Annotated in this window: 57 protein-coding genes and 2 pseudogenes (1 of these 59 only partly in view); 24 read left to right on the top strand and 35 right to left on the bottom strand. The window is 70.6% G+C overall.

Features of this window, described 5'->3' with window-relative positions:
• The 12 genes and pseudogenes from IH26_RS0109785 to IH26_RS0109740 all read right to left on the bottom strand — a co-directional run.
• On the bottom strand, positions 1–688 hold the 5' portion of the coding sequence (locus IH26_RS0109785; protein ID WP_030435820.1) for a hypothetical protein. The gene continues 92 nt to the left of window position 1, outside the view; only the first 688 of its 780 coding nucleotides appear in the window; the start codon lies at positions 686–688; the stop codon falls past the left edge of the window.
• A 99-nt stretch (positions 689–787) separates the two neighbouring features.
• Positions 788–3,514: a bifunctional YncE/alkaline phosphatase family protein gene (locus IH26_RS0109780; protein WP_030435819.1), complete on the bottom strand. Its 2,727-nt coding sequence runs from the start codon at positions 3,512–3,514 to the stop codon at positions 788–790.
• Between the two features lie 4 nt (positions 3,515–3,518).
• Positions 3,519–4,859 carry an ABC transporter permease gene (locus IH26_RS0109775; RefSeq protein ID WP_030435818.1) on the bottom strand — a complete coding sequence of 447 codons (1,341 nt, stop codon included), beginning with the start codon at positions 4,857–4,859 and terminating at the stop codon, positions 3,519–3,521.
• Positions 4,856–5,758: an ABC transporter ATP-binding protein gene (locus IH26_RS0109770; RefSeq protein WP_030435817.1), complete on the bottom strand. Its 903-nt coding sequence runs from the start codon at positions 5,756–5,758 to the stop codon at positions 4,856–4,858. The genes IH26_RS0109775 and IH26_RS0109770 overlap by 4 nt, the downstream gene beginning before the upstream one ends.
• A 194-nt stretch (positions 5,759–5,952) precedes the next feature.
• Complete coding sequence (locus IH26_RS0109765; RefSeq protein ID WP_030435816.1) at positions 5,953–6,819, bottom strand: hypothetical protein; 867 nt, start codon at positions 6,817–6,819, stop codon at positions 5,953–5,955.
• A gap of 151 nt (positions 6,820–6,970) precedes the next feature.
• Positions 6,971–7,114, bottom strand: coding sequence for an RICIN domain-containing protein (locus IH26_RS64200; RefSeq protein WP_342668260.1), 144 nt, complete (start codon positions 7,112–7,114; stop codon positions 6,971–6,973).
• A 30-nt stretch (positions 7,115–7,144) separates the two neighbouring features.
• Positions 7,145–7,882, bottom strand: a pseudogene (locus IH26_RS53380) (arabinofuranosidase catalytic domain-containing protein); the annotation flags it as partial.
• Between the two features lie 73 nt (positions 7,883–7,955).
• Positions 7,956–8,060 (bottom strand): annotated as a pseudogene (locus IH26_RS64195) (arabinofuranosidase catalytic domain-containing protein); the annotation flags it as partial.
• Positions 8,061–8,195: 135 nt separating this feature from the next.
• The gene (locus IH26_RS0109755) at positions 8,196–9,194 is read right to left on the bottom strand and encodes an ArsR/SmtB family transcription factor (protein ID WP_034214469.1); all 999 of its coding nucleotides are present in this window, start codon (positions 9,192–9,194) and stop codon (positions 8,196–8,198) included.
• Positions 9,195–9,322: 128 nt separating this feature from the next.
• The gene (locus IH26_RS0109750; RefSeq protein WP_030435814.1) at positions 9,323–9,691 is read right to left on the bottom strand and encodes a hypothetical protein; all 369 of its coding nucleotides are present in this window, start codon (positions 9,689–9,691) and stop codon (positions 9,323–9,325) included.
• A 57-nt stretch (positions 9,692–9,748) separates the two neighbouring features.
• On the bottom strand, positions 9,749–10,774 hold the full coding sequence (locus tag IH26_RS0109745) for an LLM class flavin-dependent oxidoreductase (RefSeq protein WP_030435813.1): 1,026 nt from the start codon (positions 10,772–10,774) through the stop codon (positions 9,749–9,751).
• 38 nt (positions 10,775–10,812) lie between these two features.
• Entirely contained in the window at positions 10,813–12,006 is a 1,194-nt protein-coding gene (locus IH26_RS0109740) for a hypothetical protein (RefSeq protein WP_030435812.1), read from the bottom strand.
• Between the two features lie 135 nt (positions 12,007–12,141).
• Between IH26_RS0109740 and IH26_RS0109735 the strand changes: the two genes are divergently transcribed.
• Both IH26_RS0109735 and IH26_RS0109730 read left to right on the top strand, forming a co-directional pair.
• Positions 12,142–13,416 (top strand): vanadium-dependent haloperoxidase, encoded by a 1,275-nt coding sequence (locus IH26_RS0109735; protein ID WP_030435811.1) that lies wholly within the window; start codon positions 12,142–12,144, stop codon positions 13,414–13,416.
• Positions 13,417–13,457: 41 nt separating this feature from the next.
• Positions 13,458–14,675, top strand: a complete 1,218-nt coding sequence (locus IH26_RS0109730) for an MFS transporter (RefSeq protein ID WP_030435810.1) — start codon at positions 13,458–13,460, stop codon at positions 14,673–14,675.
• Here the strand turns inward: IH26_RS0109730 and IH26_RS0109725 are convergent.
• The 3 genes from IH26_RS0109725 to IH26_RS0109715 form a co-directional block, all read right to left on the bottom strand.
• Complete coding sequence (locus tag IH26_RS0109725) at positions 14,672–14,932, bottom strand: hypothetical protein (RefSeq protein ID WP_157437139.1); 261 nt, start codon at positions 14,930–14,932, stop codon at positions 14,672–14,674. The two genes, IH26_RS0109730 and IH26_RS0109725, sit on opposite strands and share 4 nt — an antisense overlap.
• Before the next feature lie 139 nt (positions 14,933–15,071).
• Positions 15,072–15,725 (bottom strand): DedA family protein, encoded by a 654-nt coding sequence (locus tag IH26_RS0109720; RefSeq protein ID WP_051807870.1) that lies wholly within the window; start codon positions 15,723–15,725, stop codon positions 15,072–15,074.
• Positions 15,726–15,826: 101 nt separating this feature from the next.
• Positions 15,827–16,267 (bottom strand): SRPBCC family protein, encoded by a 441-nt coding sequence (locus tag IH26_RS0109715; RefSeq protein WP_030435807.1) that lies wholly within the window; start codon positions 16,265–16,267, stop codon positions 15,827–15,829.
• Between the two features lie 60 nt (positions 16,268–16,327).
• On the opposite strand from IH26_RS0109715, the gene IH26_RS63865 reads away from it, so the two are divergent.
• The gene (locus tag IH26_RS63865) at positions 16,328–16,915 is read left to right on the top strand and encodes a TetR/AcrR family transcriptional regulator (RefSeq protein ID WP_030435806.1); all 588 of its coding nucleotides are present in this window, start codon (positions 16,328–16,330) and stop codon (positions 16,913–16,915) included.
• A gap of 5 nt (positions 16,916–16,920) precedes the next feature.
• Here the strand turns inward: IH26_RS63865 and IH26_RS53375 are convergent, their stop codons facing one another.
• Both IH26_RS53375 and IH26_RS0109700 read right to left on the bottom strand, forming a co-directional pair.
• Positions 16,921–17,106 carry a hypothetical protein gene (locus IH26_RS53375; RefSeq protein WP_051807868.1) on the bottom strand — a complete coding sequence of 62 codons (186 nt, stop codon included), beginning with the start codon at positions 17,104–17,106 and terminating at the stop codon, positions 16,921–16,923.
• A gap of 43 nt (positions 17,107–17,149) precedes the next feature.
• On the bottom strand, positions 17,150–17,989 hold the full coding sequence (locus tag IH26_RS0109700; protein ID WP_030435805.1) for a LysR family transcriptional regulator: 840 nt from the start codon (positions 17,987–17,989) through the stop codon (positions 17,150–17,152).
• 81 nt (positions 17,990–18,070) lie between these two features.
• On the opposite strand from IH26_RS0109700, the gene IH26_RS0109695 reads away from it, so the two are divergent.
• Positions 18,071–18,793 carry an SDR family oxidoreductase gene (locus IH26_RS0109695; protein WP_030435804.1) on the top strand — a complete coding sequence of 241 codons (723 nt, stop codon included), beginning with the start codon at positions 18,071–18,073 and terminating at the stop codon, positions 18,791–18,793.
• On the opposite strand, the gene IH26_RS0109690 is transcribed toward IH26_RS0109695, so the two are convergent.
• A complete protein-coding gene (locus IH26_RS0109690; RefSeq protein WP_030435803.1) occupies positions 18,780–19,181 on the bottom strand; it encodes a winged helix-turn-helix transcriptional regulator in 402 nt (133 codons plus the stop codon). The genes IH26_RS0109695 and IH26_RS0109690 overlap by 14 nt on opposite strands.
• A gap of 80 nt (positions 19,182–19,261) precedes the next feature.
• Here IH26_RS0109690 and IH26_RS0109685 point away from each other — a divergent pair, with 80 nt between their 5' ends.
• The 5 genes from IH26_RS0109685 (at position 19,262) to IH26_RS0109660 (ending at position 22,353) form a co-directional block, all read left to right on the top strand.
• Positions 19,262–20,035: a nuclear transport factor 2 family protein gene (locus IH26_RS0109685; protein ID WP_030435802.1), complete on the top strand. Its 774-nt coding sequence runs from the start codon at positions 19,262–19,264 to the stop codon at positions 20,033–20,035.
• 411 nt (positions 20,036–20,446) lie between these two features.
• Complete coding sequence (locus tag IH26_RS61265; RefSeq protein WP_169789741.1) at positions 20,447–20,608, top strand: hypothetical protein; 162 nt, start codon at positions 20,447–20,449, stop codon at positions 20,606–20,608.
• A 3-nt stretch (positions 20,609–20,611) separates the two neighbouring features.
• The gene (locus tag IH26_RS55720) at positions 20,612–20,929 is read left to right on the top strand and encodes a PGPGW domain-containing protein (protein ID WP_051807865.1); all 318 of its coding nucleotides are present in this window, start codon (positions 20,612–20,614) and stop codon (positions 20,927–20,929) included.
• Positions 20,922–21,740 carry a DedA family protein gene (locus tag IH26_RS0109665; protein WP_342668256.1) on the top strand — a complete coding sequence of 273 codons (819 nt, stop codon included), beginning with the start codon at positions 20,922–20,924 and terminating at the stop codon, positions 21,738–21,740. The genes IH26_RS55720 and IH26_RS0109665 overlap by 8 nt, the downstream gene beginning before the upstream one ends.
• 34 nt (positions 21,741–21,774) lie before the next feature.
• The gene (locus tag IH26_RS0109660; RefSeq protein ID WP_157437138.1) at positions 21,775–22,353 is read left to right on the top strand and encodes a DUF4352 domain-containing protein; all 579 of its coding nucleotides are present in this window, start codon (positions 21,775–21,777) and stop codon (positions 22,351–22,353) included.
• Here the strand turns inward: IH26_RS0109660 and IH26_RS53370 are convergent.
• Together IH26_RS53370 and IH26_RS0109650 are read right to left on the bottom strand one after the other, a co-directional pair.
• Complete coding sequence (locus tag IH26_RS53370) at positions 22,340–23,326, bottom strand: M15 family metallopeptidase (RefSeq protein WP_051807864.1); 987 nt, start codon at positions 23,324–23,326, stop codon at positions 22,340–22,342. The genes IH26_RS0109660 and IH26_RS53370 overlap by 14 nt on opposite strands.
• A gap of 102 nt (positions 23,327–23,428) precedes the next feature.
• A complete protein-coding gene (locus IH26_RS0109650) occupies positions 23,429–25,228 on the bottom strand; it encodes an arabinofuranosidase catalytic domain-containing protein (RefSeq protein ID WP_030435796.1) in 1,800 nt (599 codons plus the stop codon).
• Between the two features lie 136 nt (positions 25,229–25,364).
• On the opposite strand from IH26_RS0109650, the gene IH26_RS0109645 reads away from it, so the two are divergent.
• Positions 25,365–26,015 carry a double zinc ribbon domain-containing protein gene (locus IH26_RS0109645; RefSeq protein ID WP_245665075.1) on the top strand — a complete coding sequence of 217 codons (651 nt, stop codon included), beginning with the start codon at positions 25,365–25,367 and terminating at the stop codon, positions 26,013–26,015.
• Here IH26_RS0109645 and IH26_RS0109640 read toward each other — a convergent pair.
• From IH26_RS0109640 to IH26_RS0109630, 3 genes are read right to left on the bottom strand one after another with little or no spacing between them, the layout of a single operon-like run.
• Entirely contained in the window at positions 26,004–26,207 is a 204-nt protein-coding gene (locus IH26_RS0109640; protein ID WP_157437137.1) for a hypothetical protein, read from the bottom strand. The genes IH26_RS0109645 and IH26_RS0109640 overlap by 12 nt on opposite strands.
• Before the next feature lie 12 nt (positions 26,208–26,219).
• The gene (locus IH26_RS0109635) at positions 26,220–27,047 is read right to left on the bottom strand and encodes an SDR family oxidoreductase (RefSeq protein ID WP_030435793.1); all 828 of its coding nucleotides are present in this window, start codon (positions 27,045–27,047) and stop codon (positions 26,220–26,222) included.
• A 9-nt stretch (positions 27,048–27,056) separates the two neighbouring features.
• Positions 27,057–27,479: a TIGR03618 family F420-dependent PPOX class oxidoreductase gene (locus tag IH26_RS0109630; protein ID WP_211268618.1), complete on the bottom strand. Its 423-nt coding sequence runs from the start codon at positions 27,477–27,479 to the stop codon at positions 27,057–27,059.
• Positions 27,480–27,528: 49 nt separating this feature from the next.
• On the opposite strand from IH26_RS0109630, the gene IH26_RS0109625 reads away from it, so the two are divergent.
• Complete coding sequence (locus tag IH26_RS0109625) at positions 27,529–28,299, top strand: (2Fe-2S)-binding protein (RefSeq protein ID WP_051807863.1); 771 nt, start codon at positions 27,529–27,531, stop codon at positions 28,297–28,299.
• Here the strand turns inward: IH26_RS0109625 and IH26_RS0109620 are convergent.
• From IH26_RS0109620 to IH26_RS55715, 4 genes are all read right to left on the bottom strand, one after another.
• Positions 28,289–29,095, bottom strand: a complete 807-nt coding sequence (locus tag IH26_RS0109620) for a CbtA family protein (protein ID WP_030435790.1) — start codon at positions 29,093–29,095, stop codon at positions 28,289–28,291. The genes IH26_RS0109625 and IH26_RS0109620 overlap by 11 nt on opposite strands.
• Positions 29,096–29,098: 3 nt before the next feature.
• Positions 29,099–29,314, bottom strand: coding sequence for a CbtB domain-containing protein (locus IH26_RS0109615; protein WP_034214462.1), 216 nt, complete (start codon positions 29,312–29,314; stop codon positions 29,099–29,101).
• Between the two features lie 180 nt (positions 29,315–29,494).
• On the bottom strand, positions 29,495–30,088 hold the full coding sequence (locus IH26_RS0109610; RefSeq protein WP_051807862.1) for a hypothetical protein: 594 nt from the start codon (positions 30,086–30,088) through the stop codon (positions 29,495–29,497).
• A gap of 148 nt (positions 30,089–30,236) precedes the next feature.
• Positions 30,237–31,553 (bottom strand): hypothetical protein, encoded by a 1,317-nt coding sequence (locus IH26_RS55715; RefSeq protein ID WP_157437136.1) that lies wholly within the window; start codon positions 31,551–31,553, stop codon positions 30,237–30,239.
• A gap of 212 nt (positions 31,554–31,765) precedes the next feature.
• Between IH26_RS55715 and IH26_RS0109600 the strand changes: the two genes are divergently transcribed.
• The 5 genes from IH26_RS0109600 to IH26_RS0109580 all read left to right on the top strand — a co-directional run bounded on the left by IH26_RS0109600 (position 31,766) and on the right by IH26_RS0109580 (position 37,197).
• Positions 31,766–32,785 (top strand): synaptic vesicle VAT-1 family membrane protein, encoded by a 1,020-nt coding sequence (locus IH26_RS0109600; protein WP_030435786.1) that lies wholly within the window; start codon positions 31,766–31,768, stop codon positions 32,783–32,785.
• A 61-nt stretch (positions 32,786–32,846) separates the two neighbouring features.
• Positions 32,847–34,319: a GGDEF domain-containing protein gene (locus tag IH26_RS0109595; RefSeq protein WP_051807859.1), complete on the top strand. Its 1,473-nt coding sequence runs from the start codon at positions 32,847–32,849 to the stop codon at positions 34,317–34,319.
• Between the two features lie 107 nt (positions 34,320–34,426).
• Positions 34,427–35,296: a hypothetical protein gene (locus tag IH26_RS0109590; protein WP_245665074.1), complete on the top strand. Its 870-nt coding sequence runs from the start codon at positions 34,427–34,429 to the stop codon at positions 35,294–35,296.
• Between the two features lie 27 nt (positions 35,297–35,323).
• Positions 35,324–36,562 carry a sensor histidine kinase gene (locus IH26_RS0109585; protein WP_211268617.1) on the top strand — a complete coding sequence of 413 codons (1,239 nt, stop codon included), beginning with the start codon at positions 35,324–35,326 and terminating at the stop codon, positions 36,560–36,562.
• 23 nt (positions 36,563–36,585) lie between these two features.
• Positions 36,586–37,197, top strand: a complete 612-nt coding sequence (locus IH26_RS0109580; RefSeq protein WP_051807858.1) for a LuxR C-terminal-related transcriptional regulator — start codon at positions 36,586–36,588, stop codon at positions 37,195–37,197.
• Between the two features lie 119 nt (positions 37,198–37,316).
• Here IH26_RS0109580 and IH26_RS0109575 read toward each other — a convergent pair whose 3' ends face one another.
• The 4 genes from IH26_RS0109575 to IH26_RS0109560 form a co-directional block, all read right to left on the bottom strand.
• Positions 37,317–38,240, bottom strand: coding sequence for an acetamidase/formamidase family protein (locus IH26_RS0109575; protein WP_211268616.1), 924 nt, complete (start codon positions 38,238–38,240; stop codon positions 37,317–37,319).
• A gap of 62 nt (positions 38,241–38,302) precedes the next feature.
• Positions 38,303–39,682, bottom strand: coding sequence for an APC family permease (locus IH26_RS0109570; RefSeq protein ID WP_030435780.1), 1,380 nt, complete (start codon positions 39,680–39,682; stop codon positions 38,303–38,305).
• 40 nt (positions 39,683–39,722) lie between these two features.
• Positions 39,723–39,992: a Txe/YoeB family addiction module toxin gene (locus tag IH26_RS0109565; RefSeq protein ID WP_030435779.1), complete on the bottom strand. Its 270-nt coding sequence runs from the start codon at positions 39,990–39,992 to the stop codon at positions 39,723–39,725.
• A 134-nt stretch (positions 39,993–40,126) separates the two neighbouring features.
• A complete protein-coding gene (locus IH26_RS0109560) occupies positions 40,127–41,527 on the bottom strand; it encodes a polysaccharide deacetylase family protein (protein ID WP_030435778.1) in 1,401 nt (466 codons plus the stop codon).
• 234 nt (positions 41,528–41,761) lie between these two features.
• On the opposite strand from IH26_RS0109560, the gene IH26_RS62760 reads away from it, so the two are divergent.
• Positions 41,762–45,448, top strand: coding sequence for an arabinofuranosidase catalytic domain-containing protein (locus IH26_RS62760; protein WP_051807856.1), 3,687 nt, complete (start codon positions 41,762–41,764; stop codon positions 45,446–45,448).
• Positions 45,449–45,492: 44 nt separating this feature from the next.
• Here IH26_RS62760 and IH26_RS0109550 read toward each other — a convergent pair whose 3' ends face one another.
• Complete coding sequence (locus tag IH26_RS0109550) at positions 45,493–46,164, bottom strand: TetR/AcrR family transcriptional regulator (RefSeq protein WP_034214453.1); 672 nt, start codon at positions 46,162–46,164, stop codon at positions 45,493–45,495.
• 20 nt (positions 46,165–46,184) lie between these two features.
• Between IH26_RS0109550 and IH26_RS55710 the strand changes: the two genes are divergently transcribed.
• Complete coding sequence (locus IH26_RS55710) at positions 46,185–46,832, top strand: TMEM175 family protein (RefSeq protein ID WP_051807854.1); 648 nt, start codon at positions 46,185–46,187, stop codon at positions 46,830–46,832.
• A gap of 134 nt (positions 46,833–46,966) precedes the next feature.
• Here the strand turns inward: IH26_RS55710 and IH26_RS0109540 are convergent, their stop codons facing one another.
• The 3 genes from IH26_RS0109540 to IH26_RS59650 are packed head-to-tail and all read right to left on the bottom strand — an operon-like array spanning position 46,967 to position 48,386.
• Positions 46,967–47,314: a hypothetical protein gene (locus tag IH26_RS0109540; RefSeq protein ID WP_030435774.1), complete on the bottom strand. Its 348-nt coding sequence runs from the start codon at positions 47,312–47,314 to the stop codon at positions 46,967–46,969.
• Positions 47,315–47,358: 44 nt separating this feature from the next.
• Complete coding sequence (locus IH26_RS0109535) at positions 47,359–47,757, bottom strand: hypothetical protein (protein WP_084598774.1); 399 nt, start codon at positions 47,755–47,757, stop codon at positions 47,359–47,361.
• A gap of 5 nt (positions 47,758–47,762) precedes the next feature.
• Positions 47,763–48,386, bottom strand: coding sequence for a hypothetical protein (locus IH26_RS59650; protein ID WP_157437135.1), 624 nt, complete (start codon positions 48,384–48,386; stop codon positions 47,763–47,765).
• A gap of 401 nt (positions 48,387–48,787) precedes the next feature.
• On the opposite strand from IH26_RS59650, the gene IH26_RS0109525 reads away from it, so the two are divergent.
• The 6 genes from IH26_RS0109525 to IH26_RS0109500 all read left to right on the top strand — a co-directional run bounded on the left by IH26_RS0109525 (position 48,788) and on the right by IH26_RS0109500 (position 55,092).
• Complete coding sequence (locus tag IH26_RS0109525; RefSeq protein ID WP_030435771.1) at positions 48,788–49,888, top strand: acyltransferase family protein; 1,101 nt, start codon at positions 48,788–48,790, stop codon at positions 49,886–49,888.
• 360 nt (positions 49,889–50,248) lie between these two features.
• Positions 50,249–51,271 (top strand): hypothetical protein, encoded by a 1,023-nt coding sequence (locus IH26_RS0109520; RefSeq protein ID WP_030435770.1) that lies wholly within the window; start codon positions 50,249–50,251, stop codon positions 51,269–51,271.
• Positions 51,272–51,458: 187 nt separating this feature from the next.
• A complete protein-coding gene (locus IH26_RS0109515; RefSeq protein WP_030435769.1) occupies positions 51,459–52,688 on the top strand; it encodes a class I SAM-dependent methyltransferase in 1,230 nt (409 codons plus the stop codon).
• Between the two features lie 2 nt (positions 52,689–52,690).
• Positions 52,691–53,551, top strand: a complete 861-nt coding sequence (locus tag IH26_RS0109510) for a glycosyltransferase family protein (protein ID WP_051807852.1) — start codon at positions 52,691–52,693, stop codon at positions 53,549–53,551.
• Between the two features lie 4 nt (positions 53,552–53,555).
• Complete coding sequence (locus tag IH26_RS0109505; RefSeq protein WP_030435767.1) at positions 53,556–54,200, top strand: PIG-L deacetylase family protein; 645 nt, start codon at positions 53,556–53,558, stop codon at positions 54,198–54,200.
• A 10-nt stretch (positions 54,201–54,210) separates the two neighbouring features.
• On the top strand, positions 54,211–55,092 hold the full coding sequence (locus IH26_RS0109500; RefSeq protein ID WP_030435766.1) for a phytanoyl-CoA dioxygenase family protein: 882 nt from the start codon (positions 54,211–54,213) through the stop codon (positions 55,090–55,092).
• The last annotated feature ends 303 nt before the right edge of the window (positions 55,093–55,395 follow it).

The raw sequence follows: 55,395 nt of genomic DNA, 5'->3' as shown, positions 1-55,395 counted from the left end.
GGCGATAGGCGGTCGCCTCGACCAGCGGGGCATCGGCGGCGATCAGGCGCCGGGCCATCCGGGCCTGGGCGGGGCTGAGTTCGGCGTACGCACAGGTCCGCAGCGCCTCGATGACCTCGTCGTCCAGGGTGCCGGCGAGCGCCCGCTCGGTGACCACCGACAGCATCCAGGACGGCCACCAGCTGTACCGGCCGACGGCCCGGCCGGCCCGGATCGACGCGGCCGGCGACTGGCCGGCCTTGAGCAGGTGGACGACGAAGTCCGACTCGAACGTGTCCAGCCGCAGCGCCGCGACCACCGCCCGGATCAGCACCAGCGTCCCGGCCATCGGCTCGATCAGCGCCGCCGCCTCGGCCCAGTCGCCCCGCAGCAGCCGGCCGACGGCGTACGCCTCGGCGGTCCGGGCCTCGGTGGTGGACCGCTCGGCGATCCGGTTGACGGTGGCGATCAGCCGGGCGGCCGCGTCCTCGGCCCGCTCGGCGAGCCCGGGGCTGTCCGGCCGGTTCAGGTGGCGCAGGACCGTCTCGACGGCGATCTCGGCCTCGCGGCGCAGCAGCATCGCCGGGATGCGGGGGAGGATGGCGTCCGCGAGGGCCTCGGTGACCGACGCGCGGTCGAAGCTCTCGGCGTACTCCTCGAACTCGGCCCACCAGGTGGCCGGGTGGCGTGGGGGAAAGGTCGGCGTCATGCCGCTACCTTCGAACGCGAGGACCGGCCGGCTGATCGCTGTCGCGTAGCCGGCCGGTCTCCGTTGCGTTGCTGGCCCAACCTCAGTCGGACTTGGCCGTCAGTCGGACTCGGCCGGCGGGATGAAGCCGCCCGGCACCTTGTCCGGAGTCACGATCTGGCTCTCACCGGGGTACGGCTTCTTCCAGTCGTGGCTCTGGTACCAGGTGAAGTGGTTCATCTGCGCCGGGTTGGCGAAGTCGGCGCGGGCGCCCTGCCCGGACAGCTTCTGCTGCGCCTTCCAGGTGCTCCACTGCGCCGCCACCGATGCCTCGTTCGCCGGCACGGTGGCCGTCGGAGCGGCCGCCGCGTTCGGGTCCTGGGCCGCCGGGACGTCCGCGCCGCAGGACGGCAGGGTGGACAGGCCGAGGGTGAGCGAGGTGCGGTTGGGCACCGAGGTGAACGGCGTGTAGTTGGGCTTCGAGGTGAACGCCGCGGCCATCGGGGTGGCGGCGCTGTCCTTCTGGTTCATCGGCTGGATCCCGAGGATCTGCTCGATGGTCCGGATCATCGTGATCTGCGAGTAGAAGTGGCTGTCCACCACCCCCCGCTTCGCGTACGGGCTGATGATCTGGATCGGCGCCCGGTGGCCGTCGACGTGGTCGAGACCCGCCTGGGAGTCGTCCTCGACCACGAAGATCGCGGAGTCCTTCCAGTACTTGCTGTGCGAGATGGTGTCGACCAGCTTGCCGACCGCGAGGTCGTTGTCGGCGACCTGGGCGGCGGCGTTCGGCGGGCCGCCGGTGTGGTCGCTGGAGAACCAGAACATGTTCAGGTTCGCCGGGCCGTTCTTCAGGAAGTCCTTCTTCCAGATCTCGTACCGGTAGATGTCCGGCACCGAGGTGTCGAACTTCGGGAACCCGGGGACCGAGACGTTGTTCAGCGACGGGATCGGCGAGGAGGAGACCAGCGGGTACGCCGTGTCGGCGCCCGTCGCGGCCATGTTCTTCGTGTCGCAGTACAGGTTCTGCCAGGTCGCCCCGGCCGGCTTGGTGAGGAACTGGTGGAACTCGCCGAAGTCCCGCACCGACTTGCCGGCGGCCTGCGCGCCGGTCCAGATGAAGCCGGACTTCTGGTGGCCGAGCGCGTCGTCCTCGGTGTCGTAGCTGCGGATGTACTCGCCGGCCGAGGACTCGGTGTACTCGGGGTCGTCGGCCTGCATCAGCCAGTTGTGCCCCTCGGCCGAGTTGGTGCCGATGTCGTACGTGTTGTCGAAGAGCCCGAACTCCTGCTCCATGAGGTGCTGGTTCGGCGTCACGTTCGCGCCGAACTCGTTCACCGCCGGGTCGCCGTCGGCGCGGGTCTCGTCGCCGAACATCTGGTCGTACGTGCGGTTCTCCTTGACGACCAGGAACACGTGCTTGATCGTCGACGGGTCGCCGATCCGGGACGGGACCGGGACCGGCCGCGCGTACCCGGCGCCGTAGGTCACCGACCCGGGCGTCCAGCCGTTCTCCGCGAACACCTTCGCCGTCAGCGCCCGGATGACCCGGTCACTGGGCAGCGTGAAGCGGATCAGGCTGGAGGTGGTGTCGTGCGTGTTGTGCCCGGCCGCCGTGGTCGGGCGGCGGGCGTCGATGCCCCGGGTGTTGGAGACCAGCACCTGCTTGCCGACCGTGGTGATCTCGGCCGGGAAGTAGTCGGTGGGCAGCAGGCCGAGGTAGCTGACCGGCGCCAGCGCGCTGGTGAACCGGTAGACCGCGACCGCGTTGGCCCGGCCCAGCGTGACCAGCAGGTGGCCGTCGTCGGTCAGGGTGACGGCGTTCGGCTCGTAGCCGACCGACGCCTCCGGCCACGGCTGGGTGGCGATGGTCTGCACGACCTTGTCGCGGCGGGTGTCGATGACCGAGACGCTGTTGGTCGCCGTGTTGGTGACGAAGACCGTGCGGCCCTTGGCGTACACCGCGGTCGGGTGCAGCCCGACGCCGATGCTGCCGACCGCGGCGTCCGGCTGGGCCAGGTCGATGACGCTGACCGTGCCGGTGGTGACGGCGCCGGTCACCGGCGAGGCGGGCACCGGGGTGTTGTACGAGTTGATCGTCGTGTCCCCGGTCCGCGCGGTGCGGCCGCCCTCGTTGCTCACGTACAGCTTGCCGCCGACCTGCACCATGTCCCGCGGCGCGTTGCCGGTCTGCCAGGTCTGCTTGACCGTGCCGGTCGCCGCGTCGATCGCGACCACCTTGTTCTGGCCGTTCACCGCGGAGTAGACGGTGGCGCCGTCGGCCGAGAACACGGCCTGGCCGGCCAGTGCCTGCTTGGGGCCGTCGGCCGGGATGGTGATGAACGTGGGGTTGGCGAGCGAGCCGTCCGCGTTCACGTCGAACTTGCGGTAGCCGTTGGCCTGGCCGAGCCACAGCTGCTTGCCGTCGGGGGAGTAGGTCGGGCCTTCCTGGCCCACGTCGTTGCCGCTGATCTTCAGATCGGCCGCGGCGTTGTTGCCGACCAGCTGCTGGACCTTCCACGACTTCAGGTCCACGATGGCCAGTGCCTCGCCACCGTCGGTGATGGTGGCGGCCAGGTGGCTGCCGTCCGGGCTCACGCTCGACGACATGATCTTGCCGTTGTTGATGACGAGACGCCCGCCCACCGGGTCGATGTACTGGTCGGCGGAGACGACCTGACCCTTCCCGGTGACCTCGCCGACGTGGTCGGTGCCGAACTGCCAGGTGCTTCCGTACGCGACCCCCGCGCCGGTCGCCACCACCACGGTCGTGGTGCCGGCCGTCGCCAGGAAAAGTCGCCTCTTTACGACATGTCGGGGTGCTCGCCGGCGGCGAGTTACCTGCATCGTCCTATCCCTTCGGCGTGGTGGAAAGCAGGTCGACAGTGCCGTCGAACTGCCAGAGCGGATTCGGCGCATCCCCGGTCGGGGTGTGCACGAGGAAGTAGCCGTTGACCTCTTTCGGCCCGTCGCCGTCGGCCATGAACCGCCCGTCCGGGGTCAGATCGAGCTGGTAGATGGCCTGCCCGGTGGCCGTGGTGCCGGGGAGGTGCCAGGTGACGACGCAGCGCCAGTCGTTCCCCGCGCCCTCGGGGTCGCGCCGGCCGCCGCCCTTGTTGCAGTCGGCGGTGGTGGCCAGTTGCGCCTCGGTGACGTCCGGCCGGTTCAGCTGGCCGGTCTGCAGGCGGTAGAGGTGGGCGAACGCGGTGGCGACCGAGCGCTGCACCTTCTCCTGCCCGATGCCCGAGCCGCTGACGCCGGTCGCCGTCCGGATCACCACAACCGACAGAACCAGAAGAACAACCAGCGGGAGTACGCCGAGAAACAGCGCCCGCCTCCCGGTGCCGTCGGTGGCCAGGCTGGTGAAATCGCGCCGCAGGAACAGGACGTACGCGAGGGCGGTCGCCACGATCGCCCACAGCAGGCTCACCGCGATCCCGATCAGCAGCGGCCCCCACTGCGCCGGGCTGGTGAACAGCCCGTTCCAGGAGATGAAGGCGTACCCGGGCAGGGCCAGCCGCACCGGGACCGGGATCGGCAGCATCTGGGCGAGCTGCAGGGCCAGCGCGACCACGGCCGGCAGCAGCAGCCCCATCGGCGACTTGCCGAGCAGGACCGAGCCGAGCAGCCCGATCGCGGCCAGCGCCAGCGTCGGCGCCAGCACGCAGGCCCAGGCCAGCAACACCCGCGCGGCGGCCTCCCCGGCGCTGAGCTGGTGCCCGTCCAGTCCGACCAGTGGCCGGTCGCCGACCGCGAGCACGCCGCCGAGCGAGCTGGAGAAGACCAGCCCGGCCACCATCAGCACAAGCACGCTCAGGGCACCCAGGGACTTGGCGACGAAGATGCGCCGCGGCGAGCGGACCGCCACCAGCAGGTGCCGCCAGGTGCCGAGCCGGTCCTCCGCGGCGAACACGTCGCCGGCCACCAGCGAGGTGAGCAGCGGCAGCGCCCAGGTGCCGGCGAAGCCCAGCAGGACCAGCGGGCCGGCCCAGCCGGTCGCGTGCATCCACCGGCCGAACAGCGTGTCGACCGGCAGCGTGCTCTGCTGGCTGACCGCCGCCACGAACAGGCCGGGCGCCACCCAGCAGGCGAGCACCACCAGCCGGATCCGCCACTGCGAGACCAGCTTCACCAGCTCGAAGCGCAGCCCACGGGAGAGCGGCGTAGGCCGCGCCAGGGTAGCCGCGGTCACTTTTCCTCCGTGAGATTCAGGAACGCCGCTTCCAGCGGCGAGACCACCGGCGAGAGCTCGCGCAGCGCGATGTTCTCCCGTACGAGCCGGGCCACCAGCTCGTCCATGGCCGGAACCAGGCCGCGCACCACCTCGTCCTCGACGACCGTGATGCCGGGCGATTCCGCGGCGAGGGCGCGCGCCCGGGCCGGGTCGGAGGTGCGCAGCCGGTAGTCCAGCTCCCGGTTCTCGGCGGCCAGCTTGCTCAGCGGCCCGGAGAAGACGACCCGCCCGGTGGCCACGATGGTGACCTCGGAGCAGAGCGCCTCGACGTCGTCCATCCGATGGCTGGAGAGCACGATGGCGGCGCCGTCGGCGGCCAGCCCGGTGAGCACCCGGTGCACGTGCCGGGCGCCGACCGGGTCGAGCCCGTTCGACGGCTCGTCCAGGATCAGCAGCCGCGGCCGGGTGAGCAGCGCCGCGGCCAGGCCGAGCCGCTGCCGCATGCCGAGCGAGAAGCCGCCGGTCCGGTCGTCCGCGACGTCGGTGAGCCCGACCTGGTCGAGCGCCTCGTCGAGGCCGGCGCCGCGCGGGTCGAGGCCGCGCAGCCGGGCCAGCGCGGCGAGGTTCTGCCGGGCGGTCAGCGACGGGTAGAGGCCGGGACCGTCCACGAAGCCGGCCACCCCGTCCGGGGCGTCCAGCGCCCGCCGGATCGGGGTGCCCAGGATCTCCAACTGGCCGCTGTCGGCGACCGCCAGGCCCAGCAGCAACCCGAGCAGCGTCGTCTTGCCGGCCCCGTTCGGCCCCACCAGGCCATGGATCTGGCCCGGTGCCACATCGAGATCAATCTCGTCGAGCGCGACCACCTCGCCGAAGCACTTGGTGATCCGGCGAGCTCGCACCGCGCGCGGCCGTTCCATCGATCCCTCTTTCGTCAGTCCCTACGAAACGTAGGAGGATTTGCCTGACGAGGGCATGCACCGTGAGTTGAACGATGCTGGAACGAAGGGCGACCGGCATTCGTCGCGTTCGATTCTTATCGAGACAGTCGATCACCGTCCGAAACGGAGAGAATCTTTCTGGCGACTATGTGGCGATTTCGCGTTGATGGGGGTCAGCCGGGGTCGACCCACTCGACGGTGGGTGCGGTGCCGGTGCGGAGGGCCTCGATCTGGCGCCGGAGGCTGTCGGCGCGGGACGAGGTGGCCGCCTTGACCTGGCCGGCGGCCTGGAGCACGGCGGCGAACGCCGGCGAATCCGGGACGGTGCGGGTGAGCCGGGGCAGCGTGCCGGTGCGGGCGTCGATCGCCTCGCGCAGGCTGCCCACCCGGCTGGTGAGCTTGCCGAGGTCGCGGAACTCCGGCTCGGCGTCGAACCAGATCTCCTGGAACCAGTGGTCGCCGTCCGGATTGTGCCAGCTGATGTACCCGCCCTGGGCGAGCTTGCGCGGCCCGTCGAGGTTGCCGCCGAACGAGTAGCGCACGCCGGCCGAGGCCACCGGATCGTAGAAGTTCGGGGTGATGAAGTCGGAGACCAGCACGCCGTTGACCTTGTAGGCGAACTGCGCGTCCTCCACCGGGTCGGCCACCTCGACCAGGAACTCCACCCGGCCCTGCCCCTGCTCCGGCGAATCGCCGGCGATCAGGCGGTTGCCGAACGGGTCGGCCAGCATCTCCAGGGCCTCGTGGCTCGCGGTCAGCGACCAGGACCTGCTGTACTCGACCAGCGAGTACGGCTGGCCGTTCTCGTCGAGGTGCACGCCCGCGGCGCCCGGCTGGCCGATGTCGTCCTTCACGATGATCGGCCAGTACCCGATCGGCACGTCGTCCAGCGAGGCGAACGCGTCGACGGTCGCGTTCACCGACCAGATCGGGCCGAAGTCGCGGATCGCCTGTTTCTGCAGGGCCGCGGACACCCGGGTGAGCTGCGAGTGGGAGATGTGGGCGGTCTCCGCCACGAGAGCGAGTTCGGTCACCAGCATTCCGGGGACGCTACGTCCGGGCGTACGGCCGAAGAAGGTTTGGGGGTCTCTTTATGCGCTCGTCGGTGCTTGGCCCCAAAAGGGATCGGCCGAACGGACGGTGTGGCATTGTCGCGTCCGGCCGATACCTATAGAGAACCGGCAGTGTGTCCTATGCGGAGAAGGACCAGAGCTGGCACGGGTTGTTGAGCCACATCCACAGCTGGACCTTGGTGCCGTTGGCGGTGCCGCAGTTGATCGCGTCGAGGACCTTGCCGCTGTGCAGGTTGGTCAGCCGGTACGACGAGCCGCTCACCGGGAAGGTGACGCTCTTCGAGTAGCCGGCCGCGACGATGTTCGCCTGGACCGAGTCCTCCGTGGCGTCCGACGGGTAGCCGCTGGTCATCACGCCCTCGAAGAACGAGCCGACCGAGCCGTTGCTGTTGTCGCCGCCGATGCCCAGGATGATCGCGCCCTGCTTGGTCATCGGGAGATAGCCACCCTGCGTGGGCAGCGACCCGTTGTACCGGGTGCTGAGCCCGCCGGACTGCGCGTTGCCGTCCTTGATCGCGTACGTCGAGGTGCCGTTGTTCTTCAGGACCGCCGTCACGAAGGCGCTGCTCCGGCCGGTGTTGGCGGTGTTCACGCCGTTGCCGCCGGCGAACAGGCCGTTCTCCAGGTCGGCCTGCACCCGCGGGCCGCCGGCACAGGGCGAGAACCAGCACTCGGTGCCGAAGTTGATCGCGTCCATGTCACCGTTGCCGGTGTCCTTGTTGTTGGTCTCGGCGTTGCCGTAATCGAAGCAGCAGCGGTCGTTGACGTGCGTTCCCTCGGTGACCATGTACATGCCCTCGGCCGCACTGCCGGTGGCGACGCCGTTGGTCGCGTTGTTCCGGTAGCCGTTGCCGGCCGAGATGTACACGCCGTAGACCTTGTGGCCGCCCGCGGTGACCGGCAGGGCCGCCGCGTTCGCGCCCTGGTCGGCGGTGGGGTTGGCGCCGCCGCCGGGGGCGATCGACAGGTCGTTGTGGCGCGACGTCTGGTCGTAGATCTGCACGATCGTGCAGTACGTGCCCGAGCAGAAGTTTGTCCTGCGTGGCGGCGTTCGCGTACCCGCCGGCGCTGAGCACGCCGACGTTCGTGGTGCTGCCGTCGGACCAGCGCTTCACCTGGTAGAGCGAGCCGTTGTACGAGCCGAACAGCGCCCGGGTGGTGGAGTGCGCGGCGACGCACGGGTGCCGCCGTTGGCGTAGATGTCGCACGGCGCGGTGGTAGCCGCGCTCGCTTCCATGGTCGAGACGGCCAGCGCCGCCGCGACGACCACGGCCGAGGTGCCGGCCGCCGGCGAGCACAGGTTCACCGTCGGCCCGCCGTCCGCCGGATGACCCGCGCGGCGGTCAGTCGACGCGGGGCCGGGCCGGCCCCGGATCGGCCGCTTCGAGCAGGCGGCGGCCGAGGTCGGTGAGGGTGTGCCGGACGGTGTTGCGGTCCCGGTCGCTGACGATCAACCCGGCGTTGCGCAGCACCGTCGCCTGCTGGCTGGCGGAGGCCGCGGACACCCCCAGCAGCCGCGCCAGGTCGCCGGTCGTCGGGCCGCCGCTGACCGCGTCCAGCGTCGCCGCCCGGGTACGCCCGAGCAGCGCCGTCAACGGCCCGGTGGTGGCCGCCTGGTGATCGAGCGCGAACAGCCGCGGCCGGTGCGCCGCCGGGTAGACCAGCACCGGGGTCAGGGCCGGGTCGCGTACGGTGATCGGCGCCTGCCAGCAGAACACCGACGGTTGCAGCAGCAGGCCGCGCCCGCCGAGATGCAGATCCTGGTCCAGCGGGTACCGCACCTCGAGCACCGGCGGCCGCCATCGAGCGGTGGGATGCAGCGTGGCGAGCAGGCCGTCCGCACCGGCGGCCAGCAGCGTCCGGCCGCGCATCTCCCGATCGGCCGCCACCGCGGCGCGCACGTCCCGCCAGTACGGCCGCAGCGCGACCCGGAAGTGCGCCTCCAGCGCGGCGGCCAGCACCCCGGTCAGCTCCGGGTCGCCGGACGCGAGCCGGCCGGCCCAGCGCGGCAACCGGCGCGCGGCGGCCAGGTGACTCAGGTCGGCGTGCAGCCGGTCCCGTCCGGTGCGTCGCACCAGCTCGATCCCCTCGGCCAGGTCGCTGATCCCGGCGCCCGGGGTGAGGAAGTCGGGTGAGTAGCCCCGCGGCGGCGCCAGCGTCCGCAGGATCGGAGCCGGCACGTACGCCGAACCGCGCAGCCCCGCCCACCACCACCGATACGCCGCCCGCGTCTGCGGCGTGCCCAGCGCGTGCAGGCTGAGCAGGATCTCCCACATCGGGTCCGGCCCCTCGGCGAACCGGATCCGCCCGAGATCCGCCGGCGTGAAGTAGATTCGCAACATTTCGCGCCCCCGCGTATTCCAGGAATACGATGGCACACCGGCGCACCCGGGCACGATCCGCGGAAGTGTCGGCAAACCCACACCGATCGATGCGTTCGGCGATGGCCGGCGGGGATCCGGCCGAGCTCTTACCGCACCGTGACGTACAGCTGGTAGAGAACGCCCGGCCGGGCCGTCCTGATCTCGGCCTGGCCGGCGGCGATCGTCCGGAACTGCCATCCGACCAGGCCGTACGGGGTGGGCAGCGGCATCGCCGGGCCGAGGACGTGGCCGGTCGCAGTGGGCGACGACCACGACGAGTCGCCGGCCGTCTTCAGCATGATGGTGACGTCGCTGCTCGCGGCGACGCACACCGTCGAGCCGTTGGCCGATTCGTCGGCGACGACGTGGGTGCCGCAGGGCCGCTGGGTCGCCGCGACGGCCACCCCCGGCGGGTCGGTGGCCGTCGCCGGGGTCGCGCAGGCGGTGAGTGCTCCGATCAGACCGAGGCCGATCACGGAAAGTGTTTTTGGCATGCCTCTTCGACGGCCGGGCGCGCGGGCTCGTTCCGCCGGTCAGGAGCGATCGGTGTGCCAGCCGAACGCCGGGGCGATGTGTTTGACGATGGTCTCCAGGATGCGGGCGTTGTAGGCGACGCCCAGCTGGTTCGGGACCGTGAACAGGACGGTGTCGGCGGCCCGGACCGCCTCGTCCGCGGCGAGTTCGGCGGCGATGCGGTCGGGCTCGCCCGCGTACGTACGGCCGAATCTCGAACGCACCCCCTCGAGCAGGCCGACCTGGTCCTCGTTCTCCTGGTCGCCGAAGTAGATCCGGTCGATCTCCTCGGTGATCGGCAGCACGCTGCGGGAGATCGAGACCCGCGGCTCGCGCTCCTGCCCGGCCTCCTTCCACGCCTGGTGGTAGAGCCGGATCTGCTCGGCCTGCAGCTGGTCGAACGGCACCCCGGTGTCCTCGGACAGCAGGGTCGAGCTCTGCAGGTTCATCCCCTGCGCGGCGGCCCACTGGGCGGTCTGCCGGGTGCCGGCGCCCCACCAGATCCGCTCGCGCAGGCCGGGGGACTGGGGCTGGATGGCGAGGCCCCCGCTGACCCCGGTGCGGGCCGGGTCGGTGCGGGCCACCGCGGCGCCCTCGATCGCCTGCAGGAAGATCGCGGTCTTCTCCCGGGCCAGGTCGGCGGCGGTCTTGCCCTCCGGGGGAACATAACCGAAGGTGTACGCCCCGTTCAGCACCGTCTCCGGCGACCCGCGGCTCACCCCGAGCTGGAGCCGGCCGCCGCTGATCAGGTCGGCGGCCGCCGCCTCCTCGGCCATGTAGAGCGGGTTCTCGTAGCGCATGTCGATCACGCCGGTGCCGATCTCGATCCGCCGGGTGCGGGCGGCGATCGCCGAGAGCAGCGGGAACGGCGAGGCCAGCTGCCGCTCGAAGTGGTGCACCCGGACGAACGCGCCGTCGACGCCCAGCTCCTCGGCCGCCTCGGCCAGCTCGATGGTCTGCAGCAGCGAGTCGGCCGCGGTACGCGTCTGCGAGCCGGCCACGTTGCGCCAGTGCCCGAACGACAGGAACCCGATCTTCTTGGTCACCCCGGCACCAACCTCGCCGGTGCCGGGGTGATTCCCGCTCAGCAGGCGCCCTGGGCCACCTTCGGCGTGCCGTGCGTGGTGGCCGGCAGGGTCAGGCACGCCTTCTGGCCGCTGACCGTGACCTCGGCGACGCCGCTGCGCACCACCCGGGCCTTGAACGGGCCGCCGCTCACCTGACCGACGACCTCCTTGAGGTGGCCGGCCGGCTTGCCGCCCTCCTCCGCGGTGACGGAGAGGACCTGGTAGCCCAGCGCCTGTGCCATGGCGACCGCGTTCGAACCGGCCGGCCCGGTCATTCCGCCGGTCAGGCCCTGCAGCGCCGTCGGGTCGATCTTGGTGGCGCCCGCCGGGACCGCGATCGGGCCGCCCGGGATCAGCTCGAGCCGGACCGCGACCCGGCCGGTCGCGCCGTCCACGAACTGCAGGACGTTGATCTCGGCAGCGGTCAGCTTGCCCTTGTCCAGCCACAGGTCCAGCACGATCGGCCGGTCCTTCGGCGAGGCCGGGAACGCGTCGGCGAACGCCTTCTTGTCCCCGGCGACGGCCGTGACCAGGCGCTTGAACTCCGAATACGCCTTGGTGGTCGAGGTGGTGACGATCAGGTGGTCGGCGTCCTTGGGGTCGCGGGTCACGGTGGCGCCGTCCATCAGGTTCTGGGCGCTCTTCTTCACCTCGGCCGCGGCCTTCTCGTTCGTCGCGTGCTGGACCGGCAGCCCGCCGTCCTTCGGCAGGCTCTTCAGGTCCAGCGAGACCCAGCCGCCGGCGAAGAACGCGCCGAGCCCGGCATCCTGCTTCTTGAGCTCGTCGAGGTCGGCGGTCCCGCCGGTGGCGCCGAACTTCTTGACCAGCTCGTCGACCGGCGCCTTCACGTACAGGGTCTGGTCGACGACGCGCAGCTCGGTGCCGGGCACGCCGGCGATGGTGGCGGTCACCGCGGTCGCCTTGGCGTCCTGGTCGTACGCGACCGTGACGGTGGAATTGAAGATCGACTTGATCGAGTCGGTGTCGTCGGCCGAGAAGTCCGGGTCCTTCTTCGCGGCGGCGATCAGGTCGTCGACGTTGCCGGTCAGTTTGACGGCGAAACCGCCCTGCTTCTGCGTGCCGAGCTGCTGGGCGGCGTCGCGCAGCGCCAGCTTGGGCTCGACCTGCTTGATCGTGTCGGCGCACCCGGCGACGACCGCGAGGGCCGTGACACCGGCGAGGCCGCCGGCCAGGAATCGATTCGCACGCATTGTTCTCCCCGTCAGTGATGCCGTTGGACTCCATGATGCGGAGAGCCCGCAAGCGCATTACCGGGACACTGTTGATGTCTGCCGCATGGTTTGATGCCCATGGATGGATGTCGGATCGATTGGGGGATCAGACCGATGGCCAGTCATCAGCGGAAGCGCGTCCTCGCCGGGCTCGCCGTGGCGGCCGCGCTCACCTCGTACGTCCTGCCCGCGACGCCGATCGCGGCGGCCGCCGCCGACCGGGGGCCGAACTCCGTGATCGTGTGGGACCTCAACGCGCAGACGGCGATCTGGGACGTGGCGCACCAGCAACCGCAGTACCAGGGGCGCAGCTTCGCGATCGTGCACGGCGCCATCTACGACGCGGTGAACGCGATCGCCGGCCGGCCGTACCAGCCCTATCTGATCGCGCCGCGGGCCGACGGCCGCGAGTCCGTGGACGCCGCCGTGGCGACCGCGGCGTACCGGACCCTGACCTGGTTGTTCCCGCAGCAGCAGGCGGCGGTGCAGGCGCAGTACACCAGCTTCCTGGCCACGATCCCGGACGGGCGGGCCAAGACCGGCGGGATCCGGGTGGGCGGGAGCGCCGCGGCCGCCATGATCGCGGCGCGGACCGGCGACGGCTCGGACGGCACGCAGACCTGGACCGTCGGCACCCAGCCCGGGCAGTGGCGCCCGACGCCGCCGGCGTACGCCTCGGACGGCGCGGTGGTCGGCCACGTCAAGCCGTTCCTGATTCCGAGCGCGTCGATGTTCCGGACCGCCGGGCCGCCGGCGCTGACCAGCGCGCAGTACGCCAAGGACATCAACGAGGTGGCGGCCATCGGCGGGGTGAACAGCACCCTCCGTACCGCGGACCAGACCCAGGCGGCGATCTGGTGGCAGGACCGGCGCCTGTCCGAGTGGGAGATCAAGCGCCAGATCGCGGTCGACCGGCACCTGAACACGCTGCAGGCGGCGCGCATGTTCGCGATGGCCGACCTGGCCGCGGCCGACGCGGGCATCGCCTGCTTCAACGAGAAGGAGGCGTGGATGCGCTGGCGGCCGGTGACGGCGATCCAGCTGGCCGACACCGACGGCAACCCGGCGACGGTGGCCGACCCGGCCTGGATGCCGCTGCTCGTCACGCCGCCGCACCCGGACTACACCTCCGGGCACACCTGCTTCACGGCGGCGACCATGGGCGCGCTCCGGTACTTCTACCGCACCGACCGGATGACGTTCAGCGCGTACAGCGCCGACGCCGGCGCGACCCGGCACTTCACGAGCTTCTCGCAGGCGCTAGCCGAGGTGATCGAGGCGCGGATCTGGGGTGGCATCCACACCCGGACGGCCGACGTCCAGGGCGCGAAGATCGGCACCGACGTCGTCGCCTACATGACGGCCCACTACTTCAAACCGTCCCGGTAATTGCGTCGCGGGGCCGGCACCCCGATCAGTACAGTCTCGCGGTGCTCGCAGTCGCGGAACGTGTGGTGCCGGCCCGGCTGGGCAGCTCGTTCCGCTGGCTGCTGGCCTCCTCGTGGATCACCAATCTCGGCGACGGCATCGAGATCGCGGCCGGCCCGCTGCTGGTCGCCTCGCTGACCGGCGACCCGTTGCTGATCTCGCTGGCCGCCCTGCTGCGCTGGCTTCCGCCGCTGCTGTTCGGCCTGTGGGCGGGCGTGCTCTCCGACCGGCACGACCGGCGGCGCATCGTCATGCTCGCCGACGGCAGCCGCGCGGTGGTGCTGGCCGTGCTGGTGGTGGCGCTGGCGACCGGGCGCCTGCCGGTGGCCGGGGCGCTGCTCGCGCTGGGGCTGCTGTCCACCGCCGAGGTGTTCGCCGACAACACGGCGGCGACGCTGACCCCGATGCTGGTCGGGCGGGACGACCTGGCGCTCGCCAACGCGCGGCTGCAGTTCGGCTTCCTGTCGCTCAACCAGCTGGCCGGGCCGCCGATCGGGGCCGCGCTGTTCGCGGCCGCCCGCTCCTGGCCGTTCCTGGCCCAGGCGGTGCTGGTCGCCGCCGGGGTGCTGCTGGTGGCGAAGGTGCGGGCCCCAGCCTCTCGCGTGGTGGAGCGCGGCACCGCTCTCCGGGACATCCGGGAAGGCTTCGGGTGGACGGTGCGGCATGCGGCCGTACGTACGCTCGTCCTGACGATTTTGATCTTCAATGTCACCTTCGGCGCGGCCTGGTCCGTCCTGGTGCTGTACGCGTCGGACCGGCTCGGGCTGGGCGCGATCGGCTTCGGCCTGCTCACCACGGTGTCGGCGGTCGGCGGCCTGCTCGGCACCGGGCTGTACGGCTGGATCACCGCCCGGGTCAGCCTCGGCAACGTGATGCGGGCCGGCCTGATCATCGAGACACTGACCCACGGAGCCCTCGCGCTGACCACGTCGCCGGCGGTCGCGCTGGCGATCTTCTTCGTGTTCGGGGCGCACGCCTTCATCTGGGGCACGACGTCGATCACCGTGCGGCAGCGGGCCGTCCCCGAGCACCTGCAGGGCCGGGTGACCAGTGTGAACACCATCTGCGTCTTCGGCGGCCTGGTGGCCGGGTCGGCGATCGGCGGCGCACTGGCCACCCACTTCGGGGTGACGGCGCCGTTCTGGTTCGCGTTCGTCGGCTCGGCCGTCTTCGTGGTGCTGCTCTGGCCGCAGCTGACCCGGATCGCCCACTCCCCTTAGCTCACGATCGGGGCCTCCGGGAGCAGGCGATCGCTCCGGATCTGGGCCAGCACGCCGGAGGCCATCTGGTGTCCCCAGCCCCGGCCGGCGTGCTCGCGCAGGACCGCCTCCGGGGAGGTGCCGAGCCGCTCGGCGATGTCCGCGATCCGGTCGTGCATCTCCTGCTCCACCGTGCGCCGGTCGATGGCGATGCCGTGCTGGTTCAACGTGGCGACGAACTCGTCCACCAGACGCGCGACTGTTGTTCCTGCTGGCACCGGTGTCTCCTCGGATCGTCAGGCGATGACGACAGTGTGGCCGTTCATGATCCCCGACCCGCGGTGGCGCGGCGGCCTTGATCGGCGGTGTCCGTCGTGCGGGGTCGGTTGTCCGACTAACTCGCCACCATCCGAATGGTCACGGCAGGTCTTTCACTTCCTCCATCCACGGCGGGCTGCTTTCGGCCGTACGGAAGCGGGCCACCGCCGCGATCAACCGGGGGCGCAGGCGCTTGGCGACCCGCTTGGCGACGCTGTGCAGGCCGGCGAGGAGGAAGCCGAGCGCGATGCCGAAGGCGGCGGCCAGGATCGGCGAGTCGGCGAAGGCCACGCCGCCCAGCCGGCCCAGGCCGATCGAGTACCCGGCCCACAGCACGTTCGAGACGACGCTGCCCAGGTAGAACGGACTCAACGGCAGCCGGACCGAGCCGGCGGTGAGGGTGACGGCGGTGCGCCCGTACGGGATGAACCGCCCGATCACCAACGCGACGCTGCCCTGCCGCAGCAGGGTCTCCTCGGCCCTCGCGATGGCCGCCGCGAGCCTGCCGCGCTTGAACCGGGTGCTCGCCTTGCCGCCGACGTAGTACGACATCCGGTCGCCGGCCACGCCACCCGCGACGGCGGCCCCGGCCAGGAGGGCGAGGCTGGGGGAGCCGGTCGCCGAGATGGCCCCGAGCCCGATGATGACGGCTTCCGACATGGCGACCGGAACGAAGCCGTCGACCGCCACCAGCACGAACACGATGACATAGAGCCACGGCGACGAGATCAGTGGCATCAGGTAGTGCAGCATGGCCCCCTCGATCCGTGCCGTGACCGTACGGATCTTGCAGGCCTGGCCGCGACGATGGTGCCCCGACAACCTCCCCCGGCGCAACCCCGACGCGATCTGTCCTACGCGCCGGCCTGATGGAGGCGGTGGTAGGTCTCCAGGACGGGCGGGAGGCCCTCGGTCAGCATCTTCCGGCGGACGGAGCCGAGCAGTCTTGACATCGCGAAGCCGCCGGGGCCGGTGAATCCGGTGTGCCTCCAGGTGAAACGGGTGCCGCCGGGGATCTCCTCGAGCAGGTAGGTCACGTCGGTGTCGGCGTCCCACGTGTAGTGCATCTGGTGCGGGGCGGTAACGGAGATCACTTCGCAGTGGACGATGCCGTCCCAGCCGATGGTCGGCTTGCCGACGAACCGGAAGGTGGTGCCCGGCACGGGTGCGAAGCCCTCCGGGCGCCCGCCCCGCCCGGTGGTCGTCCACCGTGCGACCTGCTCGGGGTCGGTGAGGACGTGCCAGACCTCGGCCACGGGATACGGGTAGTCGCGAACCACGGTGTACTCGCTCATGCCCTCAGCCTACCTAACGGTGGGTAGGTTGCCAACCGGCCGTTAGGTAGACTGTTCGGCATGACCACCCGACACCGTCGCGACGGGGCGGAGACGCGGGCGCTGGCCCGCCGGACGGCGCTGCGGCTGTTCACCGAGCAGGGCTACGAGGCGACGTCGCTGCGGCAGATCGCCGACGAGCTCGGCATCAACAAGGCCTCGCTCTACTACCACTTCGACAGCAAGGAGGCGATCCTGCGGTCGCTGCTCGGGGAGCGCGGCCGGGAGGCCGAACAACTGCTGACCTGGGTACGCGAGCAGCCCCGCACCCCGGACGGGCTCACCGTGGCGGTGCTGCGCTGGGTGGACTCCTTCACCGCCGAGAAGCTGCAGGGCATCCGGTTCATGAACGCCAACCCGCTCATCACCCGCACCCTGACCGGCGAGGCGGGCGGCGACCGGATCGGGGCCAGCCTCAACCAGCTCGCCGGCGAGCTGACCGCCCTGCTGCCCGACCCGTCCCCGCCGAACGTCATGCTGCTGCGGATGGCGGTGCTCAGCATCAACGCCGCGGTCCAGGCCGCCCCGGCCACCGGCATCGACGACGAGGCCGTGGTCGCCGCCGCCCGGCGAGCCGCCCGGGCGATCCTGGCCGAGCTCGCGAGTTAGGCGGGTCAGCCGGCGCCCAGCTGGGTCGCCCGGGCCTGCTCCAGGCTGCCGGCCGGTTCCGGCCGGTCGCGCTTCGGCTCGGTCTCGACCATCTCGACGTAATCCTCCGGCCGGACCCGGGCCGGCAGCTCGCCGAACTCCACGAACCTCAGGTACGCGAAATCGGCGTCGGAGAGCGGTTGGTCACCCATGACCCCAGTCTCGCGCCGGGATCGGCCGCCGCATATCGGTCGATCAGAGCCGGGTGGCCGCCCGGACCAGGCCGGCCACGGCTCGCGAGTGGGTCTGCGGCGGCCAGGCGATCACGGTGGTCACCGGCGGGGCGTCCGGGACCGGGACGGTGGTGAGGTCGGAGCCCAGCTGCGCCCGGGTGGATTCGGGCAGGACCGCCGCAGCCCGGCCCAGCGAGATCAACTGCAACAACTGCGTGTGATCCCGTACGGCGGGGCCCGGGCCGTCCGGATAGCCCCCGTCCCGGTACGGCCAGCGGGGCAGCGGCAGTCCGGGGATCTCGGCGGCCTCGGCCAGCGAGAGCGCGCCCCGGTAAGCGAGCGGGTGGCCGGCCGGCAGCACCAGGACCTGGCCCTCGGTGCGCAGTTCCTCGTAGTCGAAGCCGGCGATCGTGTCGTACGGCCGGTGCAGCAGGGCCACATCGGCGCGACCGTCGCGCAGCGTGCGCTCCTGCTCGGCGATCCCGCACAACAGCACGTCCACCTCGGCGGCATCGGGCTCCGACGCGTACGCGTCAAGGATCTTGGCCAGCAATTCGCTGGACGCCCCCGCCTTGGTGACCAGAACGACGCCCGGTTTTCGCGCCCCGGCCCGGCGCGCCCGGCGGTCGGCGGCGGCCAGCGCGTCGAGCGCGGCCCGGCCCTCGGCCAGCAGCACCGAACCGGCCTCGGTGAGCGTGACCGCGCGGCTGGACCGCTCCAGCAGGGTCACGCCGAGGCGCCGCTCGAGCCGCTGGATCGCCCGGGACAGCGGCGGCTGCGCCATGGCGAGCCGCTCGGCCGCCCGGCCGAAGTGCAACTCCTCGGCGACCGCGACGAAGTACTCCAGCTCCCGCGACTCCACGCCGCAACGATACCCGCGGGGTATCGCCGGGCACCCAAACGGTGTTGGCCGCCCACCGGGGTCGCCGGACACGATCGATTCATGAGTGAGAGCACGATTGCGCTGGTCACCGGCGCGAACAAGGGCATCGGGTACGAGGTCGCGGCCGGGCTGGGCGCGCTGGGCTGGCGGGTCGGGGTCGGCGCCCGGGACGGCGGCCGCCGGGACGAGGCGGTGGCGAAGCTGCGGGCGGGCGGCGCCGACGCGTTCGGCGTGCCGCTCGACGTCACGGACGACGAGAGCGTACGGGCGGCCGCCGAGCTGGTCGAAACGGCGTACGGCCGCCTGGATGTGCTGGTCAACAACGCCGGCATCACCGGTGGCATGCCGCAGGACCCGATCGAGGCCGACCTCGACGTCGTCCGGCGGGCGGTGGAGACCAACGTCATCGGCGTCATCCGGGTCACCAACGCGATGCTGCCGCTGCTGCGCCGCTCGGCGTCGCCCCGGATCGTCAACATGTCGAGCAGCGTCGGCTCGCTGACCCTGCAGAGCGGCGGCGGGGAGATCGGGCCGATCGCGGTGGCCTACTCGCCGTCGAAGACCTTCCTCAATGCGGTGACGATCCAGTACGCCAAGCGGCTCGCCGACACCAACATCCTGATCAACGCGGGGTGCCCGGGGTTCGTGGCCACCGACCTGAACGGCTTCCGCGGGGTGCGTACGCCCGCGCAGGGCGCCGCGATCGCCATCCGGCTGGCCACCCTGCCCGACGGCGGCCCGACCGGCGGCTACTTCAACGACGAGGGCGTCATCCCCTGGTAGCGCCGGACGTGGCGGCCTCGTCGTGGCGTACCCGCGCGTGGCGGATGTCGTCGCGGTGGGCCACCGCCCATTCGTGCAGCGCCATGATCGCGGGGACCAGCGTGCGGCCGAGGTCGGTGAGCTCGTAGTCGACCCGCGCCGGCACGGTGGGGTAGACGGTGCGGCTGACCAGGCCGTCGCGTTCGAGGTTGCGCAGGGTGAGGGTGAGCATCCGCTGGCTGATGCCGTTGATCTCGCGGTGCAGCTCGTTGAACCGGTGGGTGCGCTGCCCGAGCCGGACGACGATCAGGGTGCTCCACTTGTCGCCGACCCGGTCGAGGACCTCGCGGATCGGGCAGTCCTGGTCGAGCGGGTCCGCGGCGGGCACACCGGTGTGCGTGGCTGACATGAATGTGCCTCCTTACGCCTTCGCCCATGCTCACCCATCATGGGGTTACGCACAAGCAGTAACCACCACGAGGGATGGTCATGAGCGCTCGGAACAAGGAAATGGTGCTCCACTTCTACGAGGAGCTGTTCGGCCGCGGCAATCTCGCCGTGATCGACGAGTACCTCGGCGACGAGTACATCCAGCACAACCCGCACGCCCCGAACGGCGCCGACGCCCTGCGCGGCTTCGTGACCGGCTTCCGGCAGCGTTTCCCCGGGCTGCGCCACACGATCGTGCACGCCATCGCCGAGGACGACCTGGTCCTGCTCCACAGCAAGGCCGAGCTTGCGCCGGGCACCGTGCAGGGCGTGGCCGACCTGTTCCGGGTCCGGGACGGCAAGGTCGTCGAGCACTGGGACGTGCTGCAGGAGATGCCGGAAACCACCGCCGGCGGCAACGACGTGTTCGCCACGCTGAGTGCTCCGGGCGGCCCCGAGTCGTCCACCGCGGAGAGCAAGAAGGTCGTCACGGCGCTGTTCACCGAATTGGCCGAAGGCCGGGACCCGACCGCCTGGGACCGGTACGCCGCCGAGCCGTACTACGAGCACAACCCGACGCAGCCCAACGGCCTGGCGGCGGCCAAGGCGGCCTTCGCGGCGGCGTTCGAGAACCCGCACTTCAGCATGGGCCTCAAGCGAGTCATCGCCGAGGGCGACCAGGTGGCCGTCCACCACGACCTGAAATTCGCGGCGGACGGCCCGGGAGCCGCCGTCATCGACATCTTCCGCGTCCGCGACGGCCGCGTCGTCGAGCACTGGGACATAGTCCAGCCGATCCCGGCCACCTCGGCCAACGACAACACGATGTTCTGACCGCGGAGGTCTTGGCCGCCGGCGGCGGGCGCCGCCGCGGGGTACTAGCGCGCCGGGATCTCGGTTGATGCGGTTGCGGCTGCCGGGTGAAGAACGCGGGGAGGTGGATCAGGAGCAGGGCGGGCAGAGCGATCAGTGCGATGAGGGCCCGGTATCTGACGGCCGGGTCGTGGGCGCCAAAGGTCAGGGCACAGCCGAGGTTGGCGACAGTGGGTGTCCAGCAGGCGTACCAGGCCCACCGGTGCCGGTGCCGGCTGATACGGCTCAACGCCCTGGTGCTGGTGGTGGCGCTGGCCGTCGGTGTTCGCCCCGCGGTTCGAGCGGACATTGCCGAGTCCCGGCAATCCTGACGTACCGATCGTATCCGGCTGTCTCCGCGTGCCCGGCCGGCCCCGTGGGCACCATGGAGGCATGACCAAGCCAACTGACAAGATCGCCAAGTTCGCCCGAAGTCCGCGCGGTCAGCGGCTGCTGCAGCAGGCGCAGGCCTATGCCGCCCGCCCGGAGAACCAGCGCCGCCTCGCCCAACTACGGGAGCGGCTCGCCGCCCGAGGCCGCACCCAGGGTCGCTGACCGATGCCGTCGAAGCGACCCGCCGTCGCCCGCATCGCCCGGACCGGCGGCGGCGTGGTCCTGCTGGCCGTCGGTGCCGCCCTGCTGGTGCTGCCCGGCCCCGGACTGCTTGTCATCGCGGCCGGGCTGACGCTGCTCGCCGCGGATCACGACTGGGCGCGTCGCATGCTCAGCAGGGTGCGGCGGCGGCGCCCGCCGTCCGGTGACCGAGTCCAGGACGGCCGGGAGGAACGCGCCACGCCGAACGCGGAACGCGTCCCTTCCGCTCGTCTCGAACGGATCAGACCGGCCGCGGCCCGGGTTTCCCACGACGATGAGTGACCTGCAGGGCCTGGCCGGATGGGTGGCGTCGGTCATCGAGGCGCTCGGCGAGTTCGGTGTCGGCCTGCTTGTCGCGCTGGAGAACGTGGTGCCGCCGATCCCCAGCGAGGTCGTGCTGTCCCTGGCCGGCTACCTGGCCTCGACGGGCCGGGTGAGCCTGGTGCTGGTACTGACCGCGGCGACCGCGGGCTCGGTGGCCGGCGCACTCGTGCTCTACGGCCTGGGCCTGCGGTTGGGCGAGGAGCGGCTGCGCCGGTGGCTCGACCGGATCCCGCTGGTCGACCCGGCCGATCTCGACAAGGCCGACCAATGGTTCGAGCGACACGCGCGCCGTGCCGTGCTCTTCGGGCGGTGCGCTCCGGTCGTACGCTCGCTCGTCTCTGTCCCCGCCGGCGCCAATCGCATGCCTCTCGGCCGATTCGTGGTTTTCACCGCGCTCGGCAGCGGCCTGTGGAACACCCTCTTCGTCGGGCTCGGGTATCTGCTCGGCGAACGCTGGCGAGACGTGGAGCGGTACAGCCACTGGTTCGACTACGCGCTGGGCGCGTTCTTCCTAGGTGCCGTCGCCTGGTGGGTAGTCAACAAACGGCGGCGCGCGGCCGCCGCCCATGGCGACCGCCCGCCGCGATCAGCTGCGGGTTCCGGCTCGCGAGAAGTCGGTGTCGGCGTCGCGACCCGCAGCGCTGGTGCACCCAGCCCTCAGCTGCACGAAGCCATGCCGCCAGAATGCGCCCTCCTGTCCGATCAGGCGAAGGATGACACTGATCGGCCGAAAGCGGTGGCCCCGCCCGGCTCGCTGACCGACAGTTGAGGGAGCGAGTCCGGCCGGCCCATGGAGTGGCCCGATGTCGTACGACCCTCATCCGCAACGCCGCCCCCCGTTGAAGCCGCTGTACGCCGTCCTGCTCGGGGTCGGCGCGATCGTCGTGCTGCTCGTCGTCGGCGCCGCGGCGCAGCGCTACACCACCAAGGCCGCCACCGCCCCGCCCGCCGAGTCCGCCAAGACCACGCCGGCCGCGCCGGCGACCCCGGGGGTCGGGGCCGCCGTGCGGGACGGCAAGTTCGAGTTCGTCGTCTCCCAGGTCGACTGCACGCAGACCACGCTGGGCGCGGAGCAGTTCAAGCGCACCGCGAAGGGCAAGTTCTGCGTCGTCAGCCTGTCCGCCCGCAACATCGCCGGCGGGGCGCAGTTCTTCCTCAGCTACGCGCAGAAGGGCTTCGACGCGGCCGGTGCCGAGTACGGCGTCGACGAGATCGCCGACCTCTACGTCAACCGCGACACCAAGACGTTCCTGGACCGGGTCGCCCCCGGCGAGCGGGTGGCTGGCAAGATCGTCTTCGACGTCCCGAAGGCGGTCACGCTGACCACCCTCGAGCTGCACGACTCGCTGCTGTCCGGGGGCGTGAAGGTCAGTTGCCGGTGATCGACCAGTGCCACGGCTCCGACGGCAGGTTCTCGAAGCCGTACCTGCTCGCGTTCGCGGCCAGCCACTGGTAGGCGACGCTGTCGTGGTTGGGGATGGCCCGGCCGCCGTACGTCAGGTCGACGGCCAGCCCGATCTCGTGCAGCGAGTGTCCCGGGATCGCGGTCGGCACCCGGCAGGAGGAGGCCGGCGCGGTCCAGATGTCCGGGCAGCCGTTGGTGACGCGCAGCTTGATCTGCTGTTCCTTGGTGCGGAAACCGCCGCCGGACATCGGCACGCCGGCCTTCGCCGCATCGTCGATCATGTGCTGGAAGGCGTATGCGATGGTCTTGTTGACGGTGATCCCGTAGACCTGGGTGGTGTCGTCGATCGTGAAGGTCGCCCGGGTGTCGGTGACCACCTGGCGGGCGAGCTGGGCGGCCCGTGCGGCGGCGTCCGGGTCGTAACCGCCGAAGGCCGCGATCTTCTGCTCGGCGTTGCGCACCGCCACATTCGCCGCGTGCCAGGCGTCGTTGGCCGCGGCCAGCTTCGCCGTGGCGGTGCGCAGGCGGGTCTGCGCGGTGCGCAGCGTGACCACCGACCGGTTCAGATCCGCGCTGCGCTGTCGCTCGGCGGCCAGCTGCCGGCGGCGCTCGATCGAGGTCTTGGCCGCCTTCCGGGCGGCGCTGGCCGTGGCGTACGCACGCCTGGCTTTGAGGTTTGCGGAAGTTGCCATCGTGACCGAGGCCTGGGCCGCGCTCTGCGAGATGATCGCCTCGCCGATCGCGACCTTACTGGTGATCACGGTGCGCCGCAGGTCGGGCAGCATGGCGCGGAGCTTGACGATCTCCGGGCTGCCGTTGAACGCCGTGTACATCAGCGACGACCAGGTCTTGGCCGCGGCGGGCACGACGGCATCGGCCGGTTGCGCCGAGACCCCGACGATCGGAGTGGTGGCCAGCACGGCGGCCACGATGGCCCGGTACTTCCGCACGCGAATCCTCCCCAGGATGTGCCGGAGGCCCGCACCGGAAGGCACGGGCCTCTTCTACGCCGGAAGCAATCGGCCGCCGGCGTGGCTACTGAAGGGGTTCGGTCAGCTCAGGGCGAACTTCTGCGCTCCGCTACCGTTGCAGTCGTAGATCTGCAACCGAGTGCCGTTGGCCGTGTTGCCGCCGGGGGAGTCGAGGCACCGGCCGGATTGCGGGTTGCGCAGCGAGCCGTCGGCCTGCTGCTGCCAGTTCTGGCCGCCGACGCCGTTGCAGTCCCAGAGCTCGACCGGGGTGCCGTTCGCGGTGCCGTTGCCGTTGATGTCCAGGCAGCGGCCGAGCGTGCGGAGCGCGCCGTTGCCCAGGTGCACCCAGTGCTGGTCGATCGCGTACGACTGGCAGTCCCACAACTGCACCGCGCTGCCGTTGCCGCCGGTGTCGTCGGCCGCCACGTCGACGCACTTGCCGCCCGGCCCGGCCGCCGGGCCGCCGCCGTCGACCGCGAACTTCTGCGCTCCGCTGCCGTTGCAGTCGTAGATCTGCAGCCGGGTGCCGTTGGCGGTGTTGCCGCTGGGAGAGTCGAGGCACCGGCCGGATTGCGGGTTGCGCAGCGAGCCGTCGGCCTGCTGGAGCCACCTCTGGCCGCCGACCCCGTTGCAGTCCCACAGTTCGACCTGGGTGCCGTTGGCCGTGCCGTTGCCGTTGATGTCCAGGCAGCGGCCGAGCGTACGCAGGGAATTGTCGGCGTAGTGCGTCCAGTGCTGGTCCGAGGCGTACGACTGGCAGTCCCACAGCTGCACGGCGGCCAGGTTGCCGCCGGTGTCGTCGGCGGCCACGTCCACGCACTTGCCGCCGGGCCCGGTGACCGTGCCGGCCGGCCCGTTCGGCACGCTGGTCTGCCCCGAGTAGCCGACCGCGACGACGTTGGCCTGCACCGCGTTCTCGGCCGTGTCGGTGGGGTAGCCGGCGGTCATCGCGCCCTCGAACCAGGTGCCCCGGTTGCGGTTGCTGTTGTCGCCGCCGATGCCCAGGATGATGCCGCCCTCCTGGTGCATCGGGCGGTACCCGGGCTTGTCCGTCGGCAGCGAGCCGCTCCACCACGTGCTGAGTCCGCCGGATTGCGAGTTTCCACCCTTTATTGCGTACGTCGTTTGCCCGTCGTTCTTCAGCACCGCCGTGACGAAGGCCGACTTGTTGCCGGCGTTGGCCGTATTGGAGCCGTTCGCGCCCTGGAACATGCCGTTCTCCATATCCGCCTCGACCCACGGTCCGGAGCCGGTGCACGGCTGGAAGTAGCAGGTCGTGGCGATGCTGACCGCGTCCATGTGGCCGTTGCCGGTGTCGTAGGGCGTCGATTCGGCGTTGCCGTAGTCGAAGCAGCAGTCCGAGTTGACGTGGGTGCCGCTGGCGACCATGTACACGCCCTCGGCCTGACCGTTGACCGCGACACCCGAGGCAACCCCGGTGAAGCGATAGCCAATTCCCGGCGAAACCCAGATTCCGTACGCCTTGTGGCCGCCCGCGGTCACCGCGATCTCGCTCGCGTCGGCGCCGCGGTCGCCGCTGCCGGCCCCGCCGTCGGGCGCGATCGACAGGTCGTTGTGCCGGCCGGTCTGGTCGTAGATCCTGGTGATCCGGCAGGTCGTGCCGTTGCAGAAGGCGTCGTGGTCGCCGGCGTTGACGTAGCCGCCGGTCGCCAGCAGCCCGACATCGTGGGTGGCGCCGTCGGAGGCGCGGGTGAGCTGGTAGAGCGCCCCGCCGTAGGACGCGAGCAGGGCGCGCACGGTGCTGTGCGCGGCGACGCAGGGCGTCCCGGCGGCGGCGTAGCTATCACAGGGCAGGGAGGCGGCCGCCGGGGCCGCCGGTGCCGGGACGACAAGCAGGAGGGCGGCGAGGAATCCGCGCATGGGGAGTCGCTCCTCATCGAAGTATTTAACTGTGTTGACAGTCTTACTCCGGCCCCTACCGCGCCGTCGATAAAGTCGCGTCACTTAGGTACCGTCTGCACCGGGCAAGAGGCGCTTGGGGGCAAGAAACATGGGCATGGTCGGCTTCACGGACAACTACCAGGACCGGTCGACGCAAGAGGGCTACCAGTTCGAGTTCTACTGCGAGCGCTGCGGCAACGGGTACACGTCGTCGTTCAAGCGCTCGGCGATGAACTTCGGCGGCAAGCTGCTGCGGATGGGCGGCGACCTGCTCGGCGGCGAGCTCGGCCGGCGCGCCTCCGAGCTGGGCTGGGACGCCAACTGGCTGCGGGACGGCACCCGCGGCCCGGCCTGGGACAAGGCGCTGCAGAACGCGGTCGAGGAGATCCGGCCCAACTTCAACCAGTGCCACCGCTGCGGCGAGTGGGTCTGTCACCAGGTCTGCTGGAACGACGAGCGCGGCGTCTGCGTGAACTGCGCCCCCAAGCTCGACCAGGAGATCGCCGGCATCCAGGCGAGGGCCCAGGTCGAGCAGCTCAACACCAAGATCCGTACGGTCGACTGGACGCAGGGCACGAACTACGACTCGACGGCGGTGGGCCGCTGCCCGTCCTGCTCGAACGAGACCGGCGGCGGCAAGTACTGCCAGCACTGCGGCACCCCGCTCGCGGCCGCCCCGGAGGCGAAACGCTTCTGCGGCCAGTGCGGCACCCAGGTGAACGCGAGCGCGATGTTCTGCACCGGCTGCGGTTCCTCAACCGCCTGACGGCAGCAGGGTCAGGCAGCGATCCGGGCTCTCCACGTGGGCGTTGTGACCGAGCGCGGCCAGCGTCACCACCGGGACACCCCACCCCGCCAACCGGGAGTCGGTGTTCATCGGGTCACGCGCGCCGCGCGCCGGCGTCACCACCGCCGTCGACCGCGCCACCAGGCCGCCCAGCCCGTGCAGGAGCAGCACGCGGAGCGCCACCTACGCGCCGCCCTGGGCCTCGATCGAGACCGGCTGCCACTCGCGCCACTCGGCGAGGCGGGACTCGTAGTCGGCGGTCGCGATGCCCAGCGGCACCTCGCCGAAGAAGACCCGTAGCGGCGGGTTCTCCGCGTCCACGATCTTCAGGATCGCCGCGCGGGTGGCGGCCGGGTCGCCGGGGCTGGAGACCCGCTTGCGCCGGCCCTCGGCGGCCACCTCGCGGACCTTCTCGTAGGTGGGCGAGGGCGTCGCGTGCTTGGCCGAGGAGCCGCCCCAGTCCGTGCTGTACGCGCCCGGCTCGACCAGCGTCACCTTGATCCCGAACAGCGCGACCTCCTGCGCCAGCGCCTGGCTGATGCCCTCGAGCGCCCACTTGGACCCGTTGTAGATGCCGATGTTCGGAAACGCGGAGACCCCGCCGATCGAGGACACCTGGATGAGGTTGCCGCCGCCGCTCTCCCGCAGGTAGGGCAGCGCGCCCTGGGTGACCCACAGCGCCCCGAAGACGTTCGTCTCGAACTGCGCGCGGGCCTCCTGCTCGGTGATCTCCTCGATCATGCCGAACTGGCCGTAGCCGGCGTTGTTCACCACCACGTCGAGGCGGCCGAAGTGGTCGTACGCCCGGGCCAGCGCCGCCAGCACAGCTTGCCGGTCGGTGACGTCCAGCGCCATGGTCAGCACCCGGTCGCCGTAGCGGGCGGCGAGGTCGTCGAGGGAAGAGGCGTCGCGCGCGGTCGCCGCCACGCGGTCGCCGCGGTCGAGCGCGGCCTCGGCCCACTCCCGTCCGAAGCCGCGCGACGTGCCGGTGATGAACCAGGTCCTGGCCATGCGAGCGTCCTAACTGCCGTAGATGCGGGTCGGGGTGATCAGCACGGCCGTCCGGCGCTGGGCCAGCATCGTGCGGTCGTACTCGTCCCAGTTGTCGTGGGTGCCGCCGGCCGCCGTGAAGATCTCGCGCAGCAGCAGGCGCAGGCCCTCCGCGTCGACGCCGGGCGCCGGATCGTCCGGGCCGATCAGCGACGCCTGCCCCTCGACGGTCGCGTACCGCCAGCCGCTGCGGAACGCGACGGCCAACTGGGGGCGCGCCCGGAGGTTGGCGAGCTTCACCGCCCCGTACGTCACGAAGGCCAGCCGATCACCGACGATCCCGGTGTTGACCAGCGAGGACTGGATGGACTGGTCGGCCCGCAGGGTGGAGACGATCGCGAGGCCGGTCTCCTGGCGGCTGAGCTCCCAGGCGGCGGTCAAAGTCAAACCCACCCCCAAAGCCTAGACGTACGCCGGGAAACCGCACCGTACTGTGGGACGCGTGCGTGACGCGGGCCCGGTGCTGAGCAGAACCGCCGAGCTCGGGCCCTACTTCGCCTGGGAGCCGTGGGACGGCGACGCGGTGCGCTGGCGGCCGTTCGCCGACCTGCTCGACGTGGCGGTGGTGGCCGAGCGGGTCGGGGTGGCGCGGCGGACGCTGATCGCGATGAGCGGGCTCGGCGAGGACGAGGTGGGTGAGCGCGAGGTCGCCTCGATCACCTTTCTCGGGTGGGCGGCGCGGCTGGTCTCGCCGCTGCTCGGGGCGGTCGCTACGGGTGCGGCGTTGCCGTTGCCGGAAATCGGGCAGCTGCGCTGGCGGGAGGTTCCCGGCGGGCCACTTCCCCTCGCGTACGGGGAAATGGGTCTCTTGGAAGTTTCGGGGTTGACCGGCCCGGAGATCGCCGAGGCGGTCGGCGGGCTGCCGGCGCTGGTGCCGATGGTGGCGGTGTTCGCCGACCGGTTCCACCTGCCCGAGCACCTGCTCTGGGGCAACGTGGCGTCGGCGCTGGGCGGCGCGGCCGGGATGATCGCGGACGCCGAGCCGGAGCACGCCGGACGGGCCGCGGAGGTGGTGGCGGCGCTGCTGGAGCGGGCGCCGCTGGCCGGCACGGCGCAGCTGGAACGGCCGGATCAGCGGCGCGAGCGGTGGTTCCTCGTACGCCACAACTGCTGCCTCTACTACCGGATCCCCGGCGGCGGCACGTGCGGCGACTGCGTGCTGACGCCGGAGGAGGTCCGGCGCCAGCAGTGGCAGCGGGTGCTCAGCCGTTGACGAGCGCGGGCGCCGGGCGGGCCGCCGAGCCTGCCAGCAGCCGCTCGGCCATCGGCGCGAAGACCAGCCCGATCGTCGCCCAGAGGACGAGCTGCGCCCCGATCGAGTAGAACCGGAAGTGGAACAGCACGTCGGCCGGGAAGCCCGGGAATACGATCTTGCCGGTCGGGTCGGTGAGCGGCTCCGGCGTCTCGGCGACCCGCGGCAGGACCAGCATCACGATCCCGGTCGCCAGGATGAAGACGCCCCCGGCGATCAGCGACGCGTTCCACGTGCCGAAGCGCGCCCGCAGCCGCTTGCCCAGCCACACCGTCAACACCAGCAACAGGATCGACGCGACCACCATCAGCAGGTAGTACGAGCTGCGCTGCCGGATGGTGTCCTCGTCGCCGATCGCCGGCGGGTTGGCCGGATACTTGAGGAACGGCACCAGGTAGATGCCGAGAAAACCCCCGCCGGCCACGAGCAGGGCGAGCGAGCGGGGGCGCAACCGCCCGGTGCGTCCGAGACAGATGGCGTACGCCACGGCGAACAGCAACCCCATCGCCACCCCGAACAGGATCATGCCCACGCCGATCCCGACGTTGCCCTGCACGGCCCGGGAGAAGACCTCGCCGTGCTCGTGCGGGGCGATGCCGGCGGCCGAGTTCAGCGCCTCCTGCGCGTGGTCACGGCCGTCCTCGTAGTCGATCGCCTGCTGGATCTGCGGCTCGGCGAAAATGCGGGCGAACACGAAGGCGAGCAGCCCACCGATGGCGCCGGCCAGCAGGCCCCGCCATATGATCCGCTTCTCCATGGCTCAGTGGCAGGGGAAACCGAGGAAGTGGCGAGCGTCGTGCACGAACTCGTGGACGTGCGTGTCGCTGCCGAACACCGAGACCGCGCCCTGGTCGACGCCGATGAAGTAGTACAGCGCGATCGCGAACAGCGCGGCGCCGGCCAGCCAGAGCACCGCCCGGGAGCCGGGAATGACCAGCGGGGTGGCGGCCGTGGTGGGGTGCGGCATAGAGCTCATGAAAGCCTCCTTGGGGATCGTGCGTCCCTCGTGCGGATGGGGCATGGGCGGCGGGTGAGTATCTGACTTCCGGCGCGATGCCGGCTCACAGTGGCGCGACCGTGCTGGACAACCTTTCGGGGGGACCCAGCTTCCTCACACCGACCCGAGACTGACCCTATGTCCCGCCCATCCGGGCCGTCAACGCGGGCCCTCTCGGCGGGTCGGCAGCGGGCGGTCGCCCGGCAACACCCACTGGCGGTCGATGCGGCCGTCGACCAGCACGAGGACGGCGATGCCGCCACGCGTGCCGTCCGACCAGGTGCCGGCGACGGTCTGCCGGGCCACGTCGACGACCAGGTCGCCGTGCCACGGATGGGCGCCGGCCACCGCCGCCGCCAGGGCCGCCCGGTCGAGCTCGCCGGCGCCGGGACCGTCCGGCAGCGGCGAGCGGCCGGCCTGGGAGACGCTCGTCCAGTTCGCCACGACGAGGCCGTCGCGCAGCACGTTGACGTCGGCGCCGCTGCGAACCGTGCCGTCCCGGTGGGTGACGTCCCACGTGTAGGCGACCCGATCGGCTCCGTCGACCACCAGGGTGCGTGGGGCGAAGAGGTTGCCGACGTCCCGCTGATACTTCCGGACGAACGCCTCGGTCTCCGCCGGGCCGACGACCTGGTCCAGACCGGGCGTCTGCGCGGACCATTGCCGGCCACCGTCGGCGACAAGCCGGTGGGCGAGCGACGCGTCCTCGTTCCACATCCGGCACCACCGGACGGGCATCTGCTCAGGTGTCATGCCCGCCACCCTGGTGCCCACCGGCGACACCGTCCTGTCGGTGTTTGGCGGCCATACCGAAGGCACGTGCTTGTCCCCTGCGCGACAGCGTCGGCCTCTCCGACTCCACCCTCTCCAAACAGCTCACCACCCTGGCCGACGCCCGCGATCAGTAGCAGGTCACCGCGGACAGATCGGCCGCGTAGCCGCCGTGGTTCTGGTAGTAGGTGAGCACGCTCTTGAAGTCGGCGCAGCGGGCCTTGAGGGTGGCGGACGAGGCCCCGGTGCCGTTGACGGCGCGGGTCACCTGGGCCATGTTGAGCCGGTCCGCCGGCGTGTTGAGGTCGTGCGTGACGGTCCAGTACCAGCGGGCGATCTCGGCGCTGTAGGCGACCGAACGGGCGTCCTCGCGGTTGTTGACGAAATCGTGCTGGAAATAGCTGCCGGCCGCGGCGTAATTGGCCTTGAGGGTGAGCTGGATGTAACCGCGGCCGCAGTACGGGTAGTACGAGGTCTTCGACGTGCAGCCGATTTCGAGCCGGTTGTACTGCACCGCGCTCTCGGCCTTGAGCGTCGACAGGAAGGCGGCCACCCGTGCCGGGCTGTTGATGTTGCCGCGTCGCATCGCGGCGTTGAGCGAGGCCAGGCCGTCGGTGACGGCGGCCGTCGGGCTGATCCCGAGCGCCTCCTTGAGCAGTGCCGGCGTCACCGTCGCGTCGGCCGGCAGGGTGCTGCCGGAGTCGCCGGAGTACACGACCCGCCCGTAGTAGGCGGCGGCCCCGAAGGCGAACACACCGCCGTCCCCGGCGACCATGAGGTAGCCATCGTTGCGGATCCCGCCCATGCCGACCACGGGCTTCTGCAGGTGCTGGCCGCCCATCGACCCGTAGAACCGGGCATCCCCGTAGGCGAAGATGCCGCCGTCGGCGCCGACCAGCCAATAGCCCTTGCCCGTCGGCGTGGCCGCGATGCCCACCACCGCCGCGTTCAGCGGCTTGCCACCCATCGACCCGAAGAACTGAGCGTCCCCGAAAGCGAAAATGCCGCCGTCCGCGCCCACCAGCCAATAGCCCTGGCCGGTCGGCGTCGCGGCGATGCCGCGGACGGGAGCGTTCAGCGGTTTGCCACCCATCGAGCCCTTCGGCACGGCGTCACCGAACGCGAACACCCCACCGTCGGCGGCGACGAGCCAGTACCCCTTGCCGGTCGGGGTGGCCGCGATCGAGGTCATCGGCGCGTTGAGGGCATGCCCGCCCATGGATCCGTAGAACTGCGCGTCGCCGAAGCTGAACACCCCGCCGTCACCCGCCACGACCCAGTAACCCAGCCCGGTCCTGCTGGCGGCGACGGCCACCGGGGGCTTGGTCGTGGTGACGTCGGCGGAAGCCGACTCGGCCGCGGCGACGAGCCCGCCGGCCAGCGCCACGGCGGCCGCCAGCACGACGGCCGACCCCGTCCGCCGGCGACGGGACAACAATTGATTCATGGAGCGATCTCCTCAGGAATTGCCCGCGGAAGGTTGGAAGGCAAATACAACAAATGACGACCGCCCGGGAAAAGGATTACGAAGGAGTTCGGCACCCGCGGCCGCGGAAGGGAGACGGTGCGTCATCCCCGCGCGATGAGCGGCCTAACCCTTCCGGGTAGACGGGTGCCTTTGGCAGGATGGGCGGATTCGGTTGAGGGGACGGAGCATCGATGCGTGCCGTGTGGATCACCAAGGCGGGCGGACCGGAGGTTCTGGCGGTACGGGAGAGCCCCGACCCGAAGCCCGGAGCGGGCGAGGTGCGCATCGCGGTTCGCGCCGCCGGGCTGAACTTCGCGGAGGTCATGGCGCGGCAGGGACTGTATCCGGACGCGCCGAAGCCGCCGTGCGTCGTCGGGTACGAGGTGGCCGGCGTGATCGACACCCTCGGCGCCGAGGTCACCGGTCTCGAGGTGGGGCAGCGGGTGCTCGCGCTGGTGCGGTTCGGCGGCCACGCCGAGTCGGTGTGCGCGCCCGTGGAGCGGGTGCTGCCGATGCCCGACGACCTCAGCTTCGTCGACGGGGCCGCGCTGCCGGTGAACTATCTGACGGCGTACCACATGCTGTTCCGGGTGTCGCAGTTGCGACCGGGCATGCGGGTGCTGGTGCACATGGCGGCCGGCGGCGTCGGCATCGCGGTGCTCCAGCTGTGCCGGACCGTGCCGGGGGTGGTCACCTTCGGCACGGCGTCGGCCGCCAAGCATGACGTGCTGCGCGAGGAGGGGTGCACCCACCCGATCGACTACCGGACCGAGGACTATCCGGCGCGGGTGCGGGAGCTCGCCGGCGGCGAGGGTGTGGACCTGGTGCTGGACCCGCTGGGCGGCCGCGACTGGAAGCGCGGGCTCGGCCTGCTGCGGCCGGTCGGGCAGCTGATCGCGTACGGCTTCGCCAACCTCAACGCCGGCGAGCGCCGCAGCGTACGGCGGCTGGTCGGGCAGTTCAGCGGTGTGCCGGTGCTGTCCCCGTTCACCATGATGAACCGCAACCGGACGGTCAGCGGCGTCAACCTGGGCCACCTGTGGGGCCGGCCCGATCTGCTGAACGAGGAGCTGACCGCCCTGCTCGAGCTGTGGAGCGCGGGCGCCGTCAAGCCCCGCATCGACGGCGTGTACCCGTTTGCGGAGGCCGCCGCCGCGCACCGCCGGATCGGCGAGCGCGGCAACATCGGCAAGGTCGTCCTGGTTCCCTGACCGGAACGTCAGACATTCGATTGCTCCGGAAATAGCTCATTTCGTCTGTTGGAATAGCGTGGTGGGGCGAAGAGAGCGAGCCGGCCTGCCGCTGTGGGGGTGCTACCTCGCGGCGCTGACCGTCGCGGTGATCGGCTACTTCGGCACCCCGGACTCCTGGATCCAGACCATCTGCTACGACTCGGTCGCGGTGTCCGGGGTGGTGGCCATGGTGACCGGGGTACGCCGCACCGGCCCGACGGCGGCCGGCCTGTGGCTGATGTTCGCGGGCTGCCAGCTGATCACGGTGTGCGGCGACTTCACGTACGCCCTGTACGCGCGCTACCTGCACTCCTCGCCCTACCCGGCGCCGGCCGACGTGCTGTATCTGACCGGCGGCGTCCTGGAGGTCGTGGTCCTGGTCCTGGTGCTGCGGCGGCGGGTGCCCGAGCGGGACGCGGCGGGCGTGATCGAGGCGATGATCATCGCTGGGGCGTTCGCCCTCGTCGCGTGGGTCTACCTGATGAAGCCGGTCACCCAGTCCACCGAGCTGACCACCGCCGGGAAGCTGGTCGCGATCGGCTATCCGGTGCTCGATCTGCTGTTGCTGGCGCTGCTCGCCCGCATGCTGGTCGGCGGTGGCGCCCGCAACGGTGCCTACCGGCTGCTCGCCGCCGGCATGATCAGCTACCTGGCGGCCGACTACGCGTGGGCGCTCACCGACCACTTCGAGTTCGAGGCCGGCACGTTCGCCAGCCACCTGATGGACGCCGGCTACCTGTTCGCCTTCGGTCTGTACGGCGCGGCCGGCCTGCATCCCGGGATCTGCGACCTGGCCGCGCCGGTGCGGCTGGCCGACCGGCGCTTCTCGCGGTGGCGGCTGACCCTGCTCACCACGGCCACGATGATCGCGCCGCTGTTGCTCGCGGCGCAGGCGAGGCAGGCCGACAACCACGTGACCGACGCCCCGGCGATCGTGGTCGGCTGCGTGGGGATGTTCCTGCTCGTGGTGGCCCGGATGGCGGTGCTGATCCGGCAGGTCGAACGGCAGTCGTCGGTGCTGGAGCGGCAGGCGGCGGAACTGACCGAGCTGGCCCAGCGCGACGCGCTGACCGGCCTGGCCAACCGGCGGGCGTGGGAGCTCGCGCTGCCGCTGGCGCTGGACCACGCGCGGCGCGACGGGAGCTCGCTGGTCCTCGCGGTGCTGGATCTCGACTTTTTCAAGCGGTACAACGACGAGCACGGGCACCAGGCCGGCGACCGGCTGCTGAAGGAGGCCGCCGCGGCCTGGGCGAGCGGGCTGCGCCGCAGCGACCTGCTGGCCCGCTACGGCGGCGAGGAGTTCGCGCTGCTCCTGCCGAACGGCGACGGCGAGCACGCGGTCGAGCTGCTGGACCGGCTGCGACCGCTGACGCCGTCGGCACAGACCTTCTCCGCGGGCGTCGCCGTCTGGGACGGCCAGGAATCGTCCGACGCGCTCTTCGCCCGCGCGGACGCGGCGCTCTACGAGGCCAAACACGACGGCCGCAACCGGGCGGCACTCGCCGCCGCCTGACCGCCCTGAGGTAGAGCCAGCTCTACCGCACGGGTAGGGCAGCCTCACCCGGTTGTGCTATCTCCTGCACCATCGCGCTCGGAGCGGCCCTTCTTTACCGTCGTCCCATGCGATTTCGACCGATCACGACAACTGATGCCGCCGAACCAACACCGGATGCCGACCGCAAAACTGTTCGGCTGCATTCGAAGTCCGTGATCGGGTTGCTGCTGGCGGCCGGCGCGGCTTTGGCGGCAGCATTCGAGCCCGCCCCCAGGGCCCTCCCGATGCCAGCCATCGGGGCTTACAATATGGCGAAACTGCAGGACGCCCTCGGGCGCGCTCTCGTCGAATATTGGCAAAGCGGATCCCGGGCGCTCCCCGCCAGTCTGACAGCGCTGGTCGGCTACTGGTTCGAATGGCATGCGATCAAGGTGGCAATCAGCGCGTCGTTGGTCATCGTCCTGGCCCTGCTCAGCGCCGGGCTGTGGCAGAGATACCTGCGTGGCCGGCCCTGGTACGCGGCGATCGCCACAGGCGCAACGGTGTCGACGGTTTTCGTCATTGGGGTGCTATCGGTGAACATCCAGGTGACGGCCCTACCTCTGATCCCGTTGCTCGGGGTGCTACCCGGTAGAACCGCCGACGGAAAACTCGCACAGGCTTTGAGTCAGATGCACGAAGGGCTGACGAAATCGGCCGGCCCGCACGCCGGTTCCCCTGCGCTGACGGTGCTGCTCGGCGAGGTCGAGCGATATTACTGGGTCACGGCGGCGATTTTCGCCACGCTGATGGTGGCAGCCGGCCTGGCGAGCGCCTATTTCTGGAAGCGGCGTATCGCCGGCGACCCGAGCGCCACCCGGGTCAGATTCATGCACAGCACACACGGTGTCATCACGGCCCTGACCGCATGTCTGCTGCTGCTCATGGCAGTGGCCGGTGCACTCTCGGCGCTGGAGCCCGCCACCTCGCTGCTCGGCATCATCGGTGCGGGCTGACACCGCTCGCGTCGTAGGGTCGTGACCGTGGCGACGAGCGTGTGGCGGGCGATGGCGGGCAACCCCGTCCGATTCGTCCTGTCGCGATGGCCATGGCGCAGCCTGGCCTATGTGGTCAGTAGCGTGGCGGTCATCTCGATCATCTGGCTGGCCGTTTTGCCGCTGCTGCTGTTTCCGCCGCTGCTGCTGCTCGTCGGCATACCGATCGGGACGCTGGAGCGCCTCCGGCTCGGGTTCCTGGAGCCGGTGGTGGTCCGCGACCCGCACGCTCCCGCGCCTCCGAGCGGCTGGGCGTGGGTGCGGCGGCGGGTGACCGAGGCTGCCACCTGGCGCGAACTCGGTTATTGCGCGTGCCTGCTGTCGGTGCTTGCGCTCCTCGACCTCGCCGCGGTGCTCGTCCTGTTCATCTGCCTCGTGGTGGTGGCGCTGCCGCTGTTGGTCGGGTCGGGCGCGGACGTCCGCTTCGCGGTGGGCACCTGGACGGTCGAGACCGTCGGGCAGGCATGCGCCGTCGCCGGTCTGGCCGGGGCGCCCGCGACGGTGGTCACCCTGTACGGCATCAGCGTGCTCGGCGGTGCCCAGGCCGCCTTCGCCAAGTGGCTGCTCGCGCCCACCGGCACCGAGCTGAACCGCCAGGTCGAGGAGCTGGCCCGGTCGCGCAGCCGGTTGGTCAACGCGTTCGAGGCCGAACGCCGTCGGATCGAGCGGGACCTGCACGACGGCGCGCAGCAACACCTGGTCCTCCTGACGATGAAGCTGGGCCTGGCCGAGCGGCATCTGGCCGACGCGGGCGGACGCGCCGGCGAACTCGTCGGCGAGGCACACGAGCAGGCCCGGCTGGCACTCACGACCCTCCGGGACCAGATCCGCGGCATCCATCCTCAGATCCTCACCGATCTCGGGCTGGCCGAGGCGGTACGCGAACTCGCCGAACGGTGCCCGATTCCGGTCGAGGCCGACCTCGACCTGCCCGGCCGGCTGCCGGCCGAGATCGAGTCCACCGCCTACTTCGTGGTCTCGGAGGCCCTGACCAACGCGGTACGACACGCGGCAGCCACTCGTATCCAGATCAGTGGCAGACTCGCTGAGCAACGGCTGGCGCTGACGATCGTCGATGACGGCAGGGGCGGCGCCGAACCGTCACTGGGTACGGGCATGCGGGGGCTGGCCGACCGAGTGGCCGTCGTGGCCGGCACCCTGGAGATCAGCAGCCCACGAGGAGGACCCACCACAGTGCGGATCGGCCTGCCGTGTCGCTACGAATAGTGCTTGCCGAAGACGCCACCCTCATGCGGGCCGGACTCGTCAGCCTGCTCGAAGGACTGGGCCACACCGTGGTGGCGGCGGTCGGCGACGGCGACTCGATGATCGCGGCCGCCCGAGAGCACCGACCCGACCTGGTCATCACCGATGTCCGCATGCCGCCCGGTTTCACCGACGAAGGACTGCGCGCCGCGGTGACCCTACGCGCCGGCGACCCGAGCGCTGCGGTCCTCGTGCTGTCGCAGTACGCGGCCACCGCGTACGCCGCTGAACTGCTCGGCCCGTCCGGCCGGGCCGGAGTCGGCTACCTGCTCAAGGACCGCATCGGCGAGGTCGCCGACTTCTCCGACGCGGTGTCGCGGGTCGCGGCCGGCGAGACCGTCATCGACCCCGACGTGGTACGGCAGTTGCTGAACCGCCGACGCACGACCAACCCCCTCGACCGGTTGACCACCCGGGAACGGGAGGTGCTCGGGCAGATGGCCGAAGGCCACAACAACCCGTCCATCGCCCGCACGCTCGAAATCAGCGACGCCGCGGTGGCCAAACACATCGGCAACATCTTCACCAAACTCGAGCTGCCCGAGGCCGACGGCCACCGCCGGGTACTCGCCGTCCTGACTTACCTGCGAAGCTGACCGCACCCGGGTCGGCAGCGACGGCGCGCGAAACACAGCCCGGCCACGACACCCGCACCGTGCCTTCGCGGTCTGGCACGGGCCCCCCGGGGCTGCGCCATGCGTTGTTTCCGTCAGTGTCAGCTGCCGAAATTCCGGAGGCGGGCGTGCGTTCCCTCGTACGCGGTCGCAGTGCCCAGGTATTTCTTCGCCAGCTTGGCGAGCATCGTGTAGTTCGGGTCGCAGACGTTCCCGACCGGCGCGGTGCCGGCCTGGCTGACCAGCTGGTACGCGTCCAGTTGGTCCAGGCCGGTCAGGGCGGCGGTCCAGGTGACCAGGTCGTGCTGGCTCATCCGGTACGCGTCCTCCAGCGGGCGGGCCGAGCCGGCCGACATCAGCGCGTCGTCGGTCTCGAAGCGGGGCGTGGGGGTGAAGACGCCCTTGACGACGTCGAAGATCACGACCGTGTTCATCGCGGCCTCGATGCCGGTGCCGCAGACCTCGCCGTCGCCCTGCCGGCAGTGGCCGTCGCCGAGGGCGAAGAGTGCGCCGGGCACGTTCACCCCGAAGTACGCGGTCACGCCGGCGCGCAGCTCGGGGGTGTCCAGGTTGCCGCCGTGCACGTCGGGGACGATCGTCATGCGGGTCTCGAATGCGGCCGGGGCGACCCCCGCCGTACCGTGCATGGGGTCCAGCGGCATCTCGACGCTGAAGTCGCCTCGCCGGGCGTGATAGCGCACGATGCCCGCGTCGGCGTCCACGTCGTAGCGCCAGACCACCTCGTCCAGCGGCGGCTGCAGGGTGGCCGTGGTGTGGGTGCTGGTCAGCGCCCCGAAGTGCGGGAACGTCGAGGAGACCGCCCAGTCGCGGGCCGGGGTGATCGAGACGAAGTGCACGGCCAGGGTGTCGCCGGGTTCGGCGCCCTCGATGTGGAACGGGCCGGTCACCGGGTTGAGGTAGGGGAACTCGCAGACGACCGAGGGCAGGTCGGTGACGTCGCGGACCCGGCCGCCGAAGCAGTCCTCGGTGTAGAGCGAAACGGCCGTGCCGGGCTTGACGCTCATGACCGGCGACCGCCCGCCGAACGTATACGACAAATCGGAAAAATCGGGTTGATACGACAGCACTATGGCTCCTCGGGCGTAAGGCCGGCCAGCGCGGGGCGGCGGCCGCTGACGTAGAACGAGATCAGGACGAGCACGCCGATGCCCAGCCAGATGAAGCCGAGCCGCTGCGCGGCGATGTTCGCGTTGATCACCACGTAGAGCAGGATCAGGAAACCGATCACCGGTACGGCGAGGTGCCGCAGCCAGTCGCGGCTGTGCCGCCGCACCACGTAGTGGACCACCACCGCGACGTGCAGCGCCAGGAAAGCCGTCATCGCGCCGAAGTTGACCAGCGTCGACAGCAGCGAGATGCCGTCGTCCCGGGTCGCCATGTACAGCCCGAGGGCCAGCGAGACGGCGGCGACCAGCAGCGTCGCGTTGGCCGGAACCTTGTGCTTCTCGTTGATCCGGGCGAGGAAGGCGGGCATCTGGCGGTCGCGGGCCATCGCGTACAGCAGACGGCTGGTCGCCGCCTGCGCGACCAGGGAGTTCGCGAAGCCCCAGGCGATCGCGGTGGCCAGCGCGGTGAGACTGGCGAGCCAGCCGCCCCCGGCCGCGCGGGCGGCGTCGTAGAACGCGGTGCCTGCCGGGTCACCGTTCTTCAGAAGACCGGGAGCATCCGGTACGAGCAGGGCGGCGACCCAGGTCTGCACGACGAACAGGGTGCCGGCCAGCAGCAGCGCCCCGACCATGGCCCGGCCGATCTGGCGGGCGTCCTCGCGGCTTTCCTCGGCGAGCATCGAGATGCCGTCGAACCCGAGGAAGCTCAGCACCGCGATCGAGACGGCGCCGAAGACCACCGACCACTGGAAGGTGTCGGCGTTGTAGAGCGGCGCCCAGGCGTTTCCCACGTGGACCTTGCCGGCGAACAGGGCATAGAGGCCGACCAGCAGGAAGATCGCCAGGACGATCAACTCGGCGATCAGCATCAGCTTGTTGACCCGCGCCGTCATCTGGATGCCCAGGTAGTTGACGAGCGTGTTGAGCAGGACGAACGCGACCAGCCACAGCCAGACCGGGATGCCCGGCACCAGCGAGTGCATGGCCACGCTCGCGACCAGGTAGAGCAGGCCGGGCACCAGCACGTAGTCGAGCAGGATCACCCACCCGGCGAGGAACCCGACCGGCGGCGCGATGCCCCGCCCGGCATAGCTGTAGACGGAGCCGGCCATCGGGAACGCGCGCACCATCTGGGCGTAGGACAGCGCGGTGAACATCATCGCGACCATGCCGATGACGTACGCGAGGGCCACCATCCCGCCGGAGCCGCTGTAGACGCTGCCGAAGATGCCGAACGGCGCGATCGGCACCATGAAGATCAGGCCGTAGATGAGGAGGTCGGCGAAGCTCAGGGAGCGGCTGAGCTCCTGCCGGTAGCCGTACTGCTCGAGATCGGACATCGCAGGTCTCCCTCGATTCCATTGATCTCTGTCTACCAGCCTATCGATCCCCGTAGTGATAGCGGCAGGACAGAATCTCTATCTGGTCCTGCGTATCGACAACCCGGTGCACGAGCCGGTGCTCTTCGGTGATCCGGCGCGATGCCCAGCCGGACAGATCGCCCTTGAGGAGCTCGGGCTTGCCGATGCCTCCGTCGTCACCGCGCTGAATATCCTTTATGAGGGCGTCAATCCGTTTGAGGACCTTTCGATCGGCTGACTGCCAGGTCACGTACTCGTCCCACGCTGCCGGGTGCCAAACCAGCTTCATGCACTGGCCTCGGCGGCAGGATCGATCAGTTCATGCCGGACCTGCTCGCCCGCCTCCATTTCCGCCATTCGGCGGCGCAGCTCGCGGCCGTTGGCCCCGCGAGACAGGTGGTTCAACCAGGCCAGGTCCCGGCGTCACTGGCCGGCTACGGACCGTATGACGTCGCCGAGGGTCATGACGCGGATGCCGGTTTTGCCGGCCACGTAGTCGACCAGCGCGGCGTGGTTCGCGATGGAGAACTGGGTGGATGTCGTCGGGGTCGTGACGATGTCGTGGCAGCAGAACACGAGCAGGCCGCCATGGTTGGCGACGCCGTCCACCCGGCTCTGCAGCGTCGCCAGCACGCTGTTGTTGTCGAGGGTGTAGCAGCGGATCGCGTACGGGTCGGCCGGCGGCATCGTCTCGGCGCTGTTCGCCGTGCTGGTCATCGCGCGGGCGTAGGCCAGCCCGTCGTGCGCCATCTGCCGCTGCACCGTGGTGCTGTAGCGGCCCAGCGGATAGCAGTGCCCCAGAAACCCGTCCGCCAGGTCGTTGGCCTGCAGCCACTGGACGGTGTTCGCGATGTCGGTGTCCAACTCGGCGGCCGACAGCGGGTTCGTGCCGTACGCGACGCCGGTCGCCGCGTTGGTCGCGGCGGCCATGCCCCGGTTGTGGTTGGTCGCCGTGTACGCGTGCGGCCCGATCTCCCAGCCCGACCAGCGCCGCATCTGCTGCAACTGGACCGTGGTCAGGTATGTGGTGTTCCCGCCGTCACCAGCTTGGACATTGGACACGATCGTGTACGCCGTCCCCGGCCAGCCGTACTTGTCCAGGTCGCGTTTGGCGATCGTGTACTGGGCGCCGTACGAGTCGTCGTACGTGAAACACACGATCCCGCCGGCGGCGACCGGCCGGCGCTCGATCACCTGCATGGCCTGCAGCCGCACCTGGCACGTCGTCCCGCTGGCCGACGTGGCCCGGATGCGCAGCGAGTCGACGGCGGTGAGGTCGGGGCTGCCCGTGATGATGGCCGACTGCCAGGGGAGTGTCACCCACTTCCATTCGCCGTCCTTGAGCCAGCGGACGGACGGGTCCGGCGTTTCCGACTGGATGTACACGATGCCGAAGTTGGCCACCATGCTGTCCGACGACACGTACACGTTGAGGCCGGTCAGATAGTCGAGGCCGTCCACGCGGACGAGCGCGCGCAGCTGCTTGGTGCCGGAGATGTTCAGCGACAGCCCGGTCTTGGTCAGGGTCGTGGCGACGCCGTCGGTACGGGTGGTGATCGAGGCGGACTGGGTGCCCATCGCGTACGTGGTGGTGTCGTTCAGGTTGCTGGCGCTCGCGTTCTGCACGGCCCAGCCGTGCCCGGACTGCATCGACGTCACATGCGTGACCACGCGGGGGTTCACCGGGTTCGCGCTGCTGACCGCTCCGGTGGTGTCGCCCGCCAGGAGGGCCCTGAGGCCGGGGGCGGCGGCCGGGAGCAGGGAGAGGCCGGCCAGGGAGTTCGCGCCGGCGGCAAGGGCGGTACGACGACTAATCGGAGCCATCGGGCCTCCAAGGTTTCGATGTCTTCCCTCATTGGAGGGCCCCCGTAACGGCGGTGTCACATGACGGAAGCTGAGGGAATCCTCGGGCGATCTCTTGACGACTCGCGTTGTTAACGTTCACAGTGACTGGCGTTGATGCCGGCGCGTGGGATGCCGGCCGAGGCAAGGGACCGGTCCATGAGGATCTTCGCCGCTGGTATCGCGATAGCTCTCAGTCTGTTAGGAACAGCCACCGTGGCACAGGCCGCCACCCCGTCGGCCGCCGCCCCGGCCGCCGCCGAACGGCCGTGCGACATCTACGCCGCCGGGGGTACGCCCTGCGTGGCCGCGCACAGCACGACCCGGGCGCTGTACGCCGCCTACGACGGCCCGCTCTACGCCGTGAAACGGCTCTCCGACAACCGCGTACGCAATATCGGTCTGTTGCATCGTGGCGGGTATGCCGACGCGGGCGCGCAGGATCGGTTCTGCGCCGGCACGACCTGTCTGATCACGACGCTCTACGACCAGTCCCCGATGCACAACGACCTCACCCAGGCGCCGCGCGGCGCGTTCAGCGGCCCGGCCATGGGCGGCGCCGACAACCTCCCGGTGGCCGACATGGCGCCGATCACCGTCGACGGGCACCAGGCGTACGGCGTCTTCATCGCGCCCGGGACGGGCCTGCGCAACAACGACACCCACGGCATCGCGGTCGACGACCAGCCGGAGGGGATGTACTGGGTCATCAACGGCCAGCACTACAACGGCGGCTGCTGCTACGACTACGGCAACGCCGAGACGGACAGCCGCGACGACGACAACGGCACCATGGAGACCAGCTACTTCGGCTCCGCCAACTTCTGGTACCACGGCGTCGGGGCCGGTCCCTGGGTCATGACGGACCAGGAGAACAACCTGGTCGGCTGCGTGAACCCGGGCAGCACCGCCAAGCTCTGCGCCAACCTGCCGAGCGTGACCTCCCGGTTCGTGACCGCGGTGGCCAAGGGCGAGCCGCACCACTGGGCCAGCCTCGGCGGCGACTCCCAGCAGGGGGCTCTGACCACGATGTACGACGGGCAGCGCGTCGACGCGAGCTACGACCCGATGCGCAAGCAGGGCGCCATCGTGCTGGGCAACGGCGGCGACAACAGCAATGGCTCGCAGGGCACCTTCTACGAGGGCGTGATGACGTCCGGCTACCCGACCGACGCGGTGGACCAGAAGGTGCAGGCCAACATCGTCGCCGCCCGGTACGCCGTGCAGCCGCTGACCCTGACGCCGGCGCTGCGCACGTTCGCGCCGGGGGAGAGCCAGGCCGTCACCGAGACGTACACGAACACCACCGGCGCGACCGCGGCCGACGTCGCGCTGAGCGTGTCGGCGCCGTGGGGGTGGAAGGTCAAGGCGGCCGGCGCGTCGCGGTTCGCCTCGGTCGCGCCCGGCGCGAGCGTGAGCGCCACCTTCACCGTCACCTCGGGGGTGCGGGCCTTCGACGGCGACCTGACCGGCCAGGCCGAGTGGCGCAACCCGACCGGCCACGGCCGCGAGGTGGCCTCGACGATCGAGAAGGTCCGCAACACCAACCCCATCAAGATCAATGAATTCCGCATCGGCACGAGCGACGACCCCACGAACTCGTACATCGAGCTCTACAACGCCGGCTCCCGGACGGTGGACGTCTCCGGCTGGACGCTCACCCAGCGACCGACCCAGCAGGCCGTCAACTCCGTGATCCGGATCCCGGCCGGCACCCGGATCGCCGCACACGGGCAGTACCTGCTCGGCCTCTCCGCCGCCGGTCTCGCCGCCCCGGCGAAGGCGGGCGACACCACGCTCAACGTCACCAACACCACCGGCATGAACGTCGGCGACCAGGTCGTCATCGACGCCGGCGGCCGGCCCGAGAAGGCGACCATCGCCGACATCCCGGCGGGCGGGGCCTCCGGGCCGCGGGTCGCCGGGAGGCTCGGCAACGCCGTGAAGCTCAACGGCGCCGACGAGTACGTCGCCCTGCCCACCGGCATCGTCAGCGCGCTCTCCGACTACACCATCTCGGCCTGGGTGAACCCGTCCTCGGACGACACCTGGGCGCGCATCTTCGACTTCGGCACCGGCACCTCCGTCAACATGTTCCTGACCGTCAACGGCGGCGGCAACGGGCTGCGCTTCGCCATCACCGGCGGCGGCAACGGCGTCGAGCAGCAGCTGACCGGCGGTGGCCAGCTGCCGCTGAACACCTGGTCGCACGTCGCGGTCACGCTCTCCGGCACGACCGGGACGCTCTACCTCAACGGCACGGCGGTGGCGAGCAACACGAACATGACGCTGAAGCCGTCCGCGCTGGGGAACACCAACCAGAACTGGATCGGCCGTTCGCAGTACCCGGACCCGTACCTCAACGCGACGGTCGACGACTTCAACATCTACAACCGGGCGCTGTCCGCCACCGAGATCGCCGCCCTCGCCGGTGGCACGGCCGGCGCCGGCAACGTCGCCGACTACAAATTCGACGAAACCACCGGCCGTACGGCGACCGACTCGTCCGGCAACGGCCGCGCCGCGACGATCGTCAGCCCCGGCTCGGCGGCCGGCGCGCCCACGCCGCTCTGGCAGCCCCTGCCGGACGGCCCGATCATCACGGTGCCCGCCCACTCGACCACCGTCCCGGTGACGAGCACGGCCGGCTTCCACGTCGGCCAGCGGGTGGCCCTCGGCTACGGCGACAGGCTCGAGGTCGCCACGGTCACCGCGATCGGCCAGCCTGGCACCCAGGCCCGGCTGGCGGCCCCGGCCGCGGTCGGCGCCACCACCCTGAAGGTCACCTCGACCAGCACCATCTCGGCCGGCGACACCATCCGGCTGGACATCGGGTCGCGGGTCGAGACCGTCACCGTCGCCACGGTCGGCACCGCCGGCGCCAACGGCACCGGCCTGGGCCTCACCGCCCCGCTGACCATCGCCCACTCGTCCAACCTGCCGTTCAGCGACCGCGGCACCGGCCTGACGTTCACCCCGGCGACCCGCTTCGCGCACTCCAGCAACGAGCCGGTCCAGGCGCTGGGCAGCGGAATCGTGCTGAACCACCCGCTGGCCCACCGGCACCCGATCAACGCGACGGTCGCCGACGCCGCGGTGACCACCGCCGGCTACCAGGGAACGCCGGCGCCGAACCAGTGGTTCGGCGGGCCCGCCCTCTCCACCAGCGCCGGCAGCATGGTGCTGCGGGACGCTCAGGGGCTGGTCGCCGACAGCTTGAACTACGGGCTGATCGTCGACCCGTGGGCCGCCGAGGGCGACCAGAGCGGCACCGGATCCGGCTGCGTCGTGGCCACCCCGGCCCTCGGCGCCGGCGACGGCAAGAGCGCGAGCCGGTTCCCGGACGGCGCCGACACCGACAGCAACTGCGCCGACTTCATCGTCTCGAAGCCGACGCCGGGCGCGGCGAACCTCTTCGCGCTCGACCCGGGCCCGTGGGTGTCCCTCCAGGCGACCACCGCCGGCCAGACCGGCAACTACGTCAAGCACGACGACGCCGACGACCTCGTGGTGACCGCGCCGGTCGCGGCCGGCAGCCCGGCGACCGACAAGAAGGACGCCACCTTCGTGGAGACGGCCGGCCTGGCCGACGCCTCCTGCGTGTCCTTCGAGTCGGTCAACAAGCCCGGCAGCTACCTGCGGCACCAGAACTTCCAGCTGCACCTGCAGCCCAACGACGGCAGCACGCTGTTCCAGCAGGACGCGACGTTCTGCCCGCAGGCCGGCAACAGCGGCCAGGGCACGTCGTTCCAGTCGGTGAACTTCCCGGGCCGGTTCCTGCGCGCCTTCCAGAACACCGTCTACCTGGCCAGCAACGGCGGGACCAACGCCTGGGACACCGCTACGTCGTGGGCGGACGACTCCAGCTGGCTGGTCGCCGCACCCTGGAGCCCGAAACCCTGACGGTTCCCCGGCCGGCGCCGCCAACTGGCGGCGCCGGCCTTACCTCAGTGCCCGGTCGCGGCCGCCCCGCGCGCCGCGACCGCGTCCAGCAGGAGGTTGATCGCGAGCTCGAACTGGTCCTCCCGGTCCACCTCGGCGAGCATCCCGGCGACCGACCGGATGTGCGGGTACTTGCCGGCCGGCAGCACCAGGTACTCCCGGCTCCAGGCCAGCCCGTCCCGCTCCATCAGCTCCGGCGCGACCGCCCGGGACGCCGCCGCGAACGCCGTCCAGGCCAGGATGGTGTCGGCCACCGCGCGGTAGACGCTCGCCGCCTCCCGCCCGCTGAGCCCGGCCTGCTGGATCGCGCCGATCGTCAGGTCGGCGGCCCGGAACTCGGCCTCCCGGCGCAGCGTCCGGTTGGCCACCAGCAATGCGACCCGGGGGTGCGCCTCGAACGACCGGCGGGTGGCCCGGGCCATCGCCAGCAGCCGCTCCCGCCAATCCGGCTCGTCGTCGTCGACCTGCGCGAACGCGTCCTCGAGCAGCCGCGCGCCGAGCGCCAGCAGCAGGTCGTCCTTGTCCCGGAAATGCCGCAGCACGGCGGTCGGCGCCACCCCGAGCGCCTGGCCGAGCCGGCGGAAGGTCAGCGCGTCCGCCCCCTCGGCCTCCGCGATCTCGAGGGCGACCGTAACGATCTCCTCCTGGTTCAGAGACCCCCGCACCCGCTTCTCCATGCGCCCACCATAATGTCGCGGTGACTGAGACTCCCACGGAGAAGGCGCTCTCCGCGTCGGCGGAGCGGCTGGTCGTCTTCACCGACGCCGTGGCCGCGATCGCGATCACCCTGCTGATCCTGCCGCTCATGGAAAGCGTGTCGGAGGTCGCGTCGAAGGGCAGCGAGGGGGTGAGCTTCGGCGACTTCGTCCACGACCACCTCGGCCAGTTCGGGGCGTTCGTGCTCAGCTTCGCCGTGATCTTCCGGCTGTGGTGGGCGAATCACGAGCTGTTCCGGCACATCGCCCGGCTGGACAGCGGGGTGGTGCGGTGGAGCATGGTCTGGACCTTCGCGATCGTGCTGCTGCCGATCCCGACCGCGCTGATCACGGCCTACCCGCCGTCGCACGGCAGCGTCGCCCTCTACGGCGGCGCGCTGTGCGTGGCGAGCGGCTCGCTGCTGATGCTGGGCTGGCACGGCCGCAGCCACCCGGACCTGGCCGGCGACGGCACACCGGTGCGGCGCGAGCAGGTCCTCGCCTCGGGCGGCGCGTTCGTCGCCGAGGTCGTCGCCACGATCATCGGCTCGGTCTTCGCCGAGCGGATCAACTTCTGGGCGTTCCTGCTGCTGTTCCTGACCGCCCCGATCCAGAACGCGATCAAGTCGCGCTGGCGCAAGGAGGACTGAGCACCCGCCCCGGCTCCCGCAACCCCAGCCCGACCCGGCGTCGGGGTAGCCCGGCGGCGCCGCACCACCGACAATGGACGCGACCTTGTCCCCGGTGTCCAGGCCGCGACTCTGATCACGGTGCGAGCGCGAGGTCATTTGCGCTGGCAGGTCAGCTCGATCGCCTGGTCGCTGGCGCCGTCAGGGACGTTCACAGCGGCAGGGGTGCAGCCGCCGTCCACGTCCTGGACGGTCAGGCGGTAGGTGCCGGCGCTCAGCGTGAACCGGAATTCGCCGCCCTCGGCCACCTGCTGCCGGGCGACCGGAAAGCCACCGCGGGTCACGACAACGGTGCCGGCCGGGTGGCCGGGCTCGGCCCCGGCCGGCCCGCCCACCTGGACGATGGCGCCGTGCACCGCGCCGTTCGGGGCCGAGGCGGATCCGTGGCCCGCGCACCCGGACAACACGAGAACCGCCGTCAGCGAGACCCGGACGGTGGCCATGCCGCAGCCTAACCCCGCGCTGCCGGGGCCGGTCGCCCTCGTTCCTACAGCCCCGAGGGCGGCCACTCACGCCACCGCTCCGCGCTAGCCGGCGCCGCCTCGATGACTTCGCGCAGCATCTGCGCCACCTCGCGGAGAAACGCGAGCGCTGCCGGGTCCGACTCGTCGTCGAGCACCCAGTTCGCATCCCACGCGACCAGGCGGGCCAGCGCGCCCGGCTCGGTCGGCGGATCGGCGATGACAGCCTCGAGCGCATGCAACTCCCGCTGATGGAACCGGATGTTGGTGCCCGCCAGCACGGTGAGACGCGAGCGAACCTCGTCGAAGCTCTCGGAGTCCCCGAACTGGACGCCGAGAAAGAGGCGAACGGTCTCTAGCGGGGGCTCCGCCGCGAGTTCTTCGACGTTCCTCCGCGCGGACTCGGGGAGGCGCGAGTAGTCCACGAGGATCACCCTAGCCCGGCGGGAAAAGCGGTCACGATGAACGGCTCAGGCGGATCGGTTCCGGGCGCGATCGCGATGAGTATCCGCACGACGCTGGTGGTCATGTACTGCGCCCGGCGCGGTCCGGCGCCGCCCATGCCCGTGTTGACGAACCCTTCACCGATCCGGTGACCCGCGTCGAACGTCGCCTGGTGGACGCCGTCCGTCGCCAGATTGTTCCGGATCTGTTCCCAATGCGCTCGGACATAGTCGTTGACAGTCCGATTCATGGTCGAATGGTCGGTCCACCGGAACGACGCGTTCATCGGTCTCGCCCAGCCGGTGTCGCCGTAGATGCGGCCTTCAATGGTCCTCATGGTCGGGTCTCTCCGGAGCGGCACGTCGGGACCGTGACGGTCGACGGTGTGCGCATCGTCGGCACGATGCGCGGCGTCGTTGAGCGCGACGTCGAACTTCGGTGGCTCGTCGCCCAGGTTGTCATAGCCCTCTTCCCAGCGGCGCAGTTCGAGGTCGTCGGGGGTGGGTGGCCTGCCTGTGGACGGCGACCCGCTGACCGGGCCCGTGCCTGCGTCGGCGGCGGGGCGGCCGCGTTCGAAGGTCTGGGCCACGGCCCGCTCGGCGCCGGCCACGCCGCCGACGTCGGCGGCCGTGGGGGTGTGGTGGCGCGGCGGTTCGTCGGGCGGGTCGCTTCCGCCGCCGGGGCGGTGGGGTGGCGGTTCGGGGCCGCCGCCGTGGTGGGGTCGGGGCATCGCCGGCCGTTCGTTCGTGCTGACATCGGTCCATCACGATAGGTCGATTCGTCAAGCACGGTACGTAGCTTCGGCGCCGGACGATAGCGGGCCCTCCGCGGCTGGGATGTAGCGAATCCGACTCGTTGGCCGAAGGTTGACCGGCGGTGGGGCCGAACGTACCGAATCGCCATCGCGGCTTCTGCCGGACTTCCCGGTTCCATCTGGCGTTCGGCACCGGAGGCTCGGTAACTTTCCCAAGCCCGCCCTCGGGTGACGAACGGGAAGGAACGACTCGGCGGATGGCCGAAACACAAGGTGACCGGCGCCTGCCGTCGCTGACCGGGCTGCGATTTCTCGCGGCGTTCGCGGTGTTCGGGTTCCATGTGGCGGTCGCCGATCCGGCGGCCGCCGCGCACGGGATGCCACCGGCGGCGCACTGGATCTTCCGGCAGGGCGCCACGGGAGTGTCCTTCTTCTTCATCCTCAGCGGCTTCGTGCTCTGCTGGTCGGCGCGGCCGGGGCAGACGATGCGCCGGTTCTGGCGGCGGCGGGCGGCGAAGGTCTATCCGAACCACTTCGCCGGCGCGGTCGTCGCTCTCGGTGTCGTCCTGATCACCGGCGCCGCGCTGAGTGCCGGGGTCGTGGTCAGCAACCTCCTGCTGCTGCAGGCCTGGGTGCCCGATCAGAAGGTGTACTTCGGACTCAACACGCCCAGCTGGTCGCTCTCCTGCGAGGCCTTCTTCTACCTGTGCTTCCCGCTGCTGCTGCTCGCCGTCGACCGGTTGCCCGGGCGCCGGCTGTGGGCGGCCACCGGGGCGGTGCTCGCGGCCGTGTGCCTGATGCCGGTGGTGGCTCTCGCGCTGCCGGGCGACCTTCGCTACTGGTTCGTGTACGTGTTCCCGCCCGTACGCCTGCTGGAGTTCTTGATCGGGATTTTGCTGGCCCGGATCGTGCGGGCGGGTCGCTGGATCCGGCTGGGCGTGCTGCCCGCGGCGGCGCTGGCCCTGGCCGGCTACTTCGCCTCGGGTTACCTGCCGGACGGTTTCTCCTACGTGGCCGGCACGGTTGTCCCGCTCGCCCTGCTCATCCCCGCGGTGGCGGCCGCCGACCTGCGCGGCGCCCGCTCGATCCTGCGCAGCCGGGCGCTGATCCGGCTGGGCGAGGTCTCCTTCGCCTTCTACCTCGTGCACCAGCTGGCCATCCGCTTCGTCGACCGGGCGGCCGGCGACTGGCTGTGGTCGCATGCGCACCCGCTGGTGGTCGGCCTGCTCATGCTGGGGCTGTCGCTGGTGGCCTCGTGGGCGCTCTACCGCGTCGTCGAGGTGCCGATGATGGCCCGGCTGGCCGGCTCGCCCGCGGCAAATCCGCAACCGGAGCCCGCCGAAGCGACCGCGGCCTGACCGTGGAGCACAGCGATGGCATGTCGGATATCCGACATCGGGGTCCGCCGCGATGGACTTCCGCACGCCCGAATCGCCCGGCCGACCCCCGGTCGTAACCGTTAGAACCACCCACGGTTCACCCGTACGGCCCGCACACTGTGCCCACGCACCGGTGCCGATCATCAAAGCTGCCCGGAAAGATCACCTCCCGTCACAACACGGGGCTTACGCACCTTGTTTCGGGTCGTATTCTCGATACCGGTGGCCGATGGATCCTCCGAAGACGGTGGCTAGCATCTGGGTGCAGACCCGCAGCCGTCGCGGCAAGGTGAACCGATCCCGGAAGAGAGATTTGAATTGGACTTTTGGGACCTCACTGTGCTCATCTTTCGCCGGTGGAAGATCGCTCTGCCGCTGCTGCTGCTCTCCATCGGGGCGACGGCCTACGTCGCGTTGACCGCCAAACCGGACTACAAGATGACGTCCTACGTCCAGTTCGTCCCGGCGAAGGTGACCGGCACCGACAACGCGGCCAACGCCGCGGCGCGTAACCCCTGGAACCAGCTGGGCACCAACACGCTGGGCCAGGCGGTCATCTACGCGACGCAGGACCAGGGCTTCCTCGACTCGCTGAAGGCCGGTAAACACACCGACAACTTCACGCTGACCCTGACGTACCCGAACCCGATCATCACGGTCGAGGTGGTCGGCACGACGGCGGACGACGCGCGGACCACCACCGACCTCATCATCAACCGGATGAAGTCGTCGGCCGACGCGCTGCAGCGCTCCTCCGGCGCCACCGACGCCGACCTGATCACCACCCAGCGGCTCGACCGCGGGGCGAACGTGGCGCCGTCGAACAGCAAGATGAAGCGGGCCGTCATCGCGGTCGGCGCGGCCGGCCTGGTGCTGACCGCCGGCGGCACGGTCGGGTTCGACGCCATCATGCGCCGCCGCGCCCGCAAGCAGCAGGAGCTTGCGAACGGCGCGGTGGCCGGGGCCGGCGACGACCCGAAGAAGGCCGGCGTCAACGGCGCCGACAAGGGCTCGATGGACGACACCCGCCTGATCACGCTGATGGGCAACAAGCGCAACGGCCGCGAGGTGCCGGCCATGCGTGAGCCGATGCCCGAGTCGGTCGAGCGCACCGCGATCATCATCAAGCGGAACCCGCCGGTCGAGAAGCCTCCGGTCAAACCGGCACGGCCCGCCTCCGCAGGCACGTACCGGTCGGCGAACGCCCAGACCCCGACAAACGGGCAGGCCCCCGCCAACGGCGACGACCGCAAGCCGAACCCCGCGGACCCCAACAACAACAAGGGGAACGAGTCCTCGGACGTTCGGGTGGTCTTGCAGCCCAAGTGGGTGGGCGGGGAGAACGGCAATAAGCCGAAGTGACCGCCTGAACACCCGACAGACCGGTACCACCCCCGACCATATTCTGAGTCTGCGCCTTGCGGCGTAAGCGTTTTCTGGTGTCGGATCGCAGCCGGGGCGGCCGTTGTCGGGTTGCTTGCAGCTGCGATCCACGGGCATCGCCGCGCCAATAAGTTTGGCGGGCGAACCCGTGAGATGAGGGAGTCTGATGACCGCGGTTGCCTGCCGTCTGTGCGGAGCTAACCTGACCGAGACTTTTGTCGACCTGGGCATGTCGCCGTTGTGCGAGAGCTATGTCCCGGCCGGCAAGACCGACGGACCCGAGACGTTCTACCCCCTGCACGTTCGGATCTGCTCCGAGTGCCTGCTCGTCCAGCTGGCGGCGTACGTGGCCGGGGAGGACATCTTCTCCGACTACCTGTACTTCTCGTCGTACTCGACCTCCTGGGTCGAGCACGCGCGGCGGTATGCCGAGGACATGACCGAGCGGCTGGGCCTGGGCCCGGACTCGCTCGTCGCCGAGGTGGCCAGCAACGACGGCTACCTGCTCCAGCACTTCGTCGCCGCCGGCATCCCGGTGGTCGGCGTCGAGCCGGCCGCGAACATCGCCGAGGTGGCCCGGGAGAAGGGCATCCGCACCGAGGTCGAGTTCCTGGGCCCGGAGACCGGCGCGGCGGTGGCCGCCAAGTACGGCAAGGCCGACCTGGTCGCCGGCAACAACGTGTATGCGCACGTGCCGGACATCGTCGGCTTCAGCGCCGGCCTGGCCGCCCTGGTGAAGCCGACCGGCCTGGTGACGCTGGAGTTCCCGCACCTGCTGCGCCTGATCGAGCGCAACCAGTACGACACCATCTACCACGAGCACTACCAGTACCTCTCGCTGCTCACCGCGTCCCGCGCGCTCGCCACCGCCGGCCTCACCGTGGTCGACGTCGACGAGCTGAGCACGCACGGTGGCTCGCTGCGCGTGCACGCCCGCCCGGCGGAGGCGGCGGGGGAGCCCTCGCCGAACGTGAAGGCCGTGCTCGCCGCCGAGGAAGAGGCCGGCCTGCACACGCTGGCGGGCCACGCCGGCTTCGCCGAGGCCGTCTTCGGCATCAAGCGCGACCTGTTGAGCTTCCTGATGAAGGCGCGGGCCGAGGGCAAGACCGTGGTCGGCTACGGCGCCCCGGGCAAGGGCAACACGCTGCTGAACCACTGCGGCATCCGGACCGACCTGCTGGCGTACACGGTGGACCGCAGCCCGCACAAGCAGGGCTGGTTCCTGCCGGGCACGCACATCCCGATCCACCACCCCGACAAGATCGCCGAGACCAAGCCCGACTACGTCCTGGTACTGCCCTGGAACCTGCGGACCGAGATCACCGAGCAACTGGCCTACGTACGCGAATGGGGCGGCCGGCTGGTGTTCCCCATCCCGACCCTCGAGGTGGTGTGACCATGAAGGTGGTGCTGTTCTGCGGCGGCCTCGGCATGCGCATGCGCGAGGGGCCGACCAGCGCGCCCAAGCCGATGAACATGATCGGCGACCGTCCGCTGCTGTGGCACGTGATGCGCTACTACGCGCACTTCGGCCACAAGGACTTCGTGCTGTGCCTCGGCTACGGCGCGGCCGCGGTCAAGGACTACTTCATCAACTACGACGAGACCCAGTCGAACGACTTCACGATGGCCGGCGGCAGCCGCAGCATCGAGCTGCACAGCACCGACATCGACGACTGGAACATCTCGTTCATCGACACCGGCCTCAACTCGTCGATCGGCGAGCGGCTGATGCGGGTGCGGCACCTGGTGCAGGACGAGGAGATGTTCCTCGCCAACTACGCCGACACGCTGACCGACGCCCCGCTCGACGAGCTGATCGAGCGGTTCGAGCAGTCGCCCGACGCGGTCGCCAGCATGCTGGCCGTCCCGCCGGTCTCCACCCACCACGTGGTCGAGATCGCGGAGAACGGCGAGGTGACCGGCGTCCGCGCGGTGACCGAGCTGATGCAGTACGAGAACGGCGGCTACTTCGTGATGCGCCCCGGCATCTTCGACGAGCTGCGCCCGGGCGAGGACATGGTGCCGCACGCCTTCGACCGGCTGATCCCGCGGCGCCGGCTGCTCGCCCAGCGCTACGAGGGCTTCTGGCGGGCCGCGGACACCTTCAAGGACCGCGCCGAGCTCGAGGACATGTACCACCGTGGACAGTGCCCGTGGATGCTCTGGGACCCGCACCACAACGGCAAGGCGCCGCTGACGGTGTCGGAACTGGTACCGAAGCAGCCGACCGCGGCCGACCCCGCCCTCGCCGGGTAGGCCGATGCTCAGCCTGTCCCTGACCGGGGTCCGGTCGCTGGTCGCGGTGGGTGCCCACCCCGACGACATCGAGATCGCGGCCGGCGGCTTCCTGCTGTCGCTGGCCGCGCAGACCCCCGGCGTACGCGTGCACTATGTTCTTTGTTCCGGTTCGCCGGACCGGCAGGCCGAGGCCCGTGCGGCCGCGGCCGCCTTCCTGCCCGGAGCCGAGCTCTCCTTCGCGCTGCACACCCTCCCGGACGGCCGCCTGCCGGCGCACTGGAACGCGGTGAAGGAGATCCTGCACGAGGCGGCCGGCGTTCTCCAGCCCGACCTGGTGATCTGCCCGGCGCCGAACGACGCGCACCAGGACCACCGGCTGCTCGCCGAACAGACCCCGACGGTCTTTCGCGACCAGCTCGTCCTGCACTACGAGATCCCGAAGTGGGACGGCGACCTGGCTCGCCGCAACCTGTACGTCCCGCTGGCCGACGATGTCGCCCGGCGCAAGGTCGAGTTGCTGCACGAGTCGTTCCCGTCCCAGAAGGCCCGGGACTGGTGGGACGACGAGGTGTTCCTGGGCCTCGCGCGGCTGCGCGGCATGGAGTGCCGGTCGCGGTACGCCGAGGCCTTCGACTGCAGCAAAGCTTCGCTGAAGATTGGATCCTGAGGAGCACCCCGTGACCGTTCTCTACTACGACTCGACCATGCCGGACGACGAACGGCGGCAGAAGCTGTTCGGCGGCGACCTGTTCGTCTACTCGCCGACCGCGCACTCGCTCGAGCTGGTCGCCTTCGCCCGGGAGATGGCCGAGACGGCGCTGGCCCCGCATTTCCCGCCGGACGCCCAGCACCACATGGAGAAGCAGGCGTACGTCGACGTGCTCGCCGACCTCAAGCCGACCTTCATCAACCACAAGCGCAGCAAGGAACTGGTCGCCGGCATCCTCGCCGACCTCGGCATCGACACTTCGCAGGCCTACCTCGATGTGCCCCGCCTGCGCACGATGACCAGCGAATACCTGAACGCCGGCCTGACCCTGCAGTTCGAGTCGCACCGCGACACCTGGTTCTCGGCGCCGTTCTCCCAGATCAACTTCTGGATCCCGGTGTACGACATCGCCGAGGACAACGCGATGGCCTTCCACCCGCGGTACTTCACCGAGGGCGTGAAGAACAGCTCGCGCGACTACAACTACGCGGAGTGGGTGGCCTTCGGCCGCACCGCGGCGGCCCAGCAGGTCGACATGGAGACCCGCAAGCAGCCGGAGGCCGAGCAGGAGATCGAGCGTACGCCGGACATCCGCGTCATCGCCCCGCCCGGCGGCATCCTGATCTTCTCCGGGGCCCAGCTGCACACGACCGTCCCGAACACGTCCGGCCGCACCCGCTTCTCGATCGATTTCCGGGTGGTGAACCGGAAGGATGTCGAGTCCCACGAGGGCGCCGCGAATGTGGACTCGGAGTGCACGGGCACCAACCTTGGGGACTTCATGCGGGCGACGGACCTGGAGCGCCTCCCCGCCGAGTTGATCGGCGAGTACGACACGGCTCCGGTCTGACCTCAAAGGCCAGATCAAATTCCCGATACCGTACGCGGTCAGCCAGGCCCCCGCCTCTCCGGGCGACCTGGCTGCCGTCCCGGCCCTGTGCCGCCCGCATCCGGGCTGAGCTGCAACTCGGGCCGGCCGGCCGAGGCTTGTGGTCACCGTCGCTGCCGCCGCTCGCGCCGCGGATCGTGGCACCTCCTCACCACCCTGCCCGCGCCCCTAATGAGTGCTAGGAGTTGGTCGTTCGGGCAGACTCCTGGGTTGGTAGCCGCTGGCCGGTGAGCACTTCGTGCCCCTGGACGTTGAGTCCTGAGC

Origin of the sequence: Actinoplanes subtropicus, from assembly GCF_000721705.1 — a bacterium.
GTDB lineage: Bacteria > Actinomycetota > Actinomycetes > Mycobacteriales > Micromonosporaceae > Actinoplanes > Actinoplanes subtropicus.
This window is presented reverse-complemented; position numbering and strand designations above follow the sequence as displayed.

Coding starts and splice junctions, on each gene's coding strand:
- IH26_RS0109575 (WP_211268616.1), bottom strand. CDS start 38,240: ATGAGCGTCAAGCCCGGCACGGCCGTTTCGCTCTACACCGAGGACTGC.
- IH26_RS0109685 (WP_030435802.1), top strand. CDS start 19,262: ATGAGCGCTCGGAACAAGGAAATGGTGCTCCACTTCTACGAGGAGCTG.
- IH26_RS0109540 (WP_030435774.1), bottom strand. CDS start 47,314: ATGGCCACCGTCCGGGTCTCGCTGACGGCGGTTCTCGTGTTGTCCGGG.
- IH26_RS0109665 (WP_342668256.1), top strand. CDS start 20,922: ATGAGTGACCTGCAGGGCCTGGCCGGATGGGTGGCGTCGGTCATCGAG.
- IH26_RS55715 (WP_157437136.1), bottom strand. CDS start 31,553: ATGAATCAATTGTTGTCCCGTCGCCGGCGGACGGGGTCGGCCGTCGTG.
- IH26_RS0109600 (WP_030435786.1), top strand. CDS start 31,766: ATGCGTGCCGTGTGGATCACCAAGGCGGGCGGACCGGAGGTTCTGGCG.
- IH26_RS0109635 (WP_030435793.1), bottom strand. CDS start 27,047: ATGGCCAGGACCTGGTTCATCACCGGCACGTCGCGCGGCTTCGGACGG.
- IH26_RS0109740 (WP_030435812.1), bottom strand. CDS start 12,006: ATGCGTGCGAATCGATTCCTGGCCGGCGGCCTCGCCGGTGTCACGGCC.
- IH26_RS0109650 (WP_030435796.1), bottom strand. CDS start 25,228: ATGCGCGGATTCCTCGCCGCCCTCCTGCTTGTCGTCCCGGCACCGGCG.
- IH26_RS0109765 (WP_030435816.1), bottom strand. CDS start 6,819: ATGCTGGTGACCGAACTCGCTCTCGTGGCGGAGACCGCCCACATCTCC.
- IH26_RS0109715 (WP_030435807.1), bottom strand. CDS start 16,267: ATGAGCGAGTACACCGTGGTTCGCGACTACCCGTATCCCGTGGCCGAG.
- IH26_RS0109565 (WP_030435779.1), bottom strand. CDS start 39,992: ATGAAGCTGGTTTGGCACCCGGCAGCGTGGGACGAGTACGTGACCTGG.
- IH26_RS0109620 (WP_030435790.1), bottom strand. CDS start 29,095: ATGGAGAAGCGGATCATATGGCGGGGCCTGCTGGCCGGCGCCATCGGT.
- IH26_RS0109580 (WP_051807858.1), top strand. CDS start 36,586: ATGCGGGCCGGACTCGTCAGCCTGCTCGAAGGACTGGGCCACACCGTG.
- IH26_RS53375 (WP_051807868.1), bottom strand. CDS start 17,106: ATGGGTGACCAACCGCTCTCCGACGCCGATTTCGCGTACCTGAGGTTC.
- IH26_RS63865 (WP_030435806.1), top strand. CDS start 16,328: ATGACCACCCGACACCGTCGCGACGGGGCGGAGACGCGGGCGCTGGCC.
- IH26_RS0109770 (WP_030435817.1), bottom strand. CDS start 5,758: ATGGAACGGCCGCGCGCGGTGCGAGCTCGCCGGATCACCAAGTGCTTC.
- IH26_RS0109570 (WP_030435780.1), bottom strand. CDS start 39,682: ATGTCCGATCTCGAGCAGTACGGCTACCGGCAGGAGCTCAGCCGCTCC.
- IH26_RS0109780 (WP_030435819.1), bottom strand. CDS start 3,514: ATGCAGGTAACTCGCCGCCGGCGAGCACCCCGACATGTCGTAAAGAGG.
- IH26_RS0109660 (WP_157437138.1), top strand. CDS start 21,775: ATGTCGTACGACCCTCATCCGCAACGCCGCCCCCCGTTGAAGCCGCTG.
- IH26_RS0109615 (WP_034214462.1), bottom strand. CDS start 29,314: ATGAGCTCTATGCCGCACCCCACCACGGCCGCCACCCCGCTGGTCATT.
- IH26_RS0109695 (WP_030435804.1), top strand. CDS start 18,071: ATGAGTGAGAGCACGATTGCGCTGGTCACCGGCGCGAACAAGGGCATC.
- IH26_RS0109550 (WP_034214453.1), bottom strand. CDS start 46,164: ATGGAGAAGCGGGTGCGGGGGTCTCTGAACCAGGAGGAGATCGTTACG.
- IH26_RS0109560 (WP_030435778.1), bottom strand. CDS start 41,527: ATGGCTCCGATTAGTCGTCGTACCGCCCTTGCCGCCGGCGCGAACTCC.
- IH26_RS55720 (WP_051807865.1), top strand. CDS start 20,612: ATGCCGTCGAAGCGACCCGCCGTCGCCCGCATCGCCCGGACCGGCGGC.
- IH26_RS0109525 (WP_030435771.1), top strand. CDS start 48,788: ATGGCCGAAACACAAGGTGACCGGCGCCTGCCGTCGCTGACCGGGCTG.
- IH26_RS0109515 (WP_030435769.1), top strand. CDS start 51,459: ATGACCGCGGTTGCCTGCCGTCTGTGCGGAGCTAACCTGACCGAGACT.
- IH26_RS0109690 (WP_030435803.1), bottom strand. CDS start 19,181: ATGTCAGCCACGCACACCGGTGTGCCCGCCGCGGACCCGCTCGACCAG.
- IH26_RS61265 (WP_169789741.1), top strand. CDS start 20,447: ATGACCAAGCCAACTGACAAGATCGCCAAGTTCGCCCGAAGTCCGCGC.
- IH26_RS0109510 (WP_051807852.1), top strand. CDS start 52,691: ATGAAGGTGGTGCTGTTCTGCGGCGGCCTCGGCATGCGCATGCGCGAG.
- IH26_RS0109505 (WP_030435767.1), top strand. CDS start 53,556: ATGCTCAGCCTGTCCCTGACCGGGGTCCGGTCGCTGGTCGCGGTGGGT.
- IH26_RS0109720 (WP_051807870.1), bottom strand. CDS start 15,725: ATGCTGCACTACCTGATGCCACTGATCTCGTCGCCGTGGCTCTATGTC.
- IH26_RS0109735 (WP_030435811.1), top strand. CDS start 12,142: ATGGCCAGTCATCAGCGGAAGCGCGTCCTCGCCGGGCTCGCCGTGGCG.
- IH26_RS0109610 (WP_051807862.1), bottom strand. CDS start 30,088: ATGACACCTGAGCAGATGCCCGTCCGGTGGTGCCGGATGTGGAACGAG.
- IH26_RS0109590 (WP_245665074.1), top strand. CDS start 34,427: ATGCGATTTCGACCGATCACGACAACTGATGCCGCCGAACCAACACCG.
- IH26_RS0109645 (WP_245665075.1), top strand. CDS start 25,365: ATGGTCGGCTTCACGGACAACTACCAGGACCGGTCGACGCAAGAGGGC.
- IH26_RS0109755 (WP_034214469.1), bottom strand. CDS start 9,194: ATGTTGCGAATCTACTTCACGCCGGCGGATCTCGGGCGGATCCGGTTC.